Annotated in this window: 56 protein-coding genes (2 of these 56 only partly in view); 29 read left to right on the forward strand and 27 right to left on the reverse strand. The window is 37.3% G+C overall.

Going from position 1 to position 57,671, the window contains the following annotated elements; genetic code table 11:
- From rnr to AWW67_RS18170, 5 genes are all read left to right on the forward strand, one after another.
- Nucleotides 1–302 carry the final stretch of a ribonuclease R gene (gene rnr, locus AWW67_RS18150; protein ID WP_062303566.1) on the forward strand. Its footprint begins 1,897 nt before the window's first position, so 302 of the gene's 2,199 nt are visible here — the last part of the coding sequence; its start codon lies off the left edge, out of view; the stop codon is at nucleotides 300–302.
- Nucleotides 262–1,236, forward strand: a complete 975-nt coding sequence (locus AWW67_RS18155) for a polyprenyl synthetase family protein (protein ID WP_062303567.1) — start codon at nucleotides 262–264, stop codon at nucleotides 1,234–1,236. Before rnr ends, AWW67_RS18155 begins: the two co-directional genes overlap by 41 nt.
- The gene (locus AWW67_RS18160) at nucleotides 1,237–1,842 is read left to right on the forward strand and encodes a rhomboid family intramembrane serine protease (protein ID WP_053222500.1); all 606 of its coding nucleotides are present in this window, start codon (nucleotides 1,237–1,239) and stop codon (nucleotides 1,840–1,842) included.
- 286 nt (nucleotides 1,843–2,128) lie between these two features.
- Nucleotides 2,129–2,752, forward strand: a complete 624-nt coding sequence (locus AWW67_RS18165) for a hypothetical protein (protein ID WP_141655504.1) — start codon at nucleotides 2,129–2,131, stop codon at nucleotides 2,750–2,752.
- A 40-nt stretch (nucleotides 2,753–2,792) separates the two neighbouring features.
- Nucleotides 2,793–3,419, forward strand: a complete 627-nt coding sequence (locus tag AWW67_RS18170) for a hypothetical protein (RefSeq protein ID WP_141655505.1) — start codon at nucleotides 2,793–2,795, stop codon at nucleotides 3,417–3,419.
- A gap of 78 nt (nucleotides 3,420–3,497) precedes the next feature.
- Here AWW67_RS18170 and AWW67_RS18175 read toward each other — a convergent pair whose 3' ends face one another.
- The 4 genes from AWW67_RS18175 to rplU all read right to left on the reverse strand — a co-directional run bounded on the left by AWW67_RS18175 (nucleotide 3,498) and on the right by rplU (nucleotide 6,769).
- Nucleotides 3,498–4,922: an amidohydrolase family protein gene (locus AWW67_RS18175; RefSeq protein WP_062303572.1), complete on the reverse strand. Its 1,425-nt coding sequence runs from the start codon at nucleotides 4,920–4,922 to the stop codon at nucleotides 3,498–3,500.
- 89 nt (nucleotides 4,923–5,011) lie between these two features.
- The gene (locus AWW67_RS18180) at nucleotides 5,012–6,085 is read right to left on the reverse strand and encodes a helix-turn-helix domain-containing protein (protein ID WP_062303573.1); all 1,074 of its coding nucleotides are present in this window, start codon (nucleotides 6,083–6,085) and stop codon (nucleotides 5,012–5,014) included.
- 87 nt (nucleotides 6,086–6,172) lie between these two features.
- Nucleotides 6,173–6,448, reverse strand: a complete 276-nt coding sequence (gene rpmA, locus AWW67_RS18185; protein WP_062303575.1) for a 50S ribosomal protein L27 — start codon at nucleotides 6,446–6,448, stop codon at nucleotides 6,173–6,175.
- Nucleotides 6,449–6,457: 9 nt separating this feature from the next.
- Nucleotides 6,458–6,769 (reverse strand): 50S ribosomal protein L21, encoded by a 312-nt coding sequence (rplU, locus tag AWW67_RS18190; protein ID WP_053222506.1) that lies wholly within the window; start codon nucleotides 6,767–6,769, stop codon nucleotides 6,458–6,460.
- A gap of 475 nt (nucleotides 6,770–7,244) precedes the next feature.
- On the opposite strand from rplU, the gene AWW67_RS18195 reads away from it, so the two are divergent.
- From AWW67_RS18195 to AWW67_RS18205, 3 genes are all read left to right on the forward strand, one after another.
- On the forward strand, nucleotides 7,245–8,243 hold the full coding sequence (locus AWW67_RS18195; RefSeq protein ID WP_053222507.1) for a ribonucleotide-diphosphate reductase subunit beta: 999 nt from the start codon (nucleotides 7,245–7,247) through the stop codon (nucleotides 8,241–8,243).
- 33 nt (nucleotides 8,244–8,276) lie between these two features.
- Nucleotides 8,277–10,646 (forward strand): ribonucleoside-diphosphate reductase subunit alpha, encoded by a 2,370-nt coding sequence (locus AWW67_RS18200; RefSeq protein ID WP_053222508.1) that lies wholly within the window; start codon nucleotides 8,277–8,279, stop codon nucleotides 10,644–10,646.
- Between the two features lie 81 nt (nucleotides 10,647–10,727).
- Nucleotides 10,728–10,931: a hypothetical protein gene (locus AWW67_RS18205; protein ID WP_062303576.1), complete on the forward strand. Its 204-nt coding sequence runs from the start codon at nucleotides 10,728–10,730 to the stop codon at nucleotides 10,929–10,931.
- Here AWW67_RS18205 and AWW67_RS18210 read toward each other — a convergent pair.
- From AWW67_RS18210 to AWW67_RS18230, 5 genes are all read right to left on the reverse strand, one after another.
- Nucleotides 10,928–11,611 (reverse strand): NRDE family protein, encoded by a 684-nt coding sequence (locus AWW67_RS18210; RefSeq protein WP_062303578.1) that lies wholly within the window; start codon nucleotides 11,609–11,611, stop codon nucleotides 10,928–10,930. The genes AWW67_RS18205 and AWW67_RS18210 overlap by 4 nt on opposite strands.
- The gene (locus AWW67_RS18215; protein WP_053222511.1) at nucleotides 11,599–12,114 is read right to left on the reverse strand and encodes a DinB family protein; all 516 of its coding nucleotides are present in this window, start codon (nucleotides 12,112–12,114) and stop codon (nucleotides 11,599–11,601) included. Before AWW67_RS18215 ends, AWW67_RS18210 begins: the two co-directional genes overlap by 13 nt.
- 111 nt (nucleotides 12,115–12,225) lie before the next feature.
- Complete coding sequence (locus AWW67_RS18220) at nucleotides 12,226–12,693, reverse strand: YHS domain-containing (seleno)protein (protein WP_062303579.1); 468 nt, start codon at nucleotides 12,691–12,693, stop codon at nucleotides 12,226–12,228.
- Between the two features lie 118 nt (nucleotides 12,694–12,811).
- Nucleotides 12,812–13,246 (reverse strand): TonB-dependent receptor plug domain-containing protein, encoded by a 435-nt coding sequence (locus tag AWW67_RS18225; protein WP_062303581.1) that lies wholly within the window; start codon nucleotides 13,244–13,246, stop codon nucleotides 12,812–12,814.
- 49 nt (nucleotides 13,247–13,295) lie between these two features.
- Nucleotides 13,296–13,715, reverse strand: a complete 420-nt coding sequence (locus tag AWW67_RS18230) for a TonB-dependent receptor plug domain-containing protein (protein ID WP_053222514.1) — start codon at nucleotides 13,713–13,715, stop codon at nucleotides 13,296–13,298.
- A gap of 189 nt (nucleotides 13,716–13,904) precedes the next feature.
- On the opposite strand from AWW67_RS18230, the gene AWW67_RS18235 reads away from it, so the two are divergent.
- The 4 genes from AWW67_RS18235 to AWW67_RS18250 all read left to right on the forward strand — a co-directional run bounded on the left by AWW67_RS18235 (nucleotide 13,905) and on the right by AWW67_RS18250 (nucleotide 18,528).
- The gene (locus AWW67_RS18235; RefSeq protein ID WP_082794100.1) at nucleotides 13,905–15,770 is read left to right on the forward strand and encodes a sigma 54-interacting transcriptional regulator; all 1,866 of its coding nucleotides are present in this window, start codon (nucleotides 13,905–13,907) and stop codon (nucleotides 15,768–15,770) included.
- Nucleotides 15,771–16,157: 387 nt separating this feature from the next.
- A complete protein-coding gene (locus AWW67_RS18240; RefSeq protein WP_062303584.1) occupies nucleotides 16,158–17,222 on the forward strand; it encodes an ATP-grasp domain-containing protein in 1,065 nt (354 codons plus the stop codon).
- A complete protein-coding gene (locus AWW67_RS18245) occupies nucleotides 17,219–17,842 on the forward strand; it encodes a LysE family translocator (protein WP_062303585.1) in 624 nt (207 codons plus the stop codon). Before AWW67_RS18240 ends, AWW67_RS18245 begins: the two co-directional genes overlap by 4 nt.
- Before the next feature lie 5 nt (nucleotides 17,843–17,847).
- A complete protein-coding gene (locus AWW67_RS18250; RefSeq protein WP_062303586.1) occupies nucleotides 17,848–18,528 on the forward strand; it encodes a Crp/Fnr family transcriptional regulator in 681 nt (226 codons plus the stop codon).
- Between the two features lie 112 nt (nucleotides 18,529–18,640).
- Here the strand turns inward: AWW67_RS18250 and AWW67_RS18255 are convergent, their stop codons facing one another.
- From AWW67_RS18255 to acs, 10 genes are all read right to left on the reverse strand, one after another.
- Entirely contained in the window at nucleotides 18,641–19,303 is a 663-nt protein-coding gene (locus AWW67_RS18255; RefSeq protein WP_062303587.1) for a class I SAM-dependent methyltransferase, read from the reverse strand.
- Nucleotides 19,304–19,315: 12 nt separating this feature from the next.
- Entirely contained in the window at nucleotides 19,316–20,356 is a 1,041-nt protein-coding gene (locus tag AWW67_RS18260; RefSeq protein ID WP_176700081.1) for a hypothetical protein, read from the reverse strand.
- A 65-nt stretch (nucleotides 20,357–20,421) separates the two neighbouring features.
- On the reverse strand, nucleotides 20,422–21,753 hold the full coding sequence (locus AWW67_RS18265) for a serine hydrolase domain-containing protein (RefSeq protein WP_089082059.1): 1,332 nt from the start codon (nucleotides 21,751–21,753) through the stop codon (nucleotides 20,422–20,424).
- A 3-nt stretch (nucleotides 21,754–21,756) separates the two neighbouring features.
- Nucleotides 21,757–22,701: a polysaccharide deacetylase family protein gene (locus AWW67_RS18270; protein WP_062303589.1), complete on the reverse strand. Its 945-nt coding sequence runs from the start codon at nucleotides 22,699–22,701 to the stop codon at nucleotides 21,757–21,759.
- A 5-nt stretch (nucleotides 22,702–22,706) separates the two neighbouring features.
- Nucleotides 22,707–23,633 (reverse strand): PD40 domain-containing protein, encoded by a 927-nt coding sequence (locus AWW67_RS18275; RefSeq protein WP_062303590.1) that lies wholly within the window; start codon nucleotides 23,631–23,633, stop codon nucleotides 22,707–22,709.
- 2 nt (nucleotides 23,634–23,635) lie between these two features.
- Nucleotides 23,636–25,090, reverse strand: a complete 1,455-nt coding sequence (locus tag AWW67_RS18280; protein WP_082794101.1) for an amidohydrolase family protein — start codon at nucleotides 25,088–25,090, stop codon at nucleotides 23,636–23,638.
- A gap of 95 nt (nucleotides 25,091–25,185) precedes the next feature.
- Entirely contained in the window at nucleotides 25,186–25,947 is a 762-nt protein-coding gene (locus tag AWW67_RS18285; protein ID WP_062303592.1) for a helix-turn-helix domain-containing protein, read from the reverse strand.
- Nucleotides 25,948–26,102: 155 nt separating this feature from the next.
- Nucleotides 26,103–26,993 (reverse strand): cation diffusion facilitator family transporter, encoded by an 891-nt coding sequence (locus tag AWW67_RS18290; protein WP_062303593.1) that lies wholly within the window; start codon nucleotides 26,991–26,993, stop codon nucleotides 26,103–26,105.
- Between the two features lie 67 nt (nucleotides 26,994–27,060).
- Nucleotides 27,061–28,269 (reverse strand): DUF4221 family protein, encoded by a 1,209-nt coding sequence (locus tag AWW67_RS18295; protein ID WP_176700082.1) that lies wholly within the window; start codon nucleotides 28,267–28,269, stop codon nucleotides 27,061–27,063.
- A gap of 112 nt (nucleotides 28,270–28,381) precedes the next feature.
- On the reverse strand, nucleotides 28,382–30,280 hold the full coding sequence (acs, locus tag AWW67_RS18300; protein WP_062303596.1) for an acetate--CoA ligase: 1,899 nt from the start codon (nucleotides 30,278–30,280) through the stop codon (nucleotides 28,382–28,384).
- A gap of 104 nt (nucleotides 30,281–30,384) precedes the next feature.
- Here acs and AWW67_RS18305 point away from each other — a divergent pair, with 104 nt between their 5' ends.
- The 11 genes from AWW67_RS18305 (at nucleotide 30,385) to AWW67_RS18355 (ending at nucleotide 42,973) form a co-directional block, all read left to right on the forward strand.
- A complete protein-coding gene (locus tag AWW67_RS18305; RefSeq protein WP_062303598.1) occupies nucleotides 30,385–30,861 on the forward strand; it encodes a YdeI/OmpD-associated family protein in 477 nt (158 codons plus the stop codon).
- Nucleotides 30,862–30,924: 63 nt separating this feature from the next.
- Entirely contained in the window at nucleotides 30,925–31,788 is an 864-nt protein-coding gene (locus AWW67_RS18310) for a glycosyltransferase (protein ID WP_062303599.1), read from the forward strand.
- Nucleotides 31,785–32,732, forward strand: coding sequence for a hypothetical protein (locus tag AWW67_RS18315; protein WP_062303601.1), 948 nt, complete (start codon nucleotides 31,785–31,787; stop codon nucleotides 32,730–32,732). The genes AWW67_RS18310 and AWW67_RS18315 overlap by 4 nt, the downstream gene beginning before the upstream one ends.
- The gene (locus AWW67_RS18320; protein ID WP_062303602.1) at nucleotides 32,725–34,191 is read left to right on the forward strand and encodes a B12-binding domain-containing radical SAM protein; all 1,467 of its coding nucleotides are present in this window, start codon (nucleotides 32,725–32,727) and stop codon (nucleotides 34,189–34,191) included. The genes AWW67_RS18315 and AWW67_RS18320 overlap by 8 nt, the downstream gene beginning before the upstream one ends.
- Nucleotides 34,188–34,982 (forward strand): class I SAM-dependent methyltransferase, encoded by a 795-nt coding sequence (locus AWW67_RS18325; RefSeq protein WP_062303604.1) that lies wholly within the window; start codon nucleotides 34,188–34,190, stop codon nucleotides 34,980–34,982. Before AWW67_RS18320 ends, AWW67_RS18325 begins: the two co-directional genes overlap by 4 nt.
- Nucleotides 34,979–36,364 (forward strand): B12-binding domain-containing radical SAM protein, encoded by a 1,386-nt coding sequence (locus tag AWW67_RS18330; protein WP_062303606.1) that lies wholly within the window; start codon nucleotides 34,979–34,981, stop codon nucleotides 36,362–36,364. Before AWW67_RS18325 ends, AWW67_RS18330 begins: the two co-directional genes overlap by 4 nt.
- 88 nt (nucleotides 36,365–36,452) lie before the next feature.
- On the forward strand, nucleotides 36,453–37,478 hold the full coding sequence (locus AWW67_RS18335; RefSeq protein WP_176700083.1) for an SGNH/GDSL hydrolase family protein: 1,026 nt from the start codon (nucleotides 36,453–36,455) through the stop codon (nucleotides 37,476–37,478).
- A 77-nt stretch (nucleotides 37,479–37,555) separates the two neighbouring features.
- Nucleotides 37,556–39,277: an ATP-binding cassette domain-containing protein gene (locus AWW67_RS18340; RefSeq protein ID WP_062303609.1), complete on the forward strand. Its 1,722-nt coding sequence runs from the start codon at nucleotides 37,556–37,558 to the stop codon at nucleotides 39,275–39,277.
- A 216-nt stretch (nucleotides 39,278–39,493) separates the two neighbouring features.
- Complete coding sequence (locus tag AWW67_RS18345; RefSeq protein ID WP_311316231.1) at nucleotides 39,494–40,846, forward strand: MBOAT family O-acyltransferase; 1,353 nt, start codon at nucleotides 39,494–39,496, stop codon at nucleotides 40,844–40,846.
- A 2-nt stretch (nucleotides 40,847–40,848) separates the two neighbouring features.
- On the forward strand, nucleotides 40,849–41,823 hold the full coding sequence (locus tag AWW67_RS18350) for a hypothetical protein (protein WP_141655506.1): 975 nt from the start codon (nucleotides 40,849–40,851) through the stop codon (nucleotides 41,821–41,823).
- Between the two features lie 25 nt (nucleotides 41,824–41,848).
- Nucleotides 41,849–42,973, forward strand: a complete 1,125-nt coding sequence (locus AWW67_RS18355; RefSeq protein WP_062303613.1) for an SGNH/GDSL hydrolase family protein — start codon at nucleotides 41,849–41,851, stop codon at nucleotides 42,971–42,973.
- 88 nt (nucleotides 42,974–43,061) lie between these two features.
- On the opposite strand, the gene AWW67_RS18360 is transcribed toward AWW67_RS18355, so the two are convergent.
- The 3 genes from AWW67_RS18360 to AWW67_RS18370 form a co-directional block, all read right to left on the reverse strand.
- Nucleotides 43,062–44,150 (reverse strand): glycosyltransferase family 4 protein, encoded by a 1,089-nt coding sequence (locus AWW67_RS18360; protein ID WP_062303615.1) that lies wholly within the window; start codon nucleotides 44,148–44,150, stop codon nucleotides 43,062–43,064.
- Between the two features lies 1 nt (nucleotide 44,151).
- Entirely contained in the window at nucleotides 44,152–45,150 is a 999-nt protein-coding gene (locus tag AWW67_RS18365; RefSeq protein ID WP_062303616.1) for a glycosyltransferase family 9 protein, read from the reverse strand.
- Between the two features lie 317 nt (nucleotides 45,151–45,467).
- Nucleotides 45,468–46,556 (reverse strand): SGNH/GDSL hydrolase family protein, encoded by a 1,089-nt coding sequence (locus AWW67_RS18370; protein WP_062303618.1) that lies wholly within the window; start codon nucleotides 46,554–46,556, stop codon nucleotides 45,468–45,470.
- A 311-nt stretch (nucleotides 46,557–46,867) separates the two neighbouring features.
- On the opposite strand from AWW67_RS18370, the gene AWW67_RS18375 reads away from it, so the two are divergent.
- The 5 genes from AWW67_RS18375 (at nucleotide 46,868) to AWW67_RS18395 (ending at nucleotide 52,246) form a co-directional block, all read left to right on the forward strand.
- Nucleotides 46,868–47,962 carry a radical SAM/SPASM domain-containing protein gene (locus tag AWW67_RS18375; protein WP_082794103.1) on the forward strand — a complete coding sequence of 365 codons (1,095 nt, stop codon included), beginning with the start codon at nucleotides 46,868–46,870 and terminating at the stop codon, nucleotides 47,960–47,962.
- Between the two features lie 311 nt (nucleotides 47,963–48,273).
- The gene (locus tag AWW67_RS18380; RefSeq protein WP_062303620.1) at nucleotides 48,274–49,095 is read left to right on the forward strand and encodes a class I SAM-dependent methyltransferase; all 822 of its coding nucleotides are present in this window, start codon (nucleotides 48,274–48,276) and stop codon (nucleotides 49,093–49,095) included.
- A 130-nt stretch (nucleotides 49,096–49,225) separates the two neighbouring features.
- Nucleotides 49,226–49,981: a class I SAM-dependent methyltransferase gene (locus AWW67_RS18385; protein WP_062303622.1), complete on the forward strand. Its 756-nt coding sequence runs from the start codon at nucleotides 49,226–49,228 to the stop codon at nucleotides 49,979–49,981.
- A gap of 61 nt (nucleotides 49,982–50,042) precedes the next feature.
- Nucleotides 50,043–51,557, forward strand: a complete 1,515-nt coding sequence (locus AWW67_RS18390; protein WP_062303623.1) for a B12-binding domain-containing radical SAM protein — start codon at nucleotides 50,043–50,045, stop codon at nucleotides 51,555–51,557.
- 8 nt (nucleotides 51,558–51,565) lie between these two features.
- Complete coding sequence (locus AWW67_RS18395; protein ID WP_062303625.1) at nucleotides 51,566–52,246, forward strand: methyltransferase; 681 nt, start codon at nucleotides 51,566–51,568, stop codon at nucleotides 52,244–52,246.
- Nucleotides 52,247–52,521: 275 nt separating this feature from the next.
- On the opposite strand, the gene AWW67_RS18400 is transcribed toward AWW67_RS18395, so the two are convergent.
- The 5 genes from AWW67_RS18400 to AWW67_RS18415 all read right to left on the reverse strand — a co-directional run bounded on the left by AWW67_RS18400 (nucleotide 52,522) and on the right by AWW67_RS18415 (nucleotide 56,749).
- Entirely contained in the window at nucleotides 52,522–52,914 is a 393-nt protein-coding gene (locus AWW67_RS18400; RefSeq protein WP_062303626.1) for a hypothetical protein, read from the reverse strand.
- A gap of 4 nt (nucleotides 52,915–52,918) precedes the next feature.
- A complete protein-coding gene (locus tag AWW67_RS19155) occupies nucleotides 52,919–53,068 on the reverse strand; it encodes a DUF5989 family protein (protein WP_221405281.1) in 150 nt (49 codons plus the stop codon).
- A gap of 1 nt (nucleotide 53,069) precedes the next feature.
- Nucleotides 53,070–54,878: a carbamoyltransferase family protein gene (locus tag AWW67_RS18405; protein ID WP_062303627.1), complete on the reverse strand. Its 1,809-nt coding sequence runs from the start codon at nucleotides 54,876–54,878 to the stop codon at nucleotides 53,070–53,072.
- Nucleotides 54,879–54,890: 12 nt separating this feature from the next.
- Nucleotides 54,891–55,637: a ZIP family metal transporter gene (locus AWW67_RS18410; RefSeq protein WP_071387179.1), complete on the reverse strand. Its 747-nt coding sequence runs from the start codon at nucleotides 55,635–55,637 to the stop codon at nucleotides 54,891–54,893.
- A gap of 86 nt (nucleotides 55,638–55,723) precedes the next feature.
- Nucleotides 55,724–56,749: an FAD:protein FMN transferase gene (locus tag AWW67_RS18415; RefSeq protein ID WP_062303629.1), complete on the reverse strand. Its 1,026-nt coding sequence runs from the start codon at nucleotides 56,747–56,749 to the stop codon at nucleotides 55,724–55,726.
- Between the two features lie 113 nt (nucleotides 56,750–56,862).
- Here AWW67_RS18415 and ruvB point away from each other — a divergent pair, with 113 nt between their 5' ends.
- Nucleotides 56,863–57,671: the 5' portion of a Holliday junction branch migration DNA helicase RuvB gene (gene ruvB, locus AWW67_RS18420; protein WP_062303631.1), read on the forward strand. The gene runs 226 nt beyond the window's last position; the window shows 809 of its 1,035 coding nt (coding positions 1–809); it begins with the start codon at nucleotides 56,863–56,865; its stop codon lies off the right edge, out of view.

Here is a 57,671-nt window from a genome sequence, read left to right on the forward strand (position 1 = left end):
CCATGGCCGAAGATAAAGTTTTTGCAGGGATTGTTAGTGGTGTTACAGAATGGGGTATTTTTGTGGAAATCACCGAAACCAAATGTGAGGGCATGGTAAGAATGTCTGACCTCACAGATGATTTTTATGAGTTTGATGAACAAAACTATCGAGTGATTGGTAAACGAAACAAGAGAATCATTACCCTTGGCGATAATGTAGATGTTAGAGTAAAAGCTACCGACATTGACAGAAGAACCATCGATTTAACATTTGCAGAGGATGACCGAAAATCACCTAGAGCTGGTTCAGCTCATAAATAAAAGACTAGAAGAACGAGATTACGGTAGCGAGCCAAAGGAGCTTTATGATCCTATAAGATATATTATGTCTTTAGGTGGAAAGCGAATGCGCCCTTTGCTTGTGCTTTTGGCTTATAAGCTTTTCAAAGACGATCCCGAAACGGTTGTGGATCAAGCCTTGGCTGTGGAGGTGTTTCATAATTTCACTCTAGTACATGACGATATTATGGACAATGCCCCTTTGCGAAGGGGTAAAGCCACCGTGCATGAAAAGTGGGATGCCAATACCGCCATTCTTTCAGGTGATGTAATGATGGTAAAAGCTTACGACATGCTTTTGGACGCTCCGGCCAACCTTAAACAAATAGTACATGATTTTAACGCTTGTGCTGCTGGAGTTTGTGAAGGACAGCAACTGGATATGAATTTCGAAACATTAGCTACAGTAGATGAGTCGGCTTATATCAATATGATTAGGCTAAAAACCGCAGTGCTTTTAGGTTTTAGCTTGAAGCTAGGCGCCATGCTTGCTCAAAGCTCAAACGAGGATGCTGAGTTGTTATATGATTTCGGAGTGAGTATTGGCATTGGTTTTCAATTGAAGGACGACTTACTGGATGTATATGGTGATCAGGCCAAGTTTGGGAAGCAGGTAGGAGGAGATATCATTTCTAATAAAAAGACTTTCCTTTTGCTAAAGGCACTTGAATTGGCCAATGAAGATCAAAAAAAGCAACTCGATTATTGGTTGGGGCTAGAAAAGTTTGATGCTGTGGCTAAGGTGGAAGCGGTGCGTACTATTTATGACGCCATTGGCATTGAAACTTTAACCAAAGCCAAAATGAACGAATACTTCGATCATGGTTTTTCAGATTTGGAACAACTTGATATTGAAGAAGAAAAACGAGTTTCGCTGAAGAGGTTTGCAGAATACTTAATTGATAGAGAACACTAAATGCAGGTTACCTACATATTGATGGCCGTAATTGGCTTGGTCACGTATTTTGCTTGGGAGCGACCGGAATTGCATAGGCGTTTAATGCTTAATCCGTACACTGTTGTTCATGAAAAGAAGTATTACCAACTCATTACTTCGGGCTTTGTACACAACAATGGTATCCATTTACTTCTCAACCTTTTTACGCTTTACTTTTTCGGTCTGGCAATAGAGCAAATATTCTATACCTACTTTGGAGAGTTAGGCCTTGTACTGTATATCCTTCTCTTTATTACAGCTGTTATTGTGGCGAATATTCCCACAACGATAAAACATAAAAATAACTACAACTATAATTCACTTGGGGCATCCGGTGGGGTTTCGGCTTTGGTAATGGCCTTTATTCTGTTTGACCCGATTAGAGATTTGTGCCTCTACGCGATTATCTGTTTGCCAGGCTATATTCTAGGCGGACTCTTTATTGTTTACTCCATTATTATGAGTAAGCGAAATACAGACAATATTAACCACGATGCTCATCTTTTTGGTGCCATCTATGGCGTTATCTTCACATTACTCCTTCGCCCTTCTACCTTTTCATATTTTATAGAGGCTATTTTTTAAATCAATTAAGTAGGAATAGAGATATTTTTTTGTGTTTTAGCTATGAATAAATTTATCTTTATGGCTAAGCATTATTTTTAATTCTATTTCTATGAAATTTATTTGGCTGTGCTCCCTATTTCTGTTGTGTGCTTTTATAAATACAAATGCTAATGCAGACATAATCACATCTGATTTTTATTCTTCATCGGCAAAGAGCTATAGCTCTGATTCCTTAATCTTTAGATATGGAAAGGAAGCCTATTTGAAGAAGATCTGGAGTCTGCAATACCCAAGAGAGGCGATTATGTCAGAGAAACAAGGCACCATGATCTTTAAGATTACTATAACTCCTGAAGGGAATATGAAGGCCATGCTCCTCACAGATTTGGGAAAAGAGATTAACGAGGCGGTGACGGTTCTGATTGGAAGTTTAGATGATCAGTTCCTTGTTCAACCTGAGGAGTATTCTATTTACCAGACAATTTTCTTTAGTCTACATAATAATTTTCAAGACGCTTTTGAAGGTGTCGTGGATGGTTTTAAAACTGAATATAATGGTTCATGGATGGAACCTGCTAAGTCCTTTGTTATGATGATGTCTCGTACATCTAGCGTACCAATGGGGACTACGAGTGGTGTAAGAAAGGCAATAAGTGCATCGGAGGCTCCTACAGCTTTTAATGTGTCTAATAAGCGAGGTACTGATTACCAACTTAAAAACTACAATTCAAAGCTTAAACAGTACGAAAAGTATGTGGCAAAAGGAAAGACAAAGCAGGCATACAACGCAGTTTCAGAATTGATTCTTTATAATCCTTTTGATATAAAGCTAATCCAGGCGAGAAGAAGAATGGAAAAAGAACTGGGAGTGGATACTTACAGGGCTTTTGATATTCCTTTGGCTGTGGCCTTGTCTAGCGAAAACTAGGATATTTTTCTATTAAGGTAATGTAGTTTCAAACTTAGTTATGTCAAAAATTAGGCTCATATTTCTATTACTCGTCACTTCTATATGTTGTTATGCTCAGAAAGAAAGCACTTCTGTAAGACCTATCTTGAGAAATGAAGCTTTTGAATTGAGGTATGGGGAAGATATGGACAGTTGGCCACTCTGGGCAAGAGATTCGGTAGACTTGAGCAATGGAATGGACTTGAACTCCCTTAGCATGAATGCTTTAACCTGTGATGGGGCTAAGATTGAATTTGATGAGACTTTAGGCTTTGAAAGTATGGAGTCTGCGTATGCAGTTAAAAAAGTAATACAAAATGGCTTTTCCTTTGCTTATGTGAATGACCAATGGGTTTTCGACTCAAGTATTATGAAAATTGATAGAACAGCACCAATTCAGTGCCGCATAGAATCAAAGGGAATAGCATTGAATGAGTTATCTACGATTAGAGAAAAATTCCCTAAGTCATACGATTGGAGAGACGGGATTCCCAATATGTTACTGAGTGTTATCTCAGAAGAATATTGGAATGACATTGTTTTGGTCATCTTTAGTATCGTCAAGTCTGATGATACCTTGCAGCTATTTTATTATAAAGAGAAGCTATTCTTTATGTATAAAGGGATTTCTACCTCGGATAAATAGGCTTTGTCTAATAAGAGCGCTTAGATTAAACAGAAAAAGCCCAATCCTTTTGAGATTGAGCTTTCGTTTTTTGAGAGTTTATTTAAAAAGAATATACTCCATAAATCGGCCAATCGTAGAAAACCAACTTGATTTGTCTTTGCCTATTTCTTCAAGTTCTTTCAATCTTTCTGAGTCATACCAACTAGAATTGTGAAATACTCCAGAAATTCTGCGCAAGTTTCGGGCATCTTCTAAAGGGTTTTGGTCCACTAAAATAAAGTCGGCACGCTTGCCTATTTCAATAGTTCCAACTTTATCGTCAATATCGAGTGCCTTTGCCACGTTGATAGTGCCTGCTTTCATAATTTCGTAATCTTTAATCCCCACCTTTTTCCAAAGTTCAATCTCGGAATGAAGAATATACCCAGCAACCGTTAGGTTAGGCCCTAAATCTGTGCCGAGCAGTAATGGAACGTTGCTCTGATGAAGAATGGATAGAATTTCAGAGAGAGCTGTATTTTTGGAAGCGGAATATTTTTTTCCTTTCTCATCCATATTTAAGTAGCCCTCTAGCTGTTTATTTCCAATAAAACGAGTTAGAGGGTTAATGTACTCTTGCGGAATACTATCTAAGAATTCTCTATCTTCATTCATCGTACGATATAGGTAATTGTAAATAATTAGTGTAGGCGTAACATAAATTTCCCTTTCAGATAAAATCTTAGCAATGCTATCGGTCTTTTTAGTCGAATATTTGTAGTTCATCATGCCTTGAAATATTTCTTCCACATGTTCTATTGAAACTATATCCGAATTGGCTAAGGTTTCTAGATTAACTGCCCTAGGTGGGTGACCTGCAACTTTTATAGACTGGAGTTTTGCTTCGTCCATGATAGCTTTAAACACTTCTTCAGTAAGCCCATCATAGATTTTGACAAAATCATAACCTTTAGATTTAGTGAGTTTTACAGCTTTTCTTCCCTCATTAGAATTTTTTAATACTTTGTGAAATGGCCCACTATCGCTGCCCATATTAAGTGTTGGGCCAGCGGTGTAAATTGATGCGCCTGGAAATAAGTTATTATTTACTTCACTCCTCCATCGCAAGTGCATAGGAAAACCCATCATGTTTCGCACAGTAGTTACACCTTGCGAAAGGTTCAGGGCTAAATCAGATCGATCAAAAATATGGGCATGTGCGTCTATTAAACCTGGTGCAAGGTATTTAAGCTGACCGTCAACCATTTTAATATTTTGTGAGGTTTCAAATTCGTCATAAATGCCTGTAATAATTCCGTTTTCAACCAATACAGTCTTGTCAGTAAGTACATGATTACTGTCCATAGGGATGATATTGACATGGGTAAATGCCACTTTAGATTCGTTTGGAACGATTGGACCTGGTGAACCTAATTCCATTCTTCCCACGAGAATGGCTGCCATTACGTAGACAACAATGCCGAGTACAAGGAAGAGAAAAACCTTCCCAATGATTTTAAGAATGCGTAAAATGAGTTTCATACTTATGACCTTTAAATATGCTTCAAAGATAGTCTCAGCTAATACTCAAGTAGTCCAGATTCCTGTTTTCGGACTGATTTTATTAAAATTTATTGTTGAAGTGTTTTTTTGAATTCGCTTGGGGTCATTCCAGTTTTTATTTTGAAGGCAGTATAAAAACTGGATTTGGAATTAAAACCCACTGCATAGAGTATTTCCAGCACTGTAGTTTTATCATCATTATTTTTCAAAAGAGAAATTGCCTCTTGTATTCTGTAGGAATTGACGAATTCAGAAAAATTTTGGTTAAAATAACGGTTAATCACTTCGGAAATCGTTCGATTATTCATGTTCATCGATGTGGCAAGTTTTTGAATGTTGAGGTCAGAGTCTCTATATGGTTGGTTGGAGTTAAAATAACTTTGGATCAATTCGGCCAGAGAGTCGATTTCCTTCTGAGCGAGTTTGGAAGAAGTGTAACTCGATGCCGCATCGTTGACCAATGCTTCATCTTCAACTGAAACACCCTGAAAGAGTTCAGGTTGCCTTAACCCATGAAAGACCAAGCTTGTCACAAAAAAGAGTAATGATGTGATAAGAAAGCCGTAAAATAGATTCTCCATCACCAAATTATTAACAACAATCAGATTATGTATGGTATCAACCAGTGTGATAAAAATAAGGCCATATAGAAAGCGTTGCATCCATAATAGTGCAATGCTATCGAAGCGGGATTGCGTGTTTTTTATGATAAGGTGAAAGTGCTTAATGAGCCTAAACGAAAGAACTAGGTAGGTAGAAAAGCTGATCAAAATAGAGATTCCAGAGAGTTGAATTGGAATGATGGTGAAGTATGTAGCGCTAAGAGTGATTAACCATGGAAGTAAATGAAGAGCATTTCGAAGCGATAATTGAAAATCTTTATAAACTAGGCTTTTGATGTAAAGAAAAATGAGGGGTCCATACAAAAAGCCATAGGAATTGGTCAAATCAGGAATTGGCCACGACAAATTGAGATCAAAAGCAAAATTACTGACCATATGAACAGCAAGTACAAATAGAAAAATAGCTAAGAGACTGTTGCTAATGTATTTGCCCCTTCTTTGACTTAGCAAGAAAGTCATAAATACTAGGCTCTGAAAAACCAGTAATAACTGAAGAATATTGATGATAGACAGTTGCATACTTTGAGTACTGAAAAGTAGCGCTTAAACAGAAAAAGCCCAATCCTTTTGAGATTGAGCTTTCTTATATTTTAAGAACTTTATTGATTAAGCTTCAGCAGCTTCTCCTGAAAAAGGAACAACAGAAACGTATGATCTGTCTTTTTTACCTTTTCTGAATTCAACCACACCATCAGACAAAGCGAATAGGGTATGGTCTTTACCAATGCCTACGTTTGTACCTGGGTGATGCTTAGTTCCTCTTTGTCTTACAATGATGTTACCAGCAATAGCGGCTTGTCCACCGTATATTTTAACACCTAGTCGTTTACTTTCCGATTCACGACCGTTTTTCGAACTACCTGCTCCTTTCTTATGTGCCATGGTAAGTTGTTATTTAGATATTGTTTCGATTAAGACTTTGGTGAAGTTCTGGCGATGGCCATTTTTCTTCTTGTAACCTTTTCTTCTTTTCTTCTTGAAGACGATTACTTTATCACCTTTAACGTGTCCGATAATTTTACCGGAAACTTTTGCACCACTAACGGTAGGTGCGCCTACCTCGACTGTGCCATTATTGTCTAACAATAAGACTTTGTCGAACTCTACGGAAGCGCCTTCTTCGCCTGCCATTAATGGGGCATAAACGAATTGGTCTTGTGTTACTTTGAACTGCTTTCCTGCTATGTCTACAATTGCGTACATTATTTTGAATCTTTTCAAAAACGGACTGCAAAGATAACAGTTTGATTTCTAAAACCAAACCAAATGTTCGGCATAAATGCAAGAGATTTAACAATATTAAATTTTCATTTTTTTTGATCTTCAATTACGTTGAATACAAGTGTAAGTTATTAATGATGATGGTGGTGCTAATAATTTGATAATAAGAAATATATGTGATCATATTGAAGGTGCTACATATGAAAAATGATCAAAAAAATCACGTTGATTTTTACGCAGTTTTGTGTAATATTTGTTTCAGGTTACGACCCCAAAACAACAACCTATCTTTCTGCTAAAGTCTCATTCCCAAGAATGCCAGACACTTATAGTAGAAGTACCTTATATTGTATAGGAATACTATCCCAAGGTGATGCCTCAAGGATAAAAATTTGCGTCAGGCAAAACTTGATGCAGCGTAATCTTTTTATTTAAAAAATAAAACCGATATCGAGAGATGAGTGAGCGAAGAGCAATAACAGAAGAACCATTATTGAAAGAGAACAAGGACAGGTTTGTGCTTTTTCCAATCAAGCATGATGACATCTGGGGTTACTACAAAAAAGCAGAAGCCAGTATGTGGACTGCTGAGGAAATAGATTTGCATCAAGATTTAACCGATTGGGAAAATAAGTTAAATGATGACGAGCGCTATTTTATTAAGCACGTGCTTGCGTTTTTTGCAGCTTCTGATGGTATCGTAAATGAAAACTTGGCAGAGAACTTCATTAATGAGGTTCAATATACTGAAGCAAAGTTCTTCTACGGTTTTCAGATCATGATGGAGAATATCCATTCTGAAACCTATTCGCTTTTAATAGATACTTATATAAAGAACCCTAAAGAGGCGGATGAGCTTTTTCATGCTATCGAAAACTTCGATGCGATTAAGAAAAAAGCAGAGTGGGCTCTGAAATGGATTGAGTCTCCTTCTTTTGGTGAAAGGCTGATTGCTTTTGCGGCAGTTGAAGGTATTTTCTTCTCTGGTAGCTTCTGTTCATTGTTTTGGTTAAGAAAAAGAGGCCTAATGCCTGGACTTACCTTTTCGAATGAACTGATTTCTCGTGATGAAGGTTTGCATTGTGATTTTGCAGTACACCTTCACAATCAGCACTTGATTAACAAGGTGCCGAAAGAAAGAATTAAAGAAATTATAGTTGATGCTTTAGATATAGAAAGAGAATTTATTACTGAATCTCTTCCCGTGCGTCTGATTGGAATGAACTCCGATTTGATGACGCAATACTTAGAGTTTGTTGCAGATCGACTGTTGATGGAATTGGAATGCGAAAAAGTATACAACTCCACCAACCCTTTTGATTTCATGGAAATGATTTCACTTCAAGGTAAAACCAATTTCTTCGAAAGAAGAGTAGGTGAATACCAAAAAGCTGGCGTGATGAAGGAAGGAGATGACGCGGATGCTCACAAGTTTAGTATGGATGAAGATTTTTAGTTTATATTTATAGACACCCCCAAAACCCCAAATATGTTAGTAGTAAAAAGAGATGGCAGACACGAGTCGGTAAAGTTCGATAAGATCACTGCCAGGATAGACAAACTATCCTACGGATTAGATCCCGCTTTCGTTGAGCCTGTGGAAGTAGCCAAGAAAGTAATTGAAGGATTGTATGATGGAGTAAGCACGCTAGACTTGGATAACCTAGCAGCAGAAATTGCGGCTACCATGACCGTGAAACACCCTGATTACGCAAAACTTGCAGCAAGAATTGCCATTAGCAACTTGCATAAAACTACCAGTAAGTCGTTTTCAAACACTATGAAAAGGCTCTACACTTATGTAGACCCTAAAACAGGTGAAAACGCTCCATTGATATCGAAAGAAACTTACGGAATAGTGAAGGCCAACGCTGCCACACTAGATTCCAACATTATCTACGATAGAGATTTTAGCTACGATTACTTCGGTTATAAAACCTTAGAGCGTTCGTACTTAATGAAAATCGATGGTAAAATCGTTGAACGTCCACAACACATGCTCATGAGAGTAGCTGTGGGTATTCACGGAGAAGACATTGAAAAGGCAATCGAAACCTACAATCTGCTTTCAGAAAAATGGTTTACACATGCCACTCCTACTTTATTTAATGCAGGTACGCCAAAACCACAGCTTTCATCTTGCTTTCTACTAACAATGAAAGATGACAGTATTGATGGTATTTACGATACCCTAAAGCAAACTGCTAAAATTTCGCAGTCGGCTGGTGGTATTGGGCTTAGCATTCATAATGTGAGAGCAAAAGGTTCATATATCAAAGGAACAGGTGGGGTTTCCAATGGTATCGTTCCTATGTTAAGAAATTTTGACATGACGGCTCGTTATGTAGATCAAGGTGGTGGGAAAAGAAAGGGGTCTTTTGCCATTTATATGGAACCTTGGCATGCCGATATCTTCGATTTCCTTGACTTGAAAAAGAACCACGGAAAAGAAGAATTAAGAGCAAGAGATTTGTTTTATGCACTTTGGATTTCTGACCTCTTTATGAAAAGAGTTGAGAATAACGAAGAATGGACACTTTTCTGCCCTAACGAAGCACCAGGTTTGGCCGATTGTTATGGTGAAGAGTTTGAAAGATTGTATGAAAAATACGAGCGCGAAGGCAAAGGTCGTAAGACAGTAAAAGCGCAAGATCTTTGGTTCGAAATACTAGAATCTCAAATCGAGACGGGTACACCTTATATGTTGTATAAGGATTCGGCCAACAAAAAATCAAACCAGAAAAACTTAGGTACAATTAAGTCATCCAACTTATGTACTGAAATTATAGAATACACTGCTCCTGACGAAGTAGCGGTTTGTAACCTTGCCTCTTTGGCATTGCCAAAGTTTGTGAACGAAGAAACCGGTAAGTACGATTTCCAAGCTTTGTATGATGTTACCTATGTAGCAACTAAAAACTTGAACAAGGTAATTGATGTGAATTATTACCCTGTTGAAGAAGCTAAGAATTCAAACATGCGCCACCGACCAATTGGTTTGGGTGTACAAGGCTTGGCCGATGCATTCATTTTAATGAGAATGCCATTTGATTCTCCTGAAGCGCGTAAGTTAAACAAGGACATTTTCGAAACCATTTATTTTGCAGCCATGACGGCTTCAAAGGATTTGGCGAAAGTAGAAGGTCCTTACCAAACGTTTAAAGGTTCGCCAGTATCTAAAGGTATCTTCCAATACGATATGTGGGGCGTTACGCCAGATTCAGGACTTTGGGATTGGGATAACTTGAAAAAAGAAGTGAAGAAGCATGGTGTAAGAAACTCCTTGCTAGTGGCGCCAATGCCTACTGCTTCAACTTCTCAGATTTTAGGAAACAACGAGTGTTTTGAACCTTATACTTCAAACATTTATACAAGAAGAACTTTGTCAGGTGAATTCATTATTGTGAACAAACACTTAATGAAAGACTTGATCGAGCTAGGCTTGTGGAATGACAACATGAAGAATAAGTTAATTGCAGCCAAAGGTTCAGTTCAGGCCATTCCTGAAATTCCTCAGCACATCAAAGACCTTTATAAAACAGTTTGGGAAATTTCTCAGAAGAGCATTATTGAAATGTCTGCCGATAGAGGTGCCTACATCTGTCAGTCTCAGAGTTTGAACATTCACATTCAGGATCCGAATTTCGGAAAAATGACTTCTATGCACTTCTATGCTTGGAAGAAAGGCTTGAAAACAGGAATGTACTACTTGAGATCGAGAGCAGCAGCCGATGCTATTCAGTTTACAGTAGACAAGGCCGCAGCCAGTACACCAACTGCAGCACAACTAGAGCAAAAAGCAGCCGATATGGCTTGCTCGCTAGATAATCCAGATGCTTGCGAAGCTTGCGGTAGCTAATTAGAATTTAATATTTGATAAAGAGCCCTTACAGCAATGTGAGGGCTTTTTTTGTATCTTTAAAAGATTAATGGGTTGTAAATGAAAGTCTTAGGTTACTTTTTGATGTTGCTGAGTGTTTTTGCTGGGGTGCTTGTCTTTTTTGTTTCTGGAGCTATTGAAATAGAACTGTTCGATGGGCTATGGAATTTACCCATTAAGGTATTTACCCTAATTCTTTCGGTGACCTTGCTTTTCTTTGGAATAAGAATTTTGAGAAGAAAAAGCAGGAGGCTAGAGGTTTAGCCTAGCAAATCTTCATACACCATGTTGTAATCAGAGTTCTTTTCAATAGAAGTAACGCTCACTGTTTGTACTTTGCCCTCACGGTTCATTACAAAGTCATTCCATTCATCGCCTTTGCCGCCAGTTTTATGGAAATCGATAATCTCTTTTTGAACAAATGTATTGTGCGTTTCTAGCCAAAGTTTGAACCAATGTCTTCTTTCCTCCCTAACTGCTTTAGGGTAAAGTGTGCTCGAACTCCAAATGTGAGGTTGAGTTGCATCTAATGGCTTTACATGCAAGTCATTTTCGTCCCAAACCAATTCAGTAGCGCTTAAATTTCCGTTCTCTTCAATTAAAATTAAGGTGAAGGGTTCTATTCCTTTGAAGTTGTATTGATCTACAAAGTGTTGAACATTACTGTATTTGAAAAAATCGAGCAGCATAATGCCGCGGCTAAGTTTGTAAGGCGGTTTGTGATGGTGCTTTTCAAACGCTCCGTTCAATAAACATAAGGTAAATTGCTTCTTGTCCGTAGCTATCCAAGTTCCTCCTGCAAGCGGATCTTTAGGAAAGAATATTTCTTTACCATGGACTTCATAAGCTTGTGGCGCATGGGCAGCCCGCTTAGGGGTTTCGTCCCGGTTAGAAGTTAAAATGTATGATGAAGCTCCTTTAGGAAGGAAGGTTACTGTGCACATTCAGAATCTCTCTGATATTTTATAGTAGAATAAGCTACCCCAAAACTTTCAGGGATTTTGACCTCAGAAAAGGCGTTCAGTAATGCAATTTTAATGATGGCCATATGGTGTACAGCATGTTCAATATTGTATTGCAATTCTCTAAATAAAGTGGTGTTGATTGTTACGGGTTCATTGCCATCAAGAGAATAGTTGGCGTACATTGTTACAGGCTGATCTTCTGAAATGGCCATGATTTCTTGCCCTAAGCTATTCATTTTTTCAATGGCCAAAACACGATTTTCTTCTAATACTTTATCATGCGAGCGCTTATCGTAATCTACTTTTCCAGATATGTGCCCCACCATCATTAGGTCATAAAACTCAATGATATGTCTGATGTGTTTCCCAATAGAATTCTTAGATAGAATATTCAAAGGAGACCTAAACTCATTATCCTTAAGTTGATTTGAGATGGTAATGAGCTGGTTGAGTATTTCAACCGAAATTTGCTGTAACTGCATTTAAAGTGTGTTAAAATTTAGGCCACTAATAGGCAAAGTTACCAAAATATTCAATTATGTACATCTGCCTAAGTCTAAAGAAATTAAGCCTGCGTTTAAAAAGCAAGAAGATTAATTTTTAGAAATAATTTTTTCCCATTCGCTTTCTGCTTTTCTAAAAAGGTGTGCTTCGTCTTTATTCCAATCCTTTAATGTGTTATTGAACCTAAAGTTATAGAAAAGGAAAAGTCGGTTATTCTTTATTTTAAATGTTTCTGGGTCAATTTTAACCTTATCGCCAAAAGCCATAGCGTATGCACAATAGCCTCCATAGGCAGGCTCATATTTTGATGGATCGTTATCAAACAACGTTTTGTGTTTGATATTGGCGAAATAGTAAGTTGCCCCGTTGTGGGTTGATGATATGCTTTTATTGCCTTCTAGTGCTTTATTTTCTGTAAAGTAGGCCACAGGGTCGTAGCCCTGTATGGCCAAGCCCTTTTCTAAATTATAATTTCCTGAATTAGTAGTCTGAGCATTCAGTCTGTTGATGAAACAAAAACTGACCAGTAGTAGCAAGGCGAAGTTTAATTTTTTCATTCATTTTTATTTTGTCTGTCAGGTAACGCTAGCTACTGTTCAGTAGTTGCTACATCCACTTACGTAATTAGCTAAAGTGTTAGATCGCAGACATTTTCAATTCGTAAGAAATTGAGAATTAATTATTCTTGTCTGGCTCTTTTTCTTTAGTGGTGATCAGCACTACACCGCCTGTTCCGCGTTCACCCCATCTCATCACTGCTTCAGGGCCATTAAGTACGCGAATAGATAAAATATCTTTAGGAGTAACTAAGGATGAAACTGCTCCATAGTCTTTGCTATGATCGATACCATTTACCACATACAATACACTCCCTGGGTTAGACATAAAGTTGGTGTTGGCGTACCTTCCTGCTATAAGATTAACGGTATACATACCGCCCTGACCTGTTACTTTTAGTGTGCCTAAACTTTGAAGGGCGTCTCCTAAGGTTTGATAAATGGAGTAGTCTTTTTTGGGAGCTCGGGTGCGCGAGTTTTGCATATTTTGAGCACAAGATGAACTCAATAGTAGGATTGAAAAAATGGCTACTGATTTAATTAAGTGCTTCATGGTAAGTGTTTTAGCTGATTGTGACGGGCGGTAATCAATAAAAGCCAGATTATGGTGCGTTATTGGTCGATGTCTTTATTTCAACAACGCCTCCAGTACCTCTTTCTCCCCACCGCATAACGGCTTCTGGGCCATTCAATACGCGTATGGATATGATGTCTTTTGGAATCACCAACGATGAAGCATTGCCGTAGTCTTTCCCTTGGTCAACTCCATTAATTACATATAATACGCTTCCAGGGTCTGCGCCAAAATTGGAGTTGGCAAACTTTCCAGCTACGAGTGTTACAGTAAATGCCCCACCTTGTCCAGATACCCTTAATGTGCCGACACTTCGCAATGCATCGCCAAGGGTTTGGTAGATAGAATAGTCCTTTTGCTTTTTACTGTTTGACCCAGAACTACTCGCGCATGCTCCTAGAGAGAGAGATAAGATAATGATTAAGAAGGGTTTAATAAGAGGCTTCATAGTTAGTAAAGGTTGATTTTGTTCAACTAAATATACAAGAATGGAAAGGAAATCCCTTACTTAATTTTAATTCGTAGTTGAACAAAATTCTCAAGAGATGCTTTTTTGCGTTGTAAATCCAATCATGACTATCTCCATTAAAATTCAGATTAGCAATAAATTGACGATATTTCGTGAAAAATTGCTTCGATGGCACAACGAAAATATAACCTAGAGGATCTTACTCGACTATCATACTTTACCCTAGAGCGAGCTTTGGCTTCTATTTTTTGGATGGATCGTGAAGGTAGAATTGTGTATGCCAACGATACTGCCTGTAAGAATTATGGCTATACAAAAGAGGAGTTTCTTAAAATGCTCATTTATGAGGTAAACAGAAACTACACAGAAAGTAGCTATAAAGAGATGTGGAAGCGTTTTCCTGCTGAAACTAGATTTACCATGGAATCTACACATTTCACTAAAAGCGGAGATGAAATTCCGGTAGAGATATTTTTAAACTATGCCGAATTTGAAGGCGAGGCCTATAACATCAGTTTTGTTCTTGATATTAGCGAACGAAAACGAAAGGAAAAGCTATTAAAATCCATTACTCAAAATACAACTGCAGCTATTGGTGAAGACTATTTTAAACTATTGGTAGAGAATATTACCGATGCCTTAGGAGTAACAATGTCCATTGTAACCGAATGTACTAGCGAAGAAAAAACCCGCTTGCGTACTTTGGCTTACTACGAAAATGGGCAGCTACAAGAAAACATTGAATATGATGTGGCAGGAACGCCTTGCGAAATTATTCTTAAGACAATGAAACCTTACCATCAGAGTAATAGTGTAGGTAATGATTTTTATAAAGATGAAGGTGTAGAAGGCTATATCGGTTTTCCTATTGTGTCTAGAATGGGGGAGTGCATAGGCAATTTGGCTTTGTTTAGTGACCATGAACTTCATATTTCTGAAGAGGAAATTCAGATCTTAAATACCTTGGCCGAAAGGGCAAGTTTGGAGATTGAGCGAAATGCGGCAAAAACTAAACTGATTAAGGCCTTAAATGAAGTTGAAGACTTGAAAGATCGACTCGAGGCAGAAAACTCATACCTACAGCAGGAAATTAAAACTGAACATAACTTTGAAGAGATCATAAGTCAGAGCCTAAAATTCAAACAAATTTTAACTCAAGTTGAGCAGGTAGCCAAAACAGATGCGACAGTCTTGGTTTTGGGTGAGTCGGGAACAGGTAAAGAGTTGCTTTCTCGAGCAGTGCACAACATCAGTAACCGAAAGAATAGGCCATTGGTGAAAATTAATTGTGCGTCACTTCCTTCCAACCTAATTGAAAGTGAACTTTTTGGACACGAAAAAGGAGCTTTTACTGGAGCATTTACGCGCAAGTCGGGTAGGTTTGAATTGGCCGATGGTGGCACTATTTTTTTAGATGAAATTGGGGAGTTGCCTATTGAGCTTCAGGCCAAGCTATTGCGCGTATTACAAGAAGGGGAGTTCGAAAGGCTTGGCGGCACCAAAACAATTAAAGTGAATGTTCGAATTATAGCTGCAACCAACCGCGAGCTGGAAAAGGAAGTGGCAGAAGGAAGATTTAGGGCCGATCTCTATTATAGATTGAATGTATTTCCAATTTACAGCATTCCGTTACGAGAACGTAAAGAAGATATACCTTTATTGGTCAGTCATTTTGTAGATAAGTATGGTGCAATATTGGGTAAGAGAATATCTAATATTCCGAAAGGTGTAATTAAGGCGCTGCAAACGTATCATTGGCCCGGTAATATTCGCGAATTGGAAAATGTAATAGAAAGAGCAGTAATTATTAGTGGTGAGCAAAAGCTAGAACTGGCAGGTTGGATGCCCAATAAAACTACTGAGCAATCAGAAACAGAATTACTAACCTTGGAAGACTTTGAAAGAAAATACATTCTCAAAGTTTTGAACGAAGTGATGTGGCGTGTGAGCGGAGAGAAGGGAGCCGCAAAGATTTTAGGAATGAAGCCAACTACATTAGAATCGAGAATGAAAAAACTCGGGATAAAAAGGTAGTTTAGGTGAAATTTGTTTTTCACGAAATATCGTAATTATTTTTCTGATTGCTATCTGCTGAAGGGAGTTTAGCTCATAACTTTCTGACTAATTGATGTTTGCCGAATAAGTCACTCAAATTACATTCTTGAAATATGATTCCGCTTATTTCATGATATTCACTTTATATCGGGAATATTTATCAGTGTTTTTAACATGGTATTTTTGAAAAAACGTAGTCAATTAATTGTATATCAATTAATTAAATAGATAAGTTATTGCTTGGCACATTCATTGTCTTAATGCAGACAATTCTGCAGACGGCAGAATGACAAGTATGGCTTAGTAATTAAAGTAGGGCTAAAAGTGTCTAAGGTTTTAATCGGTTGTTTATCTTTCAACCCGCAAATGAAGAAGAAGAAATTACCCCTGTTTATTGTTAAGTGGTTGAGCTATGAGTATTGGCCCTTTTGGTTGTTTTTTATGCCATTAGTGCCATGGTGGATTTACCTTGCTATCAGAGCTCGGTCGTTCACTTACTTTACGGCAGCCAACCCAGGTATAGAACACGGAGGTGTTTTTGGCGAATCTAAAATTGATATTCTTAAGAAAATTGATTCAAAATATTTACCTAAAACCCTTTTCTTCAAGAAGCTAACCCCTTGTGAAATCGTAACTCAGGAGTTGAAAAACATCGAATTGGAGTTTCCGATTATTGTGAAACCCAATGTGGGTGAGCGGGGTAACGAGGTGGAGAAAGTTGAAAATGTAGCGGCATTGGATCGGTACATCAAAAGGTCGAAAGAAGATTTTATTATTCAGGAATTTGTGAGTTATGATATCGAGTTGGGCGTTCTGTACTATCGTTTTCCCGACAGCGATAGAACCGGAATTACCTCGGTTGTAACCAAAGAGTTTTTGACGGTAACGGGTGATGGCAAATCCACTATTCGTGAATTAATGGAATACGATGACCGTGCACGACTTCAGCTAGAAAGCATGACGAAAAGACTAGGTTCTGCGCTGAATGAAGTCCTTCCTGAAGGTGAAAGGAGAAACTTAGAGCCAATAGGAAATCACTGCAGAGGCACCAAGTTCTTAAGCGGAATGCATTTGTTGAACGATCAATTGGTAAACGTGTTTGATGATGTAGCTTCTGGAATTGATGGTTTCTATTTTGGTCGGTTTGATTTAAAAGTGAAGTCGGTGGAAGACCTATATCAGGGTGAAAACATCAAAATTTTAGAACTCAACGGAGTAACTTCTGAACCAGCGCACATTTACGACCCGTCTTATTCATTGTTCAGGGCTTATAAAGAAACGGCTGAGAATATGATGATGATGTACCGAGTGAGCAAGGCCAATATAAAACAAGGAGTAAAAGTGACTCCAGTTTTTGAGATGGCACGTTTGATCAAAACGCACTTTGGTCGTGAGAAAAATGAAACTATAAACCAAAGCATGACTACATGATTTGGCACATATTTCAAGCTTTAATTTTAGCAACAGCAATTAGTTTCGCAGGGTCGATTCAATTGGGACCGGTTAATTTCGGTACCATCAGAACAGCCCTTCGGTACAATAAAAAATCAGCCATACTTTTCGGTTTTGGGGGAAGTTTACCCGAACTATTCTATAGCGCTTTGGCCTTGGGTAGTTCAAATTTACTCAGTCGTTACGAATATCTTGATGACTACCTCAAATACCTGACAATCGGTGTTTTATTCATTTTTGGAATATATCTGATATTTCAAAAGCCCACTGAGGCAAGTGAAAAGGACAGTCCAGATAAAGGCAACCACGTATGGCGCGGTATGGGTTTCGGAATTCTAAACCCTCAATTATATCCTTTTTGGCTCTTCATTATTACAAACCTCAGAAGCAATAATCTGCTTACGGATGAGCGCTGGCCTGTGCAAGCGGCATTCGTAATTGGTACTGCTGCAGGGGCTTTTCTGCTGCAATATTTAGTGGCGGTAGTTACCTCTAAAAAGAGGGAGTTTGTATACATGAAATTAACGAAGAACTACAACAAAGTACTCGGGGCAGTAATCCTCGCAGTGGCAGTTTTTCAACTGGTAATAAACCTGTAAGAGCAATGCAAAGAGAAATTAAGTACTGGTATTTGAGGAATTATGACCTTTTCTCAAACCTCACAAAAGAACAAATCAATGACCTTTCGGGCATTTCTAAATTCGTGAGAATGAAGAAAGGCCACACCATTTATTTTGCGAACGACCAAGTAAAACGCGTTTACTTTCTTATTAACGGCAAAATAAAAATCAGCGAAATGGACCAATCGGGCAATGAAATGATCAAGGACATTTTGCTTACTGGAGACCTGTTTGGAGAAATCTCTTTCAATATGCTTACGCTCAGCCATGAGTATGCTGAAATACTTTCTAGCGAAGTAATTCTCTGCACTTTCACCATGGACGAGTTTGAAGAACTGATGCAAAAACACCCAATGCTTTGCTTAAACTTTACTAAAAAAATAGGGGATAAACTACGCAAGTTAGAGCACCGCCATGCCAATTTGGTGTTTAAAGATGTAAAAGAAAGGCTTAAGGACTTTCTTAAAATGTGGGGGATTAACGAAGGGAAAGACACTCCTGAAGGTGTGTTGATCAAGAATTACTTAACTCATAATGAAATCGCCAGTTTGATCAGCTCTTCTCGCCAAACCGTAACTACCATTATCAACGAACTTAAAGAAGAAGGCGCATTGTCTTACTCCCGCAGCCAAATTGTAATTCCGAATATTGCGGTGTTGAGTTGAGTGAGGGTGATAAGATTAACAGCCGCAACGCTTCTTTTTTACTCAATGGGCTGAGTTCTGTTTTGTCCACAAAGTCAATAAGTTTTGCTGCATTTAGCAAGTTTATAGGGGACTACTTCTTTAATTGGCCAGAATAGATATGCTGTTTTTTAGAGACTGTGAAGTATTCATTTGAAGTTTTAGGTAGCAAATGATGATCTATGATTTCAAAGTTCTCTTCTGGGAACAGCATCTTTAGGTCTTGTAGTTTTAAAGGGTTGATTTTTGGTGTTAGTCCTAATTTATTTAGAACAGAAAACAGGCCATTCATAAATGGTTTTTCAGCCATACATGGTGTAACCGAAACTATAAGACCTTCTGGCTTTAACAATTCATGCATTCTTGAAATTACTTGCTCTGCAGACTCGAGTAAGTGAAGTACATGGAAACATAAGATGACATCGTATGAAGCTGGCTTGAGGTAATTATCAAAAATGGTTGCCTGCTTGTATTGAACGTTTGTTATTTGCTGCTTTTGAGCTTTTGTTTTAGCCAAATCGACCATCTTCTGAGAGAAATCAATGGCGTCAATCTGCTTAACTAATGGAGATATTTCATTAGCTATAAGACCAGTTCCACAACCAAAATCTAAGACCAGATACTCAGGTTTTAAATATTGGGCTAATTGATTTATAGTCTCCTGATATTTTTCCTTGTCCTTTTTTTCCTCTCTGTCATATGAGCTGGCCGCTCGATCCCAGAATTTTACTGCTTTGCTTAAAGTGTTATTTTTCATCAACAAAGTAATTTATTTGAAACAGGTAATGACATCTTGCTCGAAGTATGGGACTTGATTTACCCAAAACATGTAACTCACTTTCAAAAAGTCTTTTGCAAAAGCATGTAAAAGAGGTACAATATTACTTCTTCCGTCATCTCCTTTATCTTGCTCTTCATTATAATCTAAGTCTGCGCCTGTTTTGCCAATGTAGTTTCCATCTTGAATTGCAATACCAAGGGGTACGGTGAATGCACCTTCGTGCATTTGGGCGAGTGCATGATTGAGTTGCCCTTTTCTGGTTACCATTAAGTCTGGTCCACCAAGTCCCACTCCAATTTCTTCTCCGTATTGATAAATACTTTTTAAGTAACCTTTATCATCAAAAGGAAGCCATTCTCCGGGAATGAAATTAGCGTAAACCATAGTTGTGGAAGTTGGAAAAGCTTTTTTCAAGGCTAACATATTCTCTTTAATTCCTTGAACATAGGCTTCTTCTGAAAAATCAGAGTCGCTTTTAGTAACTCCAATGGCTGTTTCTTGGAGGTTGATCCCTTCAATTTCACCATCGAATTCTTTGCCAAGTGCAGTTAGCAATAGGGCGTATCGCTCCCTTACATTTACATTCCAGCGCTTGGCTACCCATCCTTCTGGTTCTCCATTTTCATCATGTTGTAAAATGGCGCCACCTTTATATTCTTTGGTGGTTAAGTATGAAGGGACAGCTTTATATTTGGGGTCAAATGTCACATCTTGTAATTGTATAAAAAGCTTTTTACCAAATTGTTTTAAGTAGCGGACGTCCTCTTCAATAGCCGTAAAATCGTATTCATTTTTATTTGCTTCTAGATCTTTCCAAGCATACATAATCTGTGCACCTGTAAAAGAAGAATGTTGAAGTAATGGATGACCTTTTAGTGCTTCTCTGTCTCTTGCAAAGTATACAAAGTGTTTAATGCCATCTTCAGGGATAGGACATTTGGCATTCAGGTGTTTTTTATAAGCATCAGTGTATCTTTCTGAAGGGTTCTGCCAACCTTGAGCCTGAGAAAAGAACGGCAGAGATAACATTAAGTAAAGAATTGACAGGGATTTAATATTGTATAAAGTCATATTTAACGATCAGGATTTGTTTATCAATTAGCTTTTGTCAGCGTGCTTACTTTACCTCCTTGCTTCAATATCATTTGTCCCTTTTCAGGAATGAATTTGATTTGAATTCCTGCCAGGTCGTATTTAAACTCTCCTTTTGCTGTAGCTTGTAAGTTCATTTTGGAGTCTCCAGTTGCTTGTATTTCTAGCTGTTTACCACGTTTTATTACCATTAGTTCTACAGGAAATGTTTCGCTAGAATACACACCCACATATTGGTTTAAATCTGAAGGCTTTGGGTTGTAGGTTCTAAAATCGGGTATGTCAAAATGCTGGTTAAAGAGCGCGTTAACTATGGTTACGGAGATCAGGTTGAGGCTATAGTCCATTGCATTGGCGGTGATGGCAAAAGCATATTTGCTGTCTTCAAAATATCTTAAAGCAGTCTGAAAACCATCTATTTCTCCATTATGGCCATAACTGACTTTATTGTAGTAAAGTGTTTTGAATAGCCCCATTCCAAAGCCGTCTTGAATGGTTTTCATCGTCTCCAAACTCTGCTCCGATAGTATTTTATGATTGAACAAAGCATGGGCAAATAAAACTAAGTCGGTGGGTGTGGAGGTGATACCGCCAGCTCCTAAGTCAATCGAACTGTGTGTCTCGTCCATTTTCATCCATTCTCTACCTAATGTATAAGCATAACTTTCGTTGTTGTTAATATTGATTGGAGTACCAAAAAAGGTATTCACCAAATGGAGAGGCTCGGTAATATGCTCTTTAAGTACAGTGGAAAATGAGCTTTGAAATACTTCTTCAAGAATATAAGACAGAAGAACATAGTTTGAATTGCTGTAGGCCGCCTTGGTATTTGGTACAAAATCACTACCTCCTTGCGCGATGAGTGCTACCATTTCTGTCTTCGTTTTTGAATTGGTGTGGTAACTCAAAAATTCATCTTTATCATCTGTGTAATTATGAATACCACTTCTATGGTTCAGTAGGTTTGAAATCGTTATTTGCTCAGAATTTTCAATACTTGGAAAATAGTTGTATATGGTTTCGTTCAGTGATACTTTGCCCTCCTCTATGGCTTTAAAAATTAAGGTGGCAGTGAATAGTTTTGAAACCGAACCAATTCGGTACTTTGTGTTGTTATTTGGTTCTTTTTTAGTCTCTAATTCAGCAAAACCTACCTGTTTAGTGTAAATTATTTGTCCCTCTTTTAACAGAGCTACACTTCCCATAAATTTATTATTGGCAGCTAGCGTATCGAAATACTCACTGAGCCTGGTGGTATCTATTCCTTGGGTCCTTCCTGTTTGGACTAAAATGACAAAGGTCAGAAATGAATAAAAAAATCGTCTTAGCATCATTCTCTATTTTTTAGTAAGTTCATCGTAAGTACTTTGTATTTCAGACAAATCGGGCTCTTGCTGCATCCACTTTACTCGCTCTTTTTGTGTAGGCATCCACCTGTACAGCCAGCTAATTCCCCATTTTTTGTAGTACGTGTCTTCTTGTTGATAGATAGGGTCGGTTAGCGATTCTTCTAGGCTTATAATTTCGTAATTTTCGTTATTCAGCCTTTCAATAATTTTAGATAAATAGTCTGCATTAATGGCGTTGTCATGGCATAAATAAATATGCTTTACTGGGCGGTTGTAAATTTGACTTGCCAGAGAATCGAAGAAAGTGACAAGCTCAACGGTTTTGTTTACATATAATTCTCCAATTTTATGGGCTTTGCTGGTTTGGCCATTTTTTAAATAATGCTGATATACGGTATCGAACATCCAATCAGAACTTTCAATGGTAAATGGTGTAATTATGTACCCCTTTTTGCTTAATGCACTTTTTACTTGTGTATGCTGAAGTGAATCCAAGCCCAAGTCGTTAAAGGGAAATCTAAAGTACTTTAGGCTCTTTTTATGTTTTGATGCATAGGTTCTTGTCAGCTTTTCTCCTTTTTCAACATCACTCATGAAGTTTTCTAGCCCTACATCTGAATATCTAGGATGCCTGAAGGTATGATTTCCAATAAGTGCATTTTCATTCTTGATCCAGGCTTCTAAGAGCTGCTCATTTTTTTTTGAATAATCTGTTTTAGAGATTTTGGTCTCATTAATAAAGATTGTAAACGGAATATCTAAGGAGTCTAGCACATTCATCAATACAGACCTGAAGCTGTCTTTCTCAAACTTTGAGGTATTAGGTACATCATCAATTGTAATAGAGATTGATTTTCCTTGACCAAAGGACAATTGATGAGTAAGCAGGGTTAAAAGAGCGATGGTTAAGTTTTTAAGCTTACTAAGTTTCATGTTGTTTAATGATTGTTTTGAGTTGGTTTAAAGGTTTGAATTATTTTACTGTCGACCCAGTAAATATCTTGATTGCTAGTAAAAAAGAAGTATTTGCCATCTTTACTAACGAAAGGGCATAATTCGTGATTTGGCGTATTGATAAGCCCACCCATATTTTGGGCTTTTGACCATGAGCCCTCCTTATTCTTAAAGCTTATATATAAATCACCTTGGCCGTAACCTTCTTTTCTTATGGCACAAAAAATCAAATATTCTTCATTTGGATCGATAAACACATCAGCTTCATAAGCATTGGTGTTAATTGTGTTACCAAGTAGTTTGCTAGGCTGAAAAGCGCCATTTATATTTCTGGAAACATAAATATTAAAATCGTGCTGCCTTTCATTTTTGGCTTCTCTATTCGAAGCAAAGTACATATCTCCGGTAAGAGTGAACGAAATATAATACTCACTTTTATCTGAGTTTATAAAAGGCCCTGCATTAATCATTTCTAAGTTCCATTCCGAATTGTTTCTTTCGATATACCATATATCATAGTCTTCTTTAGCTTGGAGGCCATCCACTGTTCGTTCTGAAATAAAGTATAACCTCTTTTCGTCTGGAGATAAAAATGGATCGTTGACACTATATTTTGGGTGTGAAAGTAATGTCCTTGGCATACTCCAGGTATTGCCTTCTAACTTGGTAAATCGAATTTCAGATTTGCCATTTACGTCTACCCCGTAGTAAAATTCAGTGGCCTGTTGGTTGAAAACCGACCCAAATTCTGATTCTTCTTGGGTAGAAATAAGGTTAGGAGCAAATATTTCGGGGCCTGTTGTAGGTGGCGCTTGCCCTAGATATTTTAGCTTGTTATCTACTTCCTGTGAATAAATAAGGTTGGTGAAGAATAAACAGAGAATGAATATGGAACTGATCAACGTTTTCATGTTTAGTCAATCCCAAATTTACCGTTCATTTCGTTTAGAATTTTTTCTGGGTCATAACCTATACCCTTTTTAAATACTGTTTCTACTCTTTCAATCACATCAGCATTGGTTTTTAAATCTCCGTTAAGAATTACAAAGTCGGCTCTTTTGCCAACTTGTATTAATCCTATATCGTTACGCCCTAATGCTTTAGCTCCATTGCTGGTCATTACCTGAATGGCTTCTTCTGCTGTAAAGCCAGCTTCCACTAACAGTTGATAATTTCTTTGATCACCAAAACCAGGTAAAATGTGCCTTCCGGCATCCACACCGCTGCACAAAAGCCCTCCCATTTTAAAGTATTGATATTCAAAAGCCATAATTCGTTTAAGCCTATTTTCTCTTGTTAAATCTTCAGTTTCTTTATCAAAACTACTTCTGCGTTCATCGTATTGGCTTTGCAAATAGGGGGACATTATTTTTAATGATCTATCGTCAACAAAGGCCCTATTGGGCACGCTGGCTTCGTAAATGGCTAAGGTTGAAGTTAAAAATACTTGATTATCAATCATTAGTTGTTGAAGGTTTTTGACGGCTGAGCTGTTGATAACCAGTTCATCTAAATATTCTGTGCTTCCATTACAAACGCCATACGATTTATTGGATCTAAAATCGCTAGTGCTGTTTAACCCATGTTCTATACCATCAATCCCCAACTTTGTAGCTTCTTCAAAGGTAATCGAACATAAGTGACCTCTTACTTTGGCCTTGTTTTTATGAGCTTCGTCAATAATGATTCTCAGGTCGTTTGGATTAGTATTTCTATACACCTTAAACCATTCTACTCCTTGCTTTATCCAATGTTGCATGGTATCGCGTAGGTGTTGTTCATTTCTAGGAATTATCATGTTAGGGTTACCGCCAGCGCCAGTGATAAAGGGAGCGCTAGGGATAATTTCTGGTCCAATAAGTTCTCCTTGAGTGATTTTCTTTGCAAGAATAATTTCATGCTCTGGAGATGCTGCCCCACAGGTTTGAATGGTGGTAACTCCAGAGGCTAAATAAAGCTTTGAGGCTTCAGCTCCAACGTTTGGGAACTGCGGAATATGTAAATGGTTGTGCATGCCTACAATGCCAGGAATAATTGTTTTATCTTTTAAATCTATTACCAAGGCATTTTGAGGTACTTGAATGTTTTCTCCAAATTCTTGAAACAGGCCATTGTTGACAATAAGTGTTTGGTTTTTCCTTAGTGAGCCTCCCGTGCCATCTATTACAGTGGCATTTGTTAAAGCAATGACTTCTGCATTGTATTCTATATACGATTGAGCTATTTGAAGTGAGTCAGAATTTTTATTGGAGTTGTACGGTAAAAATGTACTATTGGCAGTTTTTGGTATTGCGCTGGTATAGATTAGACTCGCAATCACTAATTCAAAAACGGGAAGGAGCAAATTGACTTTGAGTTTTTTAATCATTGATGGTTAAGGTTTAATTTGATTGTCCTCAATGCTGATTTTCAAGGCCAAAAATATTTAATACACCAAACCTGGTATTGTAAAAAATGGACATTCTAGCTACTTAGTTTGTAAAAATCACTAGGGTTAAAACCAGTAAAGCACTTAAACTCATGAATAAAATGTGCTTGATCGTAAAAGCCATGGGTATAAGCCTCTTCTAGAATTGATTGGCTATTTGGCTTTTTTATGATGGATTCAAATCGAATTATTCTTGAATACATCTTGGGATTGAATCCAGAGAACTCTTTAAATCGTCTTTCAAACTGTTTTTGCGAGAGACAAAAATCACTGGCTAGATTCGATATTTTAGTTTTTCCATTACGTTTTTTTATTTCTTGTATAGCGTTGACTATAAGCCTGTCTTTATACCGTTGTTTTTCTATTAGCGATTTAAAGAAAAATGTAATGACGTTTATTCGTTCTTGAGTCGTGGCAGCCAAAGCTACTTTTTCTGTCAGTATTTCCCCTTCCGAACCTAGAAAGGTATTTAGGGAAATAAACTGGTTATTAAGTTCTAAAGCTGGAATATTAAAAAGGGTTGGAATAGAATAAGAGTAGATTGATACGCCAATAAGATGGTAAAAGCCATCTACTTGGAATTGATTGGGTTGATTGGTGTGGCCTTGTACAACTGAAAAAAGTAGCTTAGAGCGGGGAGTGTCATTTTCAAATGCAAAGGTAAACTCAGTTAAACTGTTTGCTATAACATAGTATCTTGAATTCGGACTTTGATGCTCTGAATTCCATGTTCCTACCCAAAAGTGGCTTATTATGTCTTTTAATCCTTCATCAGGTGGTATAATTTTATATCTCATCCTTACTTTTTATCAATTGGTAATTAACCGCATAAAGTTGGCAATACAACCAATCTAAGGCTAAACGAACTGAAATTGAGGGATATTTTTTGGGATAGCAAAAAACTATCAGTACGACTGATTAAAGAAAAGTAGGTTATGTTGCTAAAATTATTTCAACACCCCTCACAATGTTCATCTTTCCCCTCGAATTCAAAGGTGGCGTGGTCGATGTGTTCTTGTTTGAGTAGGGATTTGGCTTTTGACTTTATGTTGGCCATTTCGACCATGGAAATTTCCTTTTCAATGACAAGGTGTGCAGAAAGCACATTGTATTCTCCGTCCATCGACCACACATGACAATCGTGTACGCCAGTAATTTCCGGAATAGAAAGTAAGGTGTTGTGAATTTGTTCAATATCTACCTCGCTAGGTTTGGCTTGAAGAATAATGAGTGTGCTTTTTCTAAGGTTTCGGAAGGCATTGTAAATAATGTACACTGCGATGAATAGTGAAAGAATCGGATCTATAATAGGCAAATCCCAGAACATCATTACTAAGCTGCCAATTAACACGGCCACCCAGCCTAACACGTCTTCTAATAAATGGAGAGAAATGACTTCTTCATTAATGGAAGAGCCCTTTCTAAGTTTTAGCACCGCAGCTCCATTAACAATTACCCCAAAAATGGCGAGGAACATCATTCCTTTTGCGTCTACAGTTTCGGGGGCAAATAAGGCAGGAATGGCTTTACTAAGAATAATGCCAGAGCCCACCAAAAGTACTACTGAGTTAATGATGGCACCTAATAGGGAAAAGCGCTTATAACCATAAGAAAATTTCTTGTCACGGCCTTTTTGAGAAAGCTTTTGAAAATACCAAGACAGCCCAATGCTGAGGCTATCGCCTAAATCGTGAAGGGCATCGGAAAGAATAGCCAAACTGCCAGTGTAGATTCCACCTACAATTTCTACAATTGTAAAAAAGAGATTTAAGAAGAAGGCAACGCGTAAGTTACCTGTTCCATGATGATGGTGGTGATGTCCGTGATGATGATCGTGTGCCATGCCTCAAATGTATAAGACAAAACCGTGCAACAGGGCTTCAAGAAGGCTTTGGTTTATGAACCCATATTTATTGAGTTACTTTAAAAAATCTAAATTGAACCTCATCTTCATTTTGTTGGTCTTTCACTCGAAAGAAAATTCCTTCGTTGCTGACAAAAAGATTATGGTTTATGTCGATTTCCTCAATTGGCAGTTCATGGTAGCTCAATTCTTCTGTTTCAGTATTAATTACAATAAGAGTTGCTCCGAGAGGGTTGGGGATAGATTTTTCATTACCGTCTACAAACTTTGGTTTAGCACCATGATAAAGTACCCTGTATAGATGTCGACCATTAGGAGACATTAGCATTTGTTTGTAATAAGCTGGTTGTTTTGGGTTTTCATGAATGCTCATTCCTCCTTCAAAGTACTCTGCTATACTGATAGTTGCGTAATCAGTATAATTAGCAACCTCTATTGTAGGAACTCCAGCATAGATTGCTTTAACCAATTCTCCTTTATTAAAAATATAAAGACTATCAGAAATTGAAGTGCTACTATAGAGATGATTTTTATTGCGGTTAAAGAATCGAAAAATATTGGAGTTCCACTCACGCCTTTTTTTTGCTTCTTCCTGTACTTTTAACACCTCATCAAAACTGTTGATTATCTCTTCTGTTTGAACAAACTCCTTGATGATGGAGTCCTTCTCAAAATCATAAATTGCGTATTCATAACTTTTGCTATTTCTACGTATTTGAGAGATCACCATTTCTATTTGGCCATTTTTAAAATATGAATCTTGGTTGAAGCGGTAGCTTTTTGAATCAGGGCTTACCATAACAACTCCATTTTTATGCCTAGCACCCTTGCTTTTCTTTGTAAGTACTTCTCCTTTATTGTTGATGAGATGGATGCCCATTGACCCGTCAACAAAAATTGAATCTATGGTATGTATGAAGAATTTGTTGGCATTTTTTACTGCGTTAGGACCATCTTTTTCCATGCTAATCTTTTTGAAAAGATCATTAGTCTGATAATCATATAGGTAGATGGAGTGGGTAATTCGGTCGTAAAAAGTAATGTATTCCTTGTTATCGATGGTGGACAATTTGAGGGCTGTTAAACCTTCAAAATTCACCCCGTCTTCAAGAGCTAAGGTTTTAATGCCACCATCAGAAATGGTTAAAGCCTGAGTTTTGCTGCTTTTATTGGTGTCCTCCTTTTCCTGCTGGCAAGAAAATAGGGTAAGAATACAGGTAGATAAAAGTAGTATCGTATGACTTGATCTATTCATTCCATTTATTTGAACTATTAATTTAGTTAAAATAAATTTAGACACAACCATTCCGTGAAATTCTTAACCAAGGATTTCACTCTTAACTAATTCACGGATCGCTGATTTCTGTTTAGTGACTCGCTCCTTCCTTAATTGCTTCTACTACCTCTGGGTTAAACAGCGTTGAAATATCTCCCAAATTGTCACCGTCTCCAGAGGCTATCTTTCTCAGGATTCTACGCATAATCTTGCCTGAACGGGTTTTAGGCAAGCCTGGTACAATCTGGATTTTATCTGGTCTGGCAATTGGCCCAATGATTTTATTAACCGTTTCTTTAATTTCCTTGGTCAGACCTTCTTCAGTTCGGCCATCCATATCGCAAATAACAAAAGCATAAATGCCTTGGCCTTTAATATCGTGCGGATAACCTACTACTGCAGATTCAATCACTTTAGGGTGCTCGTTAATGGCATTTTCAACCTCGGCTGTGCCCATTCTGTGTCCAGAAACGTTGATCACATCGTCCACTCGCCCTAGAATTCTGTAGTAACCGTCTTCATCTCTTTTCACGCCATCGCCAGTAAAGTAATGGTTAGGGAAAGTAGAAAAGTAGGTTTGTTTGCAACGGTCGTGGTCGCCATAAGTGGTGCGCAGCATAGAAGGCCAAGGGAACTTGATGCAAAGATTTCCTTCCACAGAATTGCCTTTTAATTCGTTTCCTTCATTGTCTAAAATCACCAACTGAATGCCAGGTAATGGCAGTGTGGCATAAGCTGGTTTGGTTGGAGTAATTCCTGCTAAAGGTGAAACCATAATTCCACCCGTTTCGGTTTGCCACCAAGTGTCTACGATTGGGCATTTTCCTTTTCCAACATGGTCGTGATACCAGTGCCAAGCTTCTTCATTGATCGGTTCACCTACGCTACCCAATACTTTTAATGAATCTAGTTTATAAGGTTCAATTGGTTCGGTGCCATAGGCTTGCAAAGCCCTGATGGCCGTTGGTGCGGTATAAAACTGATTGACCTGATGTTTGTCGCAAATGGCCCAGAATCGACCAGCATCAGGAAAAGTAGGCACGCCTTCAAACATAATGGAAGTGGCGCCTGCCAACAATGGCCCATAGACAATATAAGAGTGGCCAGTGATCCAACCGACATCGGCCGTACACCAATACACATCGCCTTGGTTGTACTGAAATACATTTTGAAAGGAATAGGCAGTGTAAATCATGTAGCCACCGCAAGTGTGCACCACACCTTTGGGCTGGCCTGTCGAACCAGAAGTATAGAGGATGAAGAGCATGTCTTCTGAATCCATTTCCTCAGCTTTGTTTTCGGTAGAAACTCCTTCAATGGCATCATGCCACCAAATGTCGAGGCCTGAAGTCATTTGAATGTCTTGACCAGTTCTTTTTAATACGATTGTGCTTTCAACGGAGTCGCAATTCTTTAGTGCTTCGTCTACCACTTCCTTTACGGGAATCTGTTTGTTGCCTCTGAAATTACCGTCCGCTGTAATTACCATTTTAGCTTTACAGTCATTAATGCGGTCACTTAGTGCATTGGCAGAGAAACCCGCAAATACAATAGAATGTATGGCACCTATTCGAGCACAAGCTAGCATGGCGATGGCTGCTTCAGGCACCATGGGCATGTAAATAATTACACGGTCGCCTTTACCAACTCCTTTGGCTTTAATAGCATTAGCAAACTGACAAACTTTGGCGTGGAGTTCTTTATAGGTGAGGGTGATATGCTCTTCTTCGGGGTCATTCGGTTCCCAAATAATTGCCGCTTGGTCGCCTCGGGTGTACAGGTGGCGATCTAAAATGTTTTCGGTGATATTCAGTTTTCCGTTAACGAACCACTTTACATCTGGTGTTTCAAAATTCCAGTCCACAACCTTATCCCATTTTTTCCTCCAGTGGAAGGAATCGGCAATTCTAGACCAAAAAGATTCTGGATCTTGAACACTCTTTTGGTATTCGTACATATAACCGCTTAGGCTGTGGATTCTGTCGCTCATATTTTCTGGTTTTACAGCCCATTTTAATCATTTATGCGCTTAACTGAAAGAGGTTTTGTAGATCAGTTATGTAATTGTAGATTTGTTAAGAGCCATTAATCATTATGAGTGAAAAGATTTACAAGTTTGAAGCTGTTATCCAAAATGGGGGAGAAAAATGGCCAAATGCAGCTTGTGTTACGCTTCCGTTTAATGTAGAGGAAGAGTTTGGAACTAAGGGTCAGGTGAAAGTAAATGCTACTTTTGATGGGGTACCATACCGCGGCTCTATAGCCAATATGGGAACTGGCCATATTTTAATTTTAAGAAATGATGTTAGGGCTGTCATTGGAAAAAGTCATGGAGAAACAGTAATTGTAACCGTTCAGAAGGATACTGAAGAAAGAGTGGTAGAAGTGCCTGATGTATTAAAGGCAGAGTTTAAGATTCACCCTAAAGCCGAAGCTTTTTACAACTCGCTCTCGTACACCAACCGCAAAGAATACGCTCGATGGATTGATACCGCCAAACGTGAAGAGACTAAAGCCAAGCGTTTAGAAAAAACGATTGAAATGCTCTTGACTGGGGTGAAACACCCTTAAGTACTGAGTAAAAATATTATTGATTTTTTACTTTTTTGCATTGAAAATCAGTATTCTTGCTATATGTCGTCAGGCAAGAATCACCTTACTATTTCAATAGTTTTATATAAGAATAACCTAATTCACATTAGGAAGTTGATGCACAGTCTTTTAGGATGTGGTTTGTGCCCTGAAGTCTATTTTGTTGATAATTCTCCTACAAACGAATTAGAGAGTTACATACATAGTAACTTTCATTATCAGTGGGCAGGGGAGAATATCGGTTTTGGAAGAGCGCATAATATTATTATTGATAAAGTGATGAATTATGGAGGGTACCATATAGTAATGAATGCAGATGTTTTTTTTGATAAGGGGGTAATTGAGAAAATAGTTGAATACATGAATCAACATGATCGCATTGGTTTGTTGTTGCCACGAATTCTTAATCCAGATGGAACCCCACAGCCACTTTTTAAACTACTTCCTCATCCACAAGACCTTTTTACACGGAGATTTATACCTAGTTTATTTAAAAAAATTTTAGGACACAATAACCAAAAGTACAGTATGTCATTTGCTGATGATAAGAGCACTTTTGATGCACCCTACCTTTCGGGGTGTTTTATGTTTCTTAGGAAGGAGACCCTTAGAGAGGTTGGCGGTTTTGATCCTAGGTTCTTTTTGTATTGTGAAGACATAGACTTGTCAAGAAGAATAAGGATGACCTGGAGAACGACTTACTATGCTGATGCTTCAATATATCATTATTTCTACAAAGGCTCATATAAAGAATTACGTTTACTCTGCCTCCACATAATCTCTGCAGTAAAATATTTTAACAAACACGGTTGGTTTATTGACTCAGATCGTGAACGAATAAATAAAGAGACTCTTGAAGGGTTTACGTCAAAAAGGAAAGTCAACGTTCTACCTATAGCTAAATGATTATTGATGAAAAAATAACGTCTCAGGTTGAGTTAGAAGTGATAAGAGTTCTGGCCTATTATCAGCTTTTTCACCATCCATTGAAGGCAAGTGAGATTACACGGTTCGTTAATGTAACTCCTATGGTTACCAAAAATATTAATAATGCGTTAAGCACTCTTTTGCACTTGAATGTTGTGTTTCAATTTGAGGGATACTTTTCTCTGGAAAATGATCCCTCATTAGTACATGCTCGTTTGGAGGGAGAAATAAGAGCCAAATCATTATTGAAGGTAGCGCAAAGAATGTCCAAACTGATATATTCTTTCCCTTTTGTTAGGGCAGTATTTATTTCAGGCTCACTATCAAAAGGCGTTGTACCAAAAGATGCCGATATTGATTACTTTATAGTTACAAAGAGAAATAAGCTATGGATTACTAGAACCTTGCTCGTTATGTTCAAGAGAATATTCTTGTTAGGGTCTAAAAAATTCTTCTGTGTAAATTATTTTGTTGATGAGAATCATATGGAAATACCAGACAAAAATATTTTCACGGCAACCGAGATTGTTACGCTTATCCCTATGCAAGGCAAGAGTTGTTGCGAAACTTTTTTAAGTTCCAATCATTGGTTTAAAGATCATTTTCCGAATGTATCGTTACAAAAAGAAGAGATTGGACAAATGGGCTTAATTAAAAGATGTTCTGTATCAATACTGGAGCCTCTATTTTTTAATAGTCTTTCGGAAAAGCTCGATAAGTATTTCATGAAAAGAACCTACAAGCGTTGGAAAACACTTTACAATGAAGGCTACTCTGATAAAGAATTTGAGTTGGCTTTTAGGACTCACCGGGGCACTTCGAAAAACCACGATAAGAATTACCAAAAAAGAGTTTTAAACTCTGTAGAGGAAAATATGAAGGCGGCATTGTCTAAAATTAAGGATCAACAAGGTTATGGGTAGAATTTTAGTTACTAATACATATTTTTATCCCTTAGATGCCAAACAGTGGCACTTTAAAAAGCCGTACCCACCATTGGGCACAATTCAAGTTTCTTCATTACTGAAGAAAGAAGGGCATGATATTCGTTTTTTCGATAATTGCTTAAACGATGATCCTCGGAAAATCAATACTATTATTGAGGCGTTTAAGCCAGATTATTTGCTTATTTATGATGATGGGTTCAATTACCTCACCAAAATGTGTCTTACGGTTATGCGAGATGCTGCCTATACTATGGCAAGGTTAGGTAAATTAGCTAATGCAAAAGTGATTATCAGTAGTTCAGATTCAAGCGATAGGTTTGATCAGTATTTACAGAACGGTATCGACTACGTTGTTTTGGGGGAGGGAGATGCTACGGTGGTAGAACTTCTTTCAAAGTTAGATAAAGAATTAGACCTTGATGAGGTATCTGGTTTAGTATACCTAAATTCTGAAGGGCAAGTAAACAAAACACTAAAAAGGTCTGTACTACAGAAGCTAGACGATTTGCCTTTAGCTGCTTGGGATTTGGTAGACATGGAGGCTTATCGGAAGATTTGGGTCTCTAATCACGGTTATTTCAGCATCAATATTGCGACTACTAGAGGGTGCCCCTACAAGTGTAACTGGTGTGCAAAACCAATCTATGGGAATAGATACAATTCTCGCTCTCCAGAGCATGTAATTCAAGAGATTAAAATACTGGCTGAGAATTATGATGTGAATCATTTTTGGATGTGTGATGATATTTTTGGTCTTACACCGAATTGGGTTCAGCAATTCAACAAGTTGGTCAAAGAAAATGACTTGAGTTTTAAATACATGATTCAATCTAGGGTTGATTTATTACTCAAAGATGACACAATTGATGTTTTGGTAGAGTCTGGTTTGGAGACCATTTGGTTGGGGGCAGAGTCAGGCTCACAACACATTCTGGATGCCATGGGTAAAGGAATTACCGTTGAGCAAATTTATGAAGCTGTTCCAAAGCTTCAGAGAAAAGGAGTGAGTGTGGCACTTTTCTTACAATTCGGTTATCTTGGAGAAACCCTTGAAGATATTTATAAAACCATTGACATGGTTCAGAAAATTATGCCTGAAGAAATCGGTATTTCTGTGTCCTACCCTTTGCCAGGTACTAAGTTTTACGAAAAGGTGAAAGATGATTTGCAGGGGAAAACCAATTGGGTGGACTCGGATGATTTAGACTTGATGTTTACTAATAAGTATTCACCTGTTTTTTACAAAAAATTACATCGATACGTTCATAATAGGCATAAACTCAAAAGAGGCTTATTAGCACTCAAGTACGGAGTTAAGTCACCTTCTACCCTTAATAAAAAGAGTTTGAGGCAAATATTGACAACTGGGTATCATCTACCAATGGCTATACTTAATGGTGTTCAGCTTAAAATTCAAGCCAAGAAATCGGTATGACTGAGCAATTTGATACAGCGTCAGGGACTTACGACCAAGACTTCACAGATACGCTGATAGGTAGGTTGCAGAGGGGGTTAGTATGGAAGTATCTTGACGAGACAATATCGAACAGAGGCACTTTAAATATACTTGAGATGAATTGTGGTACTGGAGAAGATGCTCTACATCTAGCCGAGAAAGGACATAGGGTAACTGCAACTGATATTTCGTCTGAAATGCTTACCCATGCTCAGAAAAAGGTTTCTGAAGTTAATGTTAAACATAAGATTGTATTTAATAAATTGGATATCACTCAATTGAATGACTTCGAATGCGTTAATCAATTCGATTTAGTGTTTTCTAATTTTGGTGGGGTCAACTGTGTTAATGGAAAAGAGATAGGTGAGTTTGGGCGTAATTTAAAAAGACTGCTTAAGCCAAACGGAACTCTTATTATGGTAGTAATGCCAAACATGTGTCTGTGGGAAAGCTTTTACTTCTTTACCAAGCTTAAGTTTAGGCAAGTCTTTCGGAGAATGAGATTATCGGTTTTAGCTGATGTTTCTGGGGTTCAAGTTCAAACTTGGTATTATTCTCCAAAAAAAATAACTGAGATCTTTAAGTATGAGTTTTCAAAAATTAGGGTAAAGCCAATTGGTTTTTTTGTCCCACCATCTTACATGGAAACTTTTGTAAAGAGGAATAAAAAGTTCTTCTGTGTTATTTCATATCTGGAAAATAGATTTTCAAAATTTGCTTGGCAAGGAAGAATGTCGGACCATTATTACATAGAGCTACAAGTCAAATGAGAGTGCTTTTAACGCATGGTTATTTTATAGCTGAGGATGAAAAGGAACAGCAGATTATGCGACCATATCCGCCTTTGGGATTGTTGTATATCTCTGGTTTTCTAAATCAGCAAGGAGTTCACAATAACGTTTTTGATAGTACCTTTTCAGACAAAGAAAGTCTATTTAAGCAGATTGAAGAGGAGAAGCCAGACATACTGGCGATTTATGCCAATTTGATGACCAAGGTGAATGTTCTTGAAATTGCCAAGACTTGTAAAAAGCTATCTCCTAAAACGACCATAGTACTTGGTGGCCCAGATGTTACTTATAATATAGAAAACTACCTAAAGCATGGTGCTGACTTTATTGTAATAGGAGAGGGGGAAAACACAATGTTCGAACTCGTAGAGTTTTTATCAGAAAGGAGCGAAAATTTACCTCATGATGTTTCAGGATTAGCTTTTATAGATAGAAATGGGGTGCTTGTAAAGACTAGCCCTAGGGTGAAAATGAAGGAAATTGATGAACTTCCTATCCCCAATCGTGATGCAATTGATATTCATAAATATATAGATGCTTGGAAGTCCCATCATGGAGAGAGTGCTTTGAGTGTAAGCACCCAAAGGGGCTGCCCTTATACTTGCAAATGGTGTAGTACGGCTGTCTATGGACAAAGTTATCGTAGGAGGTCACCAGAAAAGGTAGTAGTAGAACTCAAGGAAATCCAAGAGAAATACGCGCCTGATACGATTTGGTTTGTAGACGATGTTTTTACTGTAAGTCACAAATGGTTGGGTGAGTTTGTTGACGCTCTAGAAGAAGCCAAAGTTAAGGTGAAGTTTGAATGCATAAGTAGGGCAGACCGAATGAACAAAGAGGTGATTGCCTTACTCAAGCGTGCTGGTTGTTTCAGGGTTTGGATAGGGGCAGAAAGTGGCTCTCAGAAGATAATTGACGCTATGGACCGCAGAGTTTCTGTAGATCAAGTACGTGAAATGATAATTGAAACACGAAGACAAGGGATCGAAGCAGGTACTTTCATTATGTTAGGTTATCCCGGAGAAACCGAAGAAGATATTGAAGAAACTATTCATCATCTTAAAGTTTCAGATCCAGACCATTTTACTATTACAGTGGCTTATCCTATCAAAGGCACCGATTTGTATGATGAAATAGATAAGAATATTACCACCAATCATGATTGGGCAAAAAGCACAGATAGAGAGATAGATTTTAAACGAACCTACAACCGAAAGTTCTATGAACAAGCCGTTAGCTATGTAACTTCAGAGGTTACTATATATAAACTTCTAAAAAAGAATACTATATCTTTTTCCCTTTTCAAATTAAGGTTGAGAAACATTAAGTCTCGGGTAATGATGAGTTTTTATCGATTATAATCCTATGCGGAAAATATTAAATCATATAATACTAACCTTCAGTTCCATAATAGTGGCATTGCTAATAACAGAAACTACACTGAGGTTTATGAAGCCGCACAATGACTTTTATCCCCTTGAACCTAATTTAAATGTTAAGGAGACCTTCAATGGTACTCATTTATTCCCAGGATTAACCGATGTTTTCACATATACAACTAATAATCAGGGCTATAGGTCGGATAGTAAATTTGATGAAAGCAGATTTGGTATTTTAGCTTTAGGAGGCAGTACTACAGAGTGTTTAACTCTTGGTGATCATAACATTTGGACAAATCTTTTAGAAGAAAAATTAAACCTTAATTCAGATCTTAAGTTTACAGTAGGTAATATTGGAGCATCTGGCTTAAATTCTCGACATCATTTACAACAACTACTGCAGTTACATAAAAAATATAGCGGTTTAAAGGCCGTAATGCTCTTAGTAGGTATAAATGATTTTCTTTTAGACCTGCATTTTCCAAATAAAGAAATCGATAGCCTGAGTATAGCACGAAGTGCATTTAAGCAATACCCAAGACGATTTAATATTCACTGGTATGAACGTACTGAAATATACATGCACTTGAAGAAGGTAAAACACAATTGGATAAACAATCGGTTTGATGATAAAAACGATATTGTTTTTACAGTTGAGAATTATAGAGAACGGTTAAAGAATTTATCACCAACCCTAGCACTTCCAGACCTATCGAACAATCTAACCAAATACAAAAATAATATAGCGGCCATTTACAGCTATTGTATAAAGAATGATTTAGAGTTAATCTTAGTCACTCAACCTGTATTATGGCATAAAAATATGAGCAATTATGAGTGGGAATTGACTGCAACAGCGATAAAACAAGAAGGCACTACTACCTACTCTCCGCAGGAATATGAAAAAGGAATGGAAATGTATAATGACGTATTGAGAGATTTTGAAGAGAAGGACAAAGTTACCTTAATTGACTTATCTTTTGAGCTTCCCAAAGACACTACTGTTTTTTTTGACTTTTGCCATTTTAACATTCAAGGAGCAAAAAAAGTGTCAGATGTAATATTTGATAATATATCGGCTAAGTTTTTACCGTAAAACTACATGGGGCTTTCAGAAACTGCTATTAGTCGTATTGCCTTAAGTCACAAAACTCGCTCATGCTACATTAAGCTATGAATACCAGTACTAAAAAGGGGGTAATTCAAAGAATTGCATACCTACTTTCACCAAAAGAGAAGAGGAGCTTTAATCAAATAGTTCTTTGGCTGTCATTAAGGGTGATTTTCGATCTTGCATCTATTGCTTCTCTCTTGCCCTTAATTCTCAGCTATTTTAAGCCGGAAATCCTAAGAACAAACAAGTTATGGCTTAATATTACCTCCTTTCTTGGTGTTGAACTGGAAAGGACAACAGCCATCTTAATCCTATTTGTTGCATTTTTTTTTCTTATTAAGTTTATCTATTTCTATATTATTGAGAAAAGAAAAGCCCACTTTTTAACCAAGACACAACATAGGCTTGTGGTTGAGGTGTACGATAATATTCAATCTATTGTAATGACTGATTTTAGTCATTACAATACAGGGCATTCATTAGAAAACATTGCTCAAGTACCTAGTAAATATGTCTTTCAATGTTTGGCTACAATTCTAAGAATTATTCCGAATGCTATCACAATTACCCTAATTTTGTTGAGCTTAGTGCTGTTTCAATGGAAGATATTTTTAATTGTATGTTTAGTTTTTGTACCGATACTGATCTTGTATCTACTTTCTTTAAAGCGTCCAATAAAGAAGGTTGAGCAATCATTTTCACGATTGAACCCCGTTTTTCTCCAAAGAGTTGCAGAGGCCCTTACTGGTAGAATTGAGATAGCTCTTTTTCAAAAGGGCGACTTTTTTAGAAAACGAATTGAAGAGAGTAGCAAAGAATTAATGAAAACTACGGCAAGGCTTCTAACACTGTCGAATAGTGCGCCTTATTTTTTAGAGCTTATATCGATAACAGGTATAGGTGTTTTCTTTTACTACATAACTACGACTGAGTTTACACCCGAAAAATCAATTACCATACTTTCAGTCTTTATTCTTTCAATAGCTAAAATCATTCCCTCTCTCAATGGAATTGTATCGGCATCAACCAACCTGAAAGCTTATATTTATACGGTAGATTTACTCAAAAATATAATAAGCAAAGAGGCACAAGAAGGTAAACCTGTTCGAAATGTTGGTGCTGACATTACATTTAAAGGTGAAATTAAGTTTGACAATGTTAGTGTTAAATACCCTGAATCTGATTTCACTTTACCTGAGATATCCATAATATTAAAACCAACGGATAAACTTGCAGTTGTAGGGGAGTCTGGCTCAGGCAAAAGCACTATACTAAAGCTAATGCTCAAGCTAGTTCCAGCTAACTCAGGTAGCATTACAGTAGATGGTAAGCTTTTAGATGATATTGAAAGTCAAAATTGGTGGAGTCAAGTCGCATATGTTCCTCAATCATCATTTATTTTTAGTGGAACATTATTGGAGAACTTGACTTTTGGTAAACAACTGTCAACCTCAGAAAGGAAAGACATAGTGTTGCTTTTACACGAACTTAAGCTTCAAAGTTTGTTATCTTCGCGTTCAGATGGATTGGACTCAGTAATTGAAGAAAACGGCTTAAATCTCTCGACAGGGCAAAGGCAAAGAATCGGTATAGCTAGGGCTATTCTACAAAACAAGCTTATCTACGTTTTTGATGAAGCAACTGGTGGATTAGATGAATCTACTAGTGCCGAAATTATGGATTCCTTAATCGAGGGCTACTTGAAAAACCGATTATGTGTATTTGCAACACATGATTTATTGGTTAAATCTAAATGTACCCAAGTACTAAACCTCTCATAAGAGCATGAATGTTATTATGTAATAAGGGGCTTTGTAGGTTTTTTTGAAGTAAATTAGACCTTCATTTAAAGATAAGATTTTGTAAAAAAATAAATTTTAACCTCTGTTCTTCAACTGAAAATGCTTTTCAACTCTATCGATTTTGCAATTTTTTTCCCACTTGTATACCTCATTTACTGGTATCTTCTTAAGAAAAGTGTAAAGAGGCAAAATATCTTGATTCTGGTCTCAAGTTATATTTTCTACGGTTGGTGGGATTGGAGGTTTTTAATATTAATAGCCTTTAGCACCTTGGTTGATTTTATAGTTGGAATCTACTTGGGGAGATTCCAAAATCTAGCAAAACGAAAGGTGCTTTTATATGTAAGCATACTAGTCAACTTAGGGCTTTTATTCTATTTTAAGTACTACGGTTTTTTTGTGGAGAATTTTGTTGAAGCATTTTCTTTTTTAGGAAAAAATATTTCTTTTGATACTCTAAATATAATTTTACCAGTTGGGATCAGTTTCTACACATTTCAAACATTAAGTTATTCTATAGATGTTTATAAGGGTAAGATACAGCCGACAAAAGACCTAGTGGCTTTTGCGGCCTTTGTAAGTTTTTTTCCTCAACTAGTAGCTGGCCCGATTGAAAGGGCTTCCAATTTACTTCCTCAGTTTTCAAAAAAACGCTCATTCGATTATCACCTTGCAGTAGATGGGGTTAGACAAATTTTTTGGGGATTATTCAAAAAGGTAGTTATTGCCGATAACTGCGCCAGGTATGTAAACCTAATATTCGACCAACCTGAGAATTATGGCGGTATTACTCTGATTGTTGGGTCAATGCTCTTTGCTATTCAGATATATGGAGATTTTTCAGGTTATTCTGACATAGCAATTGGCGCAGCTAGGATCTTGGGCTTCAATCTGAAGCAAAATTTTGCCTTTCCTTTCTTTTCGAAAGACTTTGGTGAGTTTTGGAGAAGGTGGCATATTTCTCTTACCACATGGTTTAGGGATTATGTTTACATACCTATGATGGTGGCCAGCAAAATGAATCTTAGGAGCATAGTTTTCAATGTGCTCGTGCTTTTCTTGGTAAGCGGCTTTTGGCATGGTGCCAATTGGACGTTTATAGTTTGGGGTCTTGTAAGTGCTTTACTTTATCTGCCAGAAGTTTTTTTGAAAGATAAGAGACGATCAAGGTCGCTTGAAGATGGAGGATTGCACCCAAGAATAAGGGAGTTTCTTTTGATTTTCAGAACCTTTAGTTTGTTCTCGCTGAGTCTTGTTGTCTTTAGAGCTCAGAGTATTAATCATGCCTTTCAATATTTTTCAGCTATTCTTTCAGATTCCTTTCTGAGGTTTGACTTGGGTATTTTTGGGAGGAATGGAGTAATCCTTGCTGCTTTTCTCTTATTGTTTTTTACAGTGGAGTGGTCGGGAAGAAATGGACAACATGCGCTAGAGAAGTTGTTGCTCAAATGGGGGATTTTTAAACGATACTCATTTTATTATTTTATCATTTTTCTTATTCTATTCTACGGAGGTATTCCTCAAGATTTCATTTACTTTCAATTCTGACCATGAAGAAGTTTAACATTAAGTTCCTTTTATGCGTTCTACCCTTGCTAGTATTGTTGTCACTTATGGAAGTGCTCTATAGACGAATACCTAACGATTACTCATTTAAGGCACAATACCTAAATGAGCATGCAGGCGAAATAGAAACGCTGTTGTTAGGTAACTCTCATAACTACTATGGTTTAGATCCTAATTATTTCCATGACTACAACACCTTTAACGCGGCATACATTGTTCAGCGCACCTATATGGATTTAGAAATATTGAAGAAGTATAAAAATGAGCTTACTAATTTAAAAACCATTGTAATCCCCATTATACCTATGGAGCTGTATTTTCAAAAGATTGAAGATGCCCCATTTTTTTATAATCCATCCATTCACAAGTATAGAATTTATTACGACTTAGATATTCCATGGACATATGGTGATTACTTTGAGATAAATTCTAAGATGTTTTTACTAAGAAACATGGCCAACACTTTAACGAATTATTATTTACGGCACATACCGCAAACAAGCAGTTCGGAATTGGGTTGGGGTACAAACTTTCGCTGGGAAGATGCACGAGACCTAGCCCTAACAGGAAGAGAGACAGCGCGCCAACATGAACAGATATCCTTTCCCGAATATGAATTGGAAAAAGGGATAGCATATAACAAACAAATTCTTGAATCAATTATTAAAATTGGACAAGAGAAGGGAGTTATGGTTTATCTATATTCACCTCCAATTTATAAGTCTTATCGTGAGCTGATTGATGATGAAAGAGTAAACCGCGCAATAGGGGTTTTTCAGGAATTAGACTCTACCTATGCCAACTGTGTTTATGAGAATTATTATGATGACGAATCTTTTGTTTCCAAGGATTTTTACGATGCGGATCACCTTTCTGATTTAGGAGCACAAAAACTTTCCAAAATAATTGACCTAAGATTAAGGGGGCGTAGGAAAAACTTTGAAGAGCAAGTAAATTAGCTTTTATAATTTAAAATCTATCTTCATGCCGAAACGTTATCTCAAAATAATTTTATATCTCCTCTATTTACTTGTTATTTCTGAAGTTTCTTTGAGGATTTATCTTGTACACTTTGCATCAGAACCGATATTCAAAAAGTTTGGCTCTAGGGCTATGTTAGAGACCCGCTACAAGCAACCACGCCTACAACCACATCCCCTTTTATTTTACATAAATACACCTAATTATGAATTAGGAAGCAACAAACATAACTCATGGGGCTTTAGAGGAGAAGAAGTAAGCATTGAGAAGGAAAAAGATAGAATAAGAATAGTATGTATCGGTGGATCAACCACTTATAGTGATGGAGTTAAAGATTATAAAGAATCATATCCATATTTGGTGGAAAAAGAACTGCTTAATCAAGGAATAAATGCAGAGGTTATTAATGCAGGTACTCCTGGTTACTACTCAATTCAAAACCTTCAAAATTATTACTTGAAAATCCATGAACTTCAGCCAGATTATGTAATCATCTATCATGGAATAAACGATTTACACACCAGGCTAGTGTGGCCTCCTGAGTACTATAAATCAGATCAGTCAGGCTCTATTGTAAGAGCTCCATATGCCACCAGGTCTATTTTCCGTTTTCTTAGTGTAATACGTGTCTCCATGGTGTTTTTTAAATTTTGGGAGTCTGAATCTTCATTGAATGCTATGGTAAAAGGGACAGAGAGTAATGTTAGCCAACTATATTACGAACAACTCAGAAAGGGCACATACCCCGAAGGGTTGTTTAGACAAGTATCAGCAGACTCTATTTTTAAAACCAATAAACCAATATATTTTCAAAGAAATACAGAGTATTTAATCAAGCTGATGAAAGAACAAGGTACTCAGCCCATACTTTCAACTTTTGTCTATTCAAGCGAATTTCCAGAAGAAGCTCCTTATTTAAAAGCACCAACCTTTCAACAAGCACTTGCTGAGCATAATCAAATAATGATTGATTTGAGTAAGACTTATGGATTGGAATTGATAGATTTAGTTAAAGAGTTGCTTATTGAAAAGGACATGTTCACGGATGGCATACACTTTACTTTAAAAGGAAATAAGCTAAGATCTAAACTTATCAGTGAGAAGTTAATCAACATCATTAATAAATAATTTGGCTGGAGATTAAGTCTCTTTCTTAGGGCTGTATCTTCAATTGGTTATCATGATGATTGCAATGGAACTCATCGATAACTATAAGCTATAACTCATTATAAAGCCTTAAATATTTAACAGTGATATTTTCTAAGCTATTATGTCTTACCCAGTTCAAACCGTTTTGAATTAGAGCTTTTCTAAGTTCTTCATCTGTAAGAAGTGTCCTAGCATTTTTTGCAAGTTCTTTGGGGTTTCCTACAGCAGAGGTTAGACAGTGTGAGCCTGTCAGTTCAGCCATGAGCCCAACATTTGTACTACAAGTTGGGATACCAAGAGCCATCGCCTCTATAAACACTACTGACAGGCTCTCGCTCTGTGAACTTATTACATGTAAATCACTATTTTTAATATATTCAATTGCCTCTTGATTAGTTTTTTGGCCAGTAAACTCCACGTGGTGCTCTAGCTCAAGTTTTTTAACAAACTCGTGTATCTGACCGGAATAGAAATCGCCACCAACAATAGTGAGCTTTGCAGGAAAGTATTGGAGTAACTCCTTGAACATTAAGAGCAAAGTAAAATGATCTTTTATTGGATTAATATTGGCTACCGTAACTAATTTATATGGCTGAATGCATCTTGTTTTTTTTGGGGGGCTTAAAAGGCCATCGCTAACGCCAAAGGGAATTACCTCAATATCCTGCCTTTTTAATCCGTTTTCCCTTAAAATTTCTAATTGATATTTAGAGAGCACCACCACTTTTGTAACATTCTTGATAGCCCAAAATATAAGAACCTTAAGCCGCCTTTTTCTTAACATACCAAATGATGAAACTGGAACGTTGGCAGATTCCCCTCCCATTAAAGTTAAAACAGTGGGTAATCGCAACATCTTGCCTAAAAAAGAAGCTATAATACCAGCAGGAAAACCATAAAATGCATGTATTATATTAAAAGGCTCTTGTCGATGATGTCTTTGAAGATTACAAATGAGGTTAAAGTATTTTCGAAACTTACTGCCTTTTGATTCTACAAGTTTATAAGGTGTGTCAGTTGCTAGGGCAGGTTGAATACTGAATATGACAACTTCATTCTCTTTGGTAATGCATTTAAGGAATGCTGTTAAAGCAGGCACCCCTTCCAGCTTATGGCCTGTATTCACTCCACCATTTAAAATAATTGCAATTCTCATTCTATGTATTTAAGAGCTGAAAGGTTTTTTCGAGTACAATCTGAGGGGTATACCTTGTTAGGCATCTATTATCGCCAAACTTACAGGTGGGCAACATACAATTGCCACATTCCATATCTGAGGAATCAAGAAGGATTGAATGTGGACCTAAAGGACCAGACCAATCTGATCTGGTGGATCCAAAGATCGCCAATGTCTTTACACCTGAAACCCATGCCATGTGCATGAGTCCTGAGTCCTCGGACAACATAAAGTCGATTCTTTGAATTAAAACAAACGCCTCTGAAAGGCTCGTTTTATTAACTAGGTTAACTGTATGTTCAGGAAACTGTAGTGAAAATGAGTTTGCAAACTTTTCAACCCTATCAATACCAATAAGCACAAACTGGACTTTCTTTTTACTGTGCTGTAAGAAAGCTGTTGCCCATTCCACATAGTATTTGTACGGCCAATTTCTACTACTATAAAAACCCGCGGGGTTAATCACAACTTTGAGGGTATCTTTGTCAAATTCATAGATTGGGGGTTTATTGAGAACATAGGGTCTAAAATTAGGCTTAGAGAAATTCAACCCAAGCTCATTAATTGCATTGTAGACTCTTTCGCCAGCAGGAATTGGAGAGTAAACATCAAAGGCACTATACTTTTTAGGGAAAAGTAACCGCCTAATCAATCGGCTCTCTCTATTATTTTGAAGGTCACAAACAACATCAAATCGTTGCCATAGTAAGAGCGGTAACAATAAACTCACGTAAGGTAGGCGGTGAATTGGTCTTCTTTTTCCCTGTAACACCCATACTCTGGTAAAGAACTTTAGAAATTTTGGTATATCAGATGCGGAGCTTCTGGTTAAAAAATGAACCTCGAAACTGGGGTTTCTATCAGTAAACTCTCTTATGTAGGGATAAGTAATAATTGAGTCACCAATGGCCTGCAATCTAATAAAGAGTATTTTTTTTAAAGGTTTACAAGAATTACTTTCTTTGAAATGCTTAGCCACGATTATAATTTACTCAATATTAAATTAGTCTTATATAATTTAACCAGTAGGAAATGGTGCAGCCTAAAACAGACTGAACTTAATGTTTTCAACATTTGCAAATTAATCAAATATATGCTTTTAAATAAACTATTTTTATGGCAAAATTGATGGTAATTTAAGCAAGTAATCCAACTTATTAAATTATCGTATGTGACTTTTAAGCCGTTGAAAATCGTTTCGTAAACGAGAATTAAAAGTATTCATGATTTCAAGCCTCTCCTGACAAAGATATTTTATTGATCATAAATAGGATGGAATATTTAACTTTTTCGTTTTCACTTAAAAAATGCTGATTGAATTTCTTTTGCAGCCCACTCATGACCTTTAGAGTTCCAATGATTATCACAGGTGGAGCTGTAGTATAAATTAGCCCAATTGTTAATCGGCTTTGTTTGAGTGAGTAAATCAAAGTATTCAAAGTTTAATTGTTTGCCCAGGCTTTTCAAGCTATCAACCAACAGTGGTTTCTTATCGTCTTTTAAAAATGCATCAAAAGCTAATTTGCTTGGGACTGTGGTTATGTAAAGCTTTTTGTCACCTAGAAACTCAATCATTTTTTCCAAATTGTAGCGGACTCTAAACCATTGGTCTTCTGTAAAAGTAAAGTAACCCGGTTCCTTAGTCTCATCAAATTTTGCTGGCTCAACAGAATGATAATTATTTTTAATCCATTTTAGTAAAATATAGGTGTAAGTGAAGTTTCTTAAAAACATCTTGACTTTACTAAATTCCTGAACTTGATAAGCAGATTGTTTTAAAGAATCAAGGCCATGTGTTAAGGTGTAGTTAGGGTAAGAACCTGCCCAGTAAGCACGGTACCTATCACTTGAATAATCTGCATGAAATTTAATGTCATCTTCTACCAAGTCATTTGCTGGGAAAATTACCCAAAGAACTGCATCATGTTCAAACTCCCTTGTCTTGTTTTTATAAATAAGATACTCCTGAGTCATGCCTACACTTGCAATACCAAAATTCAAAAACTGTAGATTGGTAGAATTTTCTAACCTATTTGTAAACCGATCTTTTAGACTCACGCCCCATCCTTCGGTAAAAGAGTCACCTATAACCACAACTCTTTTATCTTGAGAAGTACGACTCCGTTCGGTATCTCTAGCTCCAATGGAGTTAGTTTCATAGGACACATCAAAACATTCCTTTTTATGTCTAAAAACATATTTTGCTGGCCGCCAAATTCCAAACGTAGAGTCAGTCTCTACCCAGTATCTTTGAGGATTTTCAAATGTGTAAAGTGGCCTTTCCAGATTAATAAAACCTAAATGGCTAGCCAACATTAAACCTAGTTCAAAAAGCACTAATGATAGCACTAGCTGAAAAGCGATTTTAAAGAGCTTTTTTTTCATGTTCTATGTGAAATTTTAAAAACGAATAGATCACTCATTATTTTTTTTAGACAGTAAGTAGTAACTCACTTAGTTTTCGACTCTTCTTAAACTCATGGAAAGAAGCATTTAATAGATGTTTTGAGTTTTAAAAACTCCTAATTACCTAATGAATTGATTTTTCTTAACATAAGTAAGTAATCCTACAAAGTAAATAACTTACTAAAAGCGCCTTCAATTTTTTTACATGTTTAGTAGAATATGTTTATTCTATTAGATTACTAACACTTATATTCGAGTATCTAAATCACCCAGAAACTTCCTATGAAGTAATGAACAAAGCTACGAGTCATATCATCAGGCAAATAAATAGTAGGTTTTGGCCAAAGCACTTGTACTATCCGCCTAAATGGATTGTACTTGGAGTTAACAATATTTGCAATCTGCATTGCAAGATGTGCGATGTGGGAACCAAAAGTTTAGATACAAACTTTGCTACTAACCTTGTGGGTACTCAGCCGATGAATATGCCAGAAGAACTTTTTAGAAGAATAGCGGATCAAACTCATAATTTCTTTCCAAAAGCCAAACTTGGCTATGGCTTTACTGAGCCTTTGGTTTATCCATACCTACTAGAAACACTAGACTATGCCAATAATAAGGGGTTGTATACATCTATCACTACCAATGCGCTCAATTTGCCACAAAAAGCTGAGCAACTGGTGAGGGCTGGATTAAACGAGGTTTTTATTTCCCTTGATGGCCCTCAGGAAATTCATAATTATATTAGAGGGCACAAAAGTTCTTTTCAAAGAGCTATAAAAGGGATTGAAATGCTATTGGAGCACTCTAAAGAACTTGAAATTGGAGTGTTCTGTGTTATAACCGAATGGAATATTGGTCACCTAAAAGCTTTCGTTGATTTTTTTAAAGACTTCCCTTTAAAAAGATTAGGCTTTATGCATACCAATTTTACTCCTCAAGGAGTTGCCGATATACATAACATGCTGTATAGCGATTCCTATCCTGCAACGAACTCCAATGTAGATGAAATTGATATAAGTAAAATGGATCTTAATATACTATGGGAGGAGATTAGATCGATTAAATCGGAGCAATATAGATTTCCTGTAACTTTCTCTCCTGAGGTTGAATCTTACGAAGGACTACTTGATTTCTACCAAAAGCCGGAAAAGTTGATAGGAAAGAGATGTCATGATGTTTTTAATAATATAATGATTAAGTCAGATGGTTCAGTCATTCCAGCACATGGGCGCTGTTACAATCTTACAGTTGGTAACCTTTATAAAGATGACCTTAACTCTATTTGGAACTCATCTGAGATTTCTCAATTCAGGGACACTTTGAATAAAGCTGGCGGATTACTGCCCGCTTGTAGTAGATGTTGCAGTGCTTTTGCAAGGTAGGTTTTTATGAGGCCAATATTTCGAGGGTAATGTTGAACGTAAATTCAGAATTGTATCTAAGTAGTGTATGTTATTTCTTGGAATATAAACTCTTCAAGCGCACTGTTGCCACATTCCAAATCAAAAGAAGTAAGGTTTTGGGTATACCCAAAAAGTAAGAATGGTTCAATCTGTTCTTCATAGCTGGAGCAAAATGATACAATTAAAACTCCATCAAAAGCCTCATGACCTGAAGACGGCAGAGAGCGTAAATCAACCAAGTCTATATTTTATTTTGGAGGATATTGAATAAAAACATATCATTATAGGAAATGGCGGAAAATATTCTTGATTATTTTGGGGAGATTCACACCCCCTTTTTACATGCGAGAGGGAAAATAGCAACATACAAACTGATAGAGATCTTAGACTGTGAACCCGAAGAAAGTATTCTTGAAGTAGGCTTTGGGACTGGAGCAACACTTTGTCAATTGTCCTCAATTCATAAATTTACAAACTTTCATGGTGTGGAGGTTTCAGAGGTTATGCACAGACAAGCCATAAAAAGACTGAAATTCTGTCGACTTCAGAAGCGAGTCCAACTCCAATTACTGTTTGACGAACAATGCTATCCGTTTGAGGATAACACCTTCGACAAGGTTTATGTAGAATCTGTTTTGGCAATCCAAGAGGGGCAAAGCCTACCTCAAAACCTCAAAGAGATTAAACGAGTACTAAAACCCACTGGAGTCTTGTTTTTCAATGAAACACTTTGGCTTGAATCTACACAGTTATGCCTAATTCATGAAATGAACAATGCTTGTAAGAAATTATTTGGAGTGATCCAGTCCAACTCTGAGTTTCCTTATTTGTCTGATTGGAGACGGTTACTTGTGGAATTAGGATATGAACTAGAGGAAGTTATAAGAGTAGATCGTATTCTACCGGCTAATAATCACTCAAGTGTCACATTCCACATTTTTATGTCTAACCTTTACACGTTTTTGGGGAAAATGAAACTTCTATTTATGAGTTCACTTTGGAAACATAGAAACTTTTATAATGCGGCAATGCGAGAGGTGAATCATAATAATATTCGAATTATGGAAGGAGTAATTATAAAGGCGGCAAAGAAAAAAATGAATCACACCTAATTATTTGGTGTGGCTAATTTGTGACTTTTGAGAGCTGAAAGGCCAGTTATGGTTTCAGCTCTAATTGAGCTCAAAACGGCCAGTGAAAACAGATTCTGATAAAATCAATTATCTTTAAAAAAAACGAATTTTGGAATTCCAACAATACTTTACTTACCCCAATAACTTTGAGGAAAGTTATAACCTAATTAGAAAGAAGGAGGAAAGGATTCTTAATCTTGATGAGATCAAATTGTTGCCTCAAACCGATCCGCAATACATACATCATAAAGAATGGAATCAAAGAGTTGGATCGACAAATAAGTTTCTGAATTATATCAGAACAAAAAGAAAACCCAAGGTTCTTGACCTTGGGTGTGGAAATGGCTGGTTAACACATAAAATTGCCATTGAGGCAGATTACGTCACTGGAGTGGATATTAATAAACTTGAACTTGAACAAGCAGAGCAACTGTTGAGCGAATTCAAGAATGTGAAGTTAATTTATGGCAATATATTAGATATCAATTTTGAAGATAAATATGACATTATCTTGCTGAATGCAAGTATACAATATTTCGAAAGTGTACCTCTTTTATTAAATAGGCTTCGTTTAAATTTAACTAATCAGGGTGAAATTCACATACTCGATTCTCCGGTTTACGGCAGTAATCGGGAAGCAATGAATGCAAGAAAAAGAACTGAGGAATATTATAATAAGAATGATGCTCCACATATGGTTAAATTTTATTTTCATCATACCTTCCAGTCCCTAAAGGGGGTTGATTATACAGTGATGTATAATCCTAAATCAATTGTTAACAGGTTATTAAAGAGATTTATTCCCATCAGTCCTTTTTTTTGGGTTTGTATCAGGAACAAATCAAACAATGACATCAATTATTAATGCTTTTAAAAAAGCATAGAATATTTACAGATCGTACAAGTTAATTAGGTGAAAAATTGAAATGAATAAACTACTCCTTTTCAACCCCAGAAGTGCAAAATGGAAGCATCGCATTCCTAACTCTATTCTTCAAGTAGGAGCCTCCATTCATGGCAAGTTTGACTATGTTTTCGTGGATGGTAATATGGAAATTGATCCTTGGGCGAAAATTGAGGCATATTTTAAGACTGGGAATTTTAAGTATTTTGGTGTAACGGTTATGCCAGGCCCCCAACTTAAAGAAGCTATTCCATTTACGAAACGTATCAGGAAAGAGTATCCAGAAATAGTCAATATATGGGGAGGTTATTTTGCTTCAAATCAGTACAAAGTATGTTTGGAAAGTGGCTTCGTTGATGTTGTGATCAACGGCCCTGCTGATGATGTATTCCCTAGACTTTTAGAGTCCATAGAATCAGGTACTTCTTATGAGCATATTGAAAATCTGATTTTTAGAAATGGAAATGGCGAGATAGTAACTACTAAAAAGCAGGGGCTGTTGAATCAAGATGAATTACCAGATTTGCCTTATGACTACTTGGCTAGTTTTTATCCATTAAAGCGATATTTTGGAAAAACTTTCCTTGGTAAACGCACTCTATCATATCATTCGAGTTTTGGTTGTCCGTTTACTTGCTCCTTTTGTGCTGTAGTGCCTATCTACAATGCCAGATGGAAAGGGAAGTCAGCGCAGAAAATTTATAAAGATGTAAAAAAACTGAAAGACGAATATCAGATTGACGCGATTGAATTTCATGACAATAACTTTTTCACATCCCGAAAACGAGTGGTAGAGTTTTCCGAACTCATCATGGATGATGGCATTAGTTGGTGGGGAGAGGGAAGAATAGATACGCTGGATCAATACAAGGATGAGGACCTGGAAACTATGAGCAAAGCGGGCTGTAGAATGATTTTTTGCGGGGCAGAAAGTGGAAATGATGAGGTACTTAAACAAATGGATAAAGGAGGCACTCAGTCTTCTGCTCAGATTCTGGCGTTTGCTGAAAGAATGAGTAAGCATAATATCATTCCTGAGTATTCTTTTGTTTTGGGCTTGCCTGGAAAGGATGAGACAGCTGTGATGGATCAGATTGATAAAGATATCGATTTCATCAAAAAGGTAAAAAAGGTCAATCCAAATACGGAGATCATCATTTACCTCTATAGTCCAGTGCCAACAGAAGGTTCTGAATTGCATAAACAGATTATTGAAGAGGGGTTTAAGTTTCCAGAGAAATTGGAAGACTGGCTTAATCCAGCATGGGAAAACTTTGATTTGCGTAAGAATCCCCTTACCCCTTGGCTGACTCCTCAGATGATAGATAAAATCAAAAATTTTGAGACTGTGCTGAATGCTTATTATCCAACGGTTTCGGATTATAGAGTTACTCCGTTTAAAAGAAAGGTAATGAGAGGTGTATCAGGGTTTAGATATAAATCGAATATCTATAATTACCCTTATGAGTTAAAGGCATTACAAAAGTATTGGCTCAAATATAGACAGCCCGAGATTGAGGGTTTTTATCAAGAATAGTCTGCTTTATGAATGTGATCGCCCGCAAGTTAAAATCACTGCTATTCAAACCACTTAGTTATGCCTATCGGAAGTATAGTCGGAAGGAACGGACAACCCGGGTAGCAGGCATAAAACTAACCGTCCTACCTGGTGTTTTTAATCCAAGACTTTTTTTTAGTACCAAATTTATGATGAGGTATATTGAACAATATCACCTTCAGGATAAACATGTATTGGATGTAGGTTCGGGCAGTGGGGCATTGGCTATTGCTGCCGCAGTAAAGGGAGCCAAAGTAGTGGCTATTGACATTAATCAGTTAGCTGTGGACAATACTGTTAAAAACGCTCTTTTAAATAAGTTAGACTTACAGGTACTTCGATCAGATTTATGGAAGGATCTGCCTCTACAAACCTTCGATATGGTTTTGGTTAATCCTCCGTATTATCCGAAAAGCCCAACTAACAAGGAAGAGCTTGCTTGGTATTGCGGAGATAATTTTCAGTACTTTGACTGCTTTTTCAACGGGCTTGGTTCCTTTATTCATTCGAAAACCAAGGTGATTATGATACTAAGTGAAGACTGTGAGATAGAGAGTATAGGCAGCATTGCTGAGAAAAACTCTTTTGAAATGGTACTCGCAAAAAGAAAAAGAGTTTGTTGGGAGATTAACTATATTTTTTACATCCGCCAAAAGTCTCATGGCTAATAAGAGTTAACTGTAATATTTAGGGTAATAAATGGTTTAGTGTTTTTTTTAAAAACCAATTTGTTTCTATTACCCTTTATCTACTTTAGCCTAGATTATTAATTTCGTTTGCGTATTTAATATGCTAGTCCCCCCTTTATTAGTGAGTCGGGATTTATGGCTTCGCTTCTATTGGTAAACCCTGCTTATTCCTTCAAAAAGGAATATGGTGATTATACCCACCAATGAGCATTGTATTGCTACCTTGGATATTTGCTTAGCTAGCTTATTGAACGTTACCACAGCTCCTCTAAATCCTCTTTAATGAAAGCGTGTTGTCTATCATGCCAATTGGTTTGACTTGATGAGTGGTTTGTGAATTTTCCTTTTCCGCTAAATACTTTTTGGAGTTTTGAAATAGGAGTGAGAAACACAAAAAACACTATTGACAAAAGTATAGCTCCTGTTACTTTACCTAAGGCCTGACCTAAATATATCCAGCCATTGGCAATTAGATTAGCGGCTTTTCTTGAAAGTGTTGAGACTAAGCCGATAGAAACGGATAGGTAAATCAGCAAGTCTGCGTCTTGCTTCCATTTCCATTGTATTAGAATGTAAAGCCCTATTAATCCAGAAACTAACCCTAAAATTATTGCCTCGGATGACTGCTTGATTTTTGGAACTTTCAATGTGTTAAAATAAAGAATAGATAAATGGAGATAATGCAGAACCTCCTCCGAAAACAATTAAAAAACCCAGAAGCAACAGCACCAATACTATTGGCATTAACCAATACTTTTTGCGTTGCATGAGGAATTTCGATAAATCTCTTAGCACTGACATATTATTTTTTCTTAGTTAAAAGGAATTCCCCTAAAAATAGATAATCCATTTCCGTTTTCATAAAACAGCGATAAGCATCTTCAGGAGAACAAACTATGGGTTCATCTTTAACATTAAAACTTGTATTGATTAAAAGAGAGTTACCTGTCAGTTCTTTAAAGGCTTTCAGAAGCGGCCAGAAGTTTGGATTTGTGGTTTTATCTACGGTTTGAATGCGAGATGAATAATCAACATGCGTAATGCCAGGGAAATTGGATTTCTCTACTCTGCTTTTCTCTACAATAGAAAGTTGCTGAAAGTTATCGGGGAGCTTTTTCTGAAACTCATCCTTAATCTGAGTAACTAAGCCCATGTATGGCGAAACCTCAGACATCTTAAAATAATTCACTAAATCCTCTTCCAACATTACAGGTGCAAATGGGCGGAACGATTCCCTGAATTTTATTTTTCGATTTACGGTTCTCTGAATATCTGGGGACTGTGGGCTGGCTATTATACTTCGCGCTCCAAGGGCTCTTGCTCCAAACTCCATTCTACCTTGCATCCAACCGATAACTGCTCCTTTTACCAATAGACTGGCTGCTTTTTCATAAAGTGTTGTTTTGCTTTCAATCCTTTCAAAGTCAACGTTTTTAGCTAATAAGAATGCTTCAATATGTTGAGTGGAGTATGCTGGCCCTAAGAATGAAATTTTGTTTTTTAAGAACTCTTCTTTTACTCTAGGTACCTCATTTTGCAAATAATAGCTTGCTAAGGCTGCTCCACCTGCGCTGCCAGAGTCACCAACTGCTGGAGGTACAAATACGTTATCAAATATACTCTCTTGTAAAAGCCGTCCGTTCGCTACACAATTATAGGCAACTCCCCCAGCAAGGCATAGGTTTTTCATTCCTGTAATCTTTTTGGCTTCGCGGGCCAAGTTCAATACGGCCTCTTCGGTAATGTCCTGAGCGGCAAGTGCAAAATCGCAATGTTTTTGCTCAATTGGTTCGTCTTCTTTTCTAAGCGGTATTTCGAATAGTGTCTCCCATTTTTTAGAAGAAATCATTCTTTCGCCATAAAGAAATTCGAAGTAACGCATGTTAAGCTGAATTGAGCCATCTTGATGTAGATCAACCAACTCTTTCTCTATTCTTTGTCGGTAAAATTTATAGTTGTCACTTTTATGATCACCGTATGGAGCCAGCCCCATCATTTTATATTCTCCATCATTTACCTTGAACCCGAGGTACTGGGTGAAAGACGAATAAAGTAGGCCTAATGAATGAGGAAAATGTTGCTCTTTCAGGACTGTGATTTCATTGCCTTTAGCACGAAAAATTGAGGTAGTGGTCCATTCACCTACACCATCGATGGTTAGGATAGCGCTTTCGTCAAATTGAGAGGTGTAATATGCCCAAGCAGCGTGCGAGAGGTGATGTTCAGAAAATAGAATTTTGCAATTCTTGTGCTTCCCTCTTGCTACCTCATTCAAACCTTCTTTCAATAACTTTTTGAAGAAGATTTTATCTTTAATCCATTCGGGTATATGCTTTACGAATGCACCAATTCCTTTGGGAGCAATCGCATAAAACGTTTCGAGAATTCTTTCAAATTTTATAAAGGGCTTGTCATAGAAAACTATTTTCTCCACATCCTCAAAACGTATTTGGGCATGGTCTAAACAGAATCGAATAGCATGAATAGGAAATGAAGGGTCGTGTTTCTTTCGAGTAAATCGTTCTTCTTGGGCGGCAGCCATAATTAGCCCATTACGGATTATGCATGCTGCTGAATCATGGTAATAAGCGCTTATTCCTAGTGTATACACATCGCGAAGATATTAAATAATCAACTGCGCCAAAACCGCAGCAGCCGCACCCAATAAAGAAACCGAAAATTTCTTCCAATTAAGTTTGTGGTGCGGGTCACTTTCAATAAAAATAGTAGTGGAAATTTGAAGAAAACTACCCGCAACTACAGCGAAGAAAATGATCAAGTATTTTTCGGGCAATAGATTGGAATGACTAAAATACTCTGAAGTAATTAAGCCCAAAGGAGAGCTGATAGCAAAGATGAACAATAGGCCAAATGCCTTGTACTTGTTTTTAAGTTGAGCTACCAATAATGCCATAAGCGCCAATGAGGCAGGTATTTTGTGCATTACAATGCCTAGCAATATTTTAGGGGAACTACCATGACTATATACCGAATCAGGGCTGTGGTTAGAGTGCAACGAATCCGTTAGAATAGAACCTTCCAAAAATGAATGCAGTACTAGTGCAATCAGCAAATAGGTTACAGGAACTCGCGTATGAATATGGGTGTGACCATGTTCTACTCCGTTAGAAAAATTTTCTAATATTTTCTGAATAAAGAATCCGATAAGGATATAAAGCCCAAGGTTAAATGGGTCTTCTCCGCTCATAAATATATCTGGAATCAGATGTATTACTGTAACAGAGAATAAATATGCGCCAGCAAAAACAAGAAAGTAGCGGATTTTGGTTTCGCTGAAAGTTGCATTACCTAAAATGAAAAGGCCCGGTACAAGGGCGCAAAGCAATAAAATCGTGACGTTTATTAGCAAATTTGAAAATCGTTAATGCAACAGCATTGCAAATATGATAAAGAAAATCGAATTTTCATTTAAATAGTTCCCGATTGGTTATAGTCTTATTGTTGGTTTATGGTTTTTCCTTTTAGGCCAGGTGAAATGTAAGTTTGAGTATTTCCATCTTGGTCGGAGTATATAAAGTAGGCTTCCAAGTTCGAGTTACTTTCTATCATTTCTTTTGCTTTCTCTAAACCCATGGCCATTGAGGCGGTAGCATATGCATCGGCATACATACAAGTGGGAGCAACTACAGTAGCGCTTAGAAGAGTAATCATTTTCGGGTAGCCAGTTTTCGGGTCAATGGTGTGGGCTACTTTTTTTCCATCTACTATTTTGTAATTACGGTAGTTACCAGAAGTCGCCATTCCGTGATCTTCTAATTGAATGGCATCGAAAACACCGCCAACGCGATTTTCATCCGGTACTTCAATGCCAATGGTCCATGTTTCACCAGAATCGTTTTTGCCTTTGGCGCGTACTTCGCCACCAATTTCAACCATAAAGTTTTGAATGTTCTGTGCCTTTAAGTACTCCGCTACTACATCAATTGCTTGACCTTTTGCAATAGCCGAAAAGTTAAGTTTCAGTTCAGGAATGGTTTTGATTACTTCTTCGTTAGTGAAACTTACTTTTTCAAAACCTACATATTTCAAAACTGAATCTACTTGACCGCTGTCAAGCGAAACGCTTTTCCCATCACCAAAGCCCCAAGCGTCAACCAATGGGCCAACCGTTGGATCGAAATAACCTCCAGATGCTTTATACACTTCCTTACTGGCAATAAGTACTTCTGAAAAGTACGGATAGCTGAAAGTTGCCCTTCCTTCTTTATTGAAGATTGAAATTTCAGAATCGGGGATGTAAGTAGAAAGCGACTGGTTGAAGTCGGCCAAAAGTGAATCAATTTCCTTTTTGAAATTCCTGAGGTCTTCGTCAATATACTTAATGTTGTAAGCAATAACGCCCATTGTGGTGCCTTGAACCAACACCATTTTTGGTTTTTGGCTCTCACGGTATTTCCAAACTGCAAAAATTGCAATTACTAACACGAGTAGGTATATTCTAGACCTTTGATTCTTGTCCATTATCTCAAAATTTGAGCAAAGATAATGAGTGCTTTTGCTCTAAATAAGGTTAAAGAGTAAAAGATTGATTAAGTGAAAAAAACTAACTGCTATCTTAGCAAAAAGATTGGTGAATGCGCGAAGACTATTTAAATGCTGAAGATGACCATCTCAACCCCGAAGAAAAGGATATTGAGAGAGCACTGAGGCCGCTGAGTTTTGAAGACTTTACGGGGCAACACAAAATTGTTGAGAACTTAAAAATATTTGTTCTGGCAGCGAAAGGGCGTTCAGAACCTTTGGATCATGTGCTATTACATGGCCCTCCGGGGTTGGGTAAAACCACCCTATCACACATTATTGCCAATGAACTCAAATCCGATTTAAAGATTACTTCTGGGCCAGTGCTCGATAAGCCTAGCGATTTGGCTGGTTTACTGACCAATTTGGAACATGGCGATGTGCTTTTCATTGATGAAATCCACAGGCTGAACCCTATTGTGGAGGAGTATCTGTATTCCGCGATGGAAGATTACCGCATCGATATTATGCTTGATTCTGGGCCAAATGCGCGTTCAGTTCAAATTGCATTAGAGCCATTTACATTAATCGGAGCCACTACAAGGTCGGGTTTATTGACTTCGCCACTGCGTGCGCGTTTTGGTATAAATGCCAGATTGGAATACTACGATGCGAAATTATTAACCACCATTGTACAGCGTTCCTCGGATATTCTCAATACACCAATTGACGATGATGCAGCCTACGAAATTGCTCGAAGGAGTAGAGGAACCCCGCGTATTGCGAACAACCTTCTGCGCAGAACAAGGGATTTTGCTCAAATCAAGGGAACAGGAACGATTACCAAAGCCATAAGTGAAATGGCATTAAACGCCTTGGACGTTGATTCGCATGGTTTGGACGAAATGGATAATCGTATTTT

It is taken from the genome of Roseivirga seohaensis, from assembly GCF_001592945.1.
Classification (GTDB): domain Bacteria; phylum Bacteroidota; class Bacteroidia; order Cytophagales; family Cyclobacteriaceae; genus Roseivirga; species Roseivirga seohaensis.

What these genes read in the sequence shown, in the direction of transcription:
- rpmA (WP_062303575.1), bottom strand. Translation starts at nt 6,448, where the DNA reads ATGGCACATAAGAAAGGAGCAGGTAGTTCGAAAAACGGTCGTGAATCG.
- AWW67_RS18245 (WP_062303585.1), top strand. Translation starts at nt 17,219, where the DNA reads ATGATTTGGCACATATTTCAAGCTTTAATTTTAGCAACAGCAATTAGT.
- AWW67_RS18335 (WP_176700083.1), top strand. Translation starts at nt 36,453, where the DNA reads ATGAAGCCGCACAATGACTTTTATCCCCTTGAACCTAATTTAAATGTT.
- AWW67_RS18220 (WP_062303579.1), bottom strand. Translation starts at nt 12,693, where the DNA reads ATGAAAAAATTAAACTTCGCCTTGCTACTACTGGTCAGTTTTTGTTTC.
- AWW67_RS18175 (WP_062303572.1), bottom strand. Translation starts at nt 4,922, where the DNA reads ATGAAACTCATTTTACGCATTCTTAAAATCATTGGGAAGGTTTTTCTC.
- AWW67_RS18280 (WP_082794101.1), bottom strand. Translation starts at nt 25,090, where the DNA reads ATGATTAAAAAACTCAAAGTCAATTTGCTCCTTCCCGTTTTTGAATTA.
- AWW67_RS18200 (WP_053222508.1), top strand. Translation starts at nt 8,277, where the DNA reads ATGTTAGTAGTAAAAAGAGATGGCAGACACGAGTCGGTAAAGTTCGAT.
- AWW67_RS18205 (WP_062303576.1), top strand. Translation starts at nt 10,728, where the DNA reads ATGAAAGTCTTAGGTTACTTTTTGATGTTGCTGAGTGTTTTTGCTGGG.
- AWW67_RS18240 (WP_062303584.1), top strand. Translation starts at nt 16,158, where the DNA reads ATGAAGAAGAAGAAATTACCCCTGTTTATTGTTAAGTGGTTGAGCTAT.
- AWW67_RS18255 (WP_062303587.1), bottom strand. Translation starts at nt 19,303, where the DNA reads ATGAAAAATAACACTTTAAGCAAAGCAGTAAAATTCTGGGATCGAGCG.
- AWW67_RS18355 (WP_062303613.1), top strand. Translation starts at nt 41,849, where the DNA reads ATGCCGAAACGTTATCTCAAAATAATTTTATATCTCCTCTATTTACTT.
- AWW67_RS18390 (WP_062303623.1), top strand. Translation starts at nt 50,043, where the DNA reads ATGAATAAACTACTCCTTTTCAACCCCAGAAGTGCAAAATGGAAGCAT.
- AWW67_RS18155 (WP_062303567.1), top strand. Translation starts at nt 262, where the DNA reads ATGACCGAAAATCACCTAGAGCTGGTTCAGCTCATAAATAAAAGACTA.
- AWW67_RS18310 (WP_062303599.1), top strand. Translation starts at nt 30,925, where the DNA reads ATGTCGTCAGGCAAGAATCACCTTACTATTTCAATAGTTTTATATAAG.
- AWW67_RS18160 (WP_053222500.1), top strand. Translation starts at nt 1,237, where the DNA reads ATGCAGGTTACCTACATATTGATGGCCGTAATTGGCTTGGTCACGTAT.
- AWW67_RS18285 (WP_062303592.1), bottom strand. Translation starts at nt 25,947, where the DNA reads ATGAGATATAAAATTATACCACCTGATGAAGGATTAAAAGACATAATA.
- AWW67_RS18210 (WP_062303578.1), bottom strand. Translation starts at nt 11,611, where the DNA reads ATGTGCACAGTAACCTTCCTTCCTAAAGGAGCTTCATCATACATTTTA.
- AWW67_RS18305 (WP_062303598.1), top strand. Translation starts at nt 30,385, where the DNA reads ATGAGTGAAAAGATTTACAAGTTTGAAGCTGTTATCCAAAATGGGGGA.
- AWW67_RS18415 (WP_062303629.1), bottom strand. Translation starts at nt 56,749, where the DNA reads ATGGACAAGAATCAAAGGTCTAGAATATACCTACTCGTGTTAGTAATT.
- AWW67_RS18165 (WP_141655504.1), top strand. Translation starts at nt 2,129, where the DNA reads ATGTCAGAGAAACAAGGCACCATGATCTTTAAGATTACTATAACTCCT.
- AWW67_RS18180 (WP_062303573.1), bottom strand. Translation starts at nt 6,085, where the DNA reads ATGCAACTGTCTATCATCAATATTCTTCAGTTATTACTGGTTTTTCAG.
- AWW67_RS18290 (WP_062303593.1), bottom strand. Translation starts at nt 26,993, where the DNA reads ATGGCACACGATCATCATCACGGACATCACCACCATCATCATGGAACA.
- AWW67_RS18195 (WP_053222507.1), top strand. Translation starts at nt 7,245, where the DNA reads ATGAGTGAGCGAAGAGCAATAACAGAAGAACCATTATTGAAAGAGAAC.
- AWW67_RS18375 (WP_082794103.1), top strand. Translation starts at nt 46,868, where the DNA reads ATGAACAAAGCTACGAGTCATATCATCAGGCAAATAAATAGTAGGTTT.
- AWW67_RS19155 (WP_221405281.1), bottom strand. Translation starts at nt 53,068, where the DNA reads ATGTCAGTGCTAAGAGATTTATCGAAATTCCTCATGCAACGCAAAAAG.
- AWW67_RS18225 (WP_062303581.1), bottom strand. Translation starts at nt 13,246, where the DNA reads ATGAAGCACTTAATTAAATCAGTAGCCATTTTTTCAATCCTACTATTG.
- AWW67_RS18265 (WP_089082059.1), bottom strand. Translation starts at nt 21,753, where the DNA reads ATGATGCTAAGACGATTTTTTTATTCATTTCTGACCTTTGTCATTTTA.
- AWW67_RS18330 (WP_062303606.1), top strand. Translation starts at nt 34,979, where the DNA reads ATGAGAGTGCTTTTAACGCATGGTTATTTTATAGCTGAGGATGAAAAG.
- AWW67_RS18235 (WP_082794100.1), top strand. Translation starts at nt 13,905, where the DNA reads ATGGCACAACGAAAATATAACCTAGAGGATCTTACTCGACTATCATAC.
- AWW67_RS18170 (WP_141655505.1), top strand. Translation starts at nt 2,793, where the DNA reads ATGTCAAAAATTAGGCTCATATTTCTATTACTCGTCACTTCTATATGT.
- AWW67_RS18260 (WP_176700081.1), bottom strand. Translation starts at nt 20,356, where the DNA reads ATGTTATCTCTGCCGTTCTTTTCTCAGGCTCAAGGTTGGCAGAACCCT.
- rplU (WP_053222506.1), bottom strand. Translation starts at nt 6,769, where the DNA reads ATGTACGCAATTGTAGACATAGCAGGAAAGCAGTTCAAAGTAACACAA.
- AWW67_RS18295 (WP_176700082.1), bottom strand. Translation starts at nt 28,269, where the DNA reads ATGAATAGATCAAGTCATACGATACTACTTTTATCTACCTGTATTCTT.
- acs (WP_062303596.1), bottom strand. Translation starts at nt 30,280, where the DNA reads ATGAGCGACAGAATCCACAGCCTAAGCGGTTATATGTACGAATACCAA.
- AWW67_RS18370 (WP_062303618.1), bottom strand. Translation starts at nt 46,556, where the DNA reads ATGAAAAAAAAGCTCTTTAAAATCGCTTTTCAGCTAGTGCTATCATTA.
- AWW67_RS18270 (WP_062303589.1), bottom strand. Translation starts at nt 22,701, where the DNA reads ATGAAACTTAGTAAGCTTAAAAACTTAACCATCGCTCTTTTAACCCTG.
- AWW67_RS18395 (WP_062303625.1), top strand. Translation starts at nt 51,566, where the DNA reads ATGAATGTGATCGCCCGCAAGTTAAAATCACTGCTATTCAAACCACTT.
- AWW67_RS18275 (WP_062303590.1), bottom strand. Translation starts at nt 23,633, where the DNA reads ATGAAAACGTTGATCAGTTCCATATTCATTCTCTGTTTATTCTTCACC.
- AWW67_RS18340 (WP_062303609.1), top strand. Translation starts at nt 37,556, where the DNA reads ATGAATACCAGTACTAAAAAGGGGGTAATTCAAAGAATTGCATACCTA.
- AWW67_RS18360 (WP_062303615.1), bottom strand. Translation starts at nt 44,150, where the DNA reads ATGAGAATTGCAATTATTTTAAATGGTGGAGTGAATACAGGCCATAAG.
- AWW67_RS18230 (WP_053222514.1), bottom strand. Translation starts at nt 13,715, where the DNA reads ATGAAGCCTCTTATTAAACCCTTCTTAATCATTATCTTATCTCTCTCT.
- AWW67_RS18350 (WP_141655506.1), top strand. Translation starts at nt 40,849, where the DNA reads ATGAAGAAGTTTAACATTAAGTTCCTTTTATGCGTTCTACCCTTGCTA.
- AWW67_RS18215 (WP_053222511.1), bottom strand. Translation starts at nt 12,114, where the DNA reads ATGCAGTTACAGCAAATTTCGGTTGAAATACTCAACCAGCTCATTACC.
- AWW67_RS18250 (WP_062303586.1), top strand. Translation starts at nt 17,848, where the DNA reads ATGCAAAGAGAAATTAAGTACTGGTATTTGAGGAATTATGACCTTTTC.
- AWW67_RS18315 (WP_062303601.1), top strand. Translation starts at nt 31,785, where the DNA reads ATGATTATTGATGAAAAAATAACGTCTCAGGTTGAGTTAGAAGTGATA.
- AWW67_RS18380 (WP_062303620.1), top strand. Translation starts at nt 48,274, where the DNA reads ATGGCGGAAAATATTCTTGATTATTTTGGGGAGATTCACACCCCCTTT.
- AWW67_RS18320 (WP_062303602.1), top strand. Translation starts at nt 32,725, where the DNA reads ATGGGTAGAATTTTAGTTACTAATACATATTTTTATCCCTTAGATGCC.
- AWW67_RS18325 (WP_062303604.1), top strand. Translation starts at nt 34,188, where the DNA reads ATGACTGAGCAATTTGATACAGCGTCAGGGACTTACGACCAAGACTTC.